The organism is Rhodococcus zopfii NBRC 100606 = JCM 9919 (assembly GCF_001895025.1).
GTDB classification, from domain to species: domain Bacteria; phylum Actinomycetota; class Actinomycetes; order Mycobacteriales; family Mycobacteriaceae; genus Rhodococcus; species Rhodococcus zopfii.
The window spans coordinates 1-56,481 of sequence record NZ_BCXI01000042.1 but is presented as its reverse complement, the minus strand read 5'-3'; the positions used below and the strand labels follow the sequence as shown (position 1 = coordinate 56,481).

Genomic DNA, 56,481 nt, shown 5'->3' with positions numbered 1-56,481 from the left:
CGAGCAGCGGCAGCCGCCATGCCGGATGCGGCATCTGTCGTCCCGCCCCAGCGCTTCCCCCCGGTCCGGCGGTTGGCATGGTCTCACCGGAACGGGCACTCCCCACAGAAGTCATGCCGCGAGTCTGCCGCACCCCTCTTTCGATCGCAGAACCCCTACCCGGAATCAGCCATGCCGGAATCTCACCGCCCCGGCGCCTCTGAACTTCCATCGGTCCCTGCCCGATCCGTCCCGCCGTCTACACCACGCGACGATAGGGGACGTGCTATTTCATCAGTTCACAGCCCATTTCATTCATCGGTTGGCCGCGCTGACGCCATCCATCTGCCAGAGCCGGAAGCAGAGCCCGGGCGAACCCGACCCTGTCCGCAGACCAGAGCAACCGATCGGACGTTATTTCGCGTTCATCCGCGGTCCCGCACGAGGATGCCGACGGTAGCCGGTTATGCGTCCGCAGGCACAAGCTCGGAAAGCTGAACAGACCACGGGTATTTTCCCGGGCTGTCGACCGCAGATTCGATGATTGCGCGGCCGTCTTCTTCGATGCTGACGATGGCGAAAACAGACGTTCCATGGGGATGGACTTTCACCAGATCGCCGGGCTTCACGGTAGTTCCTCTCAGTTCGACACGAGAAAGGGGACATGTCATTTTCGCAGTTCAACAGGCAATTTTACCGACCCTCTCACGAAGTTCTCCCGGGGGCCACGGGTCGCGGGTCAGCCGGCGCGCAGACGAGCGTGAAGCCGAACCGCGCAGCGCCCTTCGCACGCCTGCGCGCTGTTGGGTTGACCGTCCCGAGCGTGAACTCGACGCCGCGTCTCCTCGCAGGGGCGTGGGCACGGCCCTTTCCGATATCCGATTCCAGCATCACCGCGGGCCCGCGCCTCCCCCACAATCCCTGGAGCATTCCATCTCCGCCGCAGGCGGCATCCACCGACGACGCCCCTGTCGATCAGGCGGGGGGTCTGTCGACAGGGGCGGCTTATCGCGCGTAGCGCCGGGATGAGGGCTACATGCTCAGGACACCACGAACCACGAAATTCGACCAAACGGGTGGGTAGTGCTCAATTCGACGAGTTCGCGTAGACAACGAGCGCCAACCCGCCGATGATCACGAGCGCGACGAACCCGCCGACAGTCGTCGGAATCGAGGCCGCAGCGCGAGTGGTGCCGTCTCCGATGCCGTCTCCGATGATGACTCCGAGCGCGACGACACCGGAAACACCCGCTGGAATCGCCACCATCGGCACCTCAACGCTCGGGGAGTAGTACGAGTCGCGGTACACATCGACCAAGGCCGTGCGGGCGGCCCGGTGAGCGACCAGGGCAACAGCTCCGACAACGAGAACCGCCAGCGCAACAACCCACCTGAACTGCTCGATATGCCGCGCGACCTGCCACAAGGTGACCGCCTCGACAACCACGCGAGTACACCGGCCGCGACGCTCCACCCATAGACGCCGACACCCGCGGTGTACTTAGCGCTGGTCCACAGCGACACGGCAAATCCGGCCAGGAGCACCGCGATACCGAGCAGGGCGTACCCGAGAATCCAGTTGGCGGCCAACCAATTCGAGAAGTGGCTCACGGCCACGTCGGCAGAAGAACTAGGGAACATCTGTGCATTTCCTTCTGGGAGAGGGACAGTGACGCGCGCTGAAAGAACGCTATCGATCCGGTGCGACACAGCGTTCCGCTCCGATCACAGCGTCGCCTCCCACCGCTGGCGGGCCGATCACGGCGGATGAGGAGGACAAGCCGCGCGAGGGTGGGCGGTCGCGCTCAAGCTGTGGTGGGCCCAGATGTCCACGGCGGTCTGCTCGGCCCCGCAGTATTGGAACGGGTGCAGGTGTTCGGCGATCCCGTCGGCGGCCGGGACGATCTCAGCCACACCCCAGAGCGCGGCCAGTTTATCGACCGGGTCGCGCAGTTCGCATCGCCCCCACGAGGATTCGTGCCCGCACGGGTGGGCGAACTTCTGCGCGGCAGCTGTCGGCTGGGAGTCAGCCGGGACGTCGAAAGAAGGGGACGTGTCGTTTTTCCTGATAGATGCCCTCATTCTCGGTACTTCTGTGGGACGTCGGCGGCGAGCGCAAGCAGATCGTCGATTCGGGCGGTCTTGCGGCCTCGGTGGCGGGCGCGGGTGAGATGCAGGTAGATCCGGGCTCCGATACGGACCTCGGTGAGCATCTTGTGGATGCGCCATTCAGCGAGGTAGGTCGCGTCGAGCGCATCTTGTTTCGCGTTGGTGACCTGATGGTTGAGCAGGCCGATGATGCCGACCAGGTCGTCCTTGTCCCGGGTGAGCCAGTCCTCGCGGTCGATGTGGCCGTTCCACTGCTTGAACCGGGGCCGGTCGTCCCCGTTCGGCGGGAAGGCGCTCGTCGTCAGGTCGGGTGTGGGCATGGTGAGTCCTCTCGCAGGGTCGTTCTGGGATCCGTGGCGGCTGCTGGTCAGCGGTCGGCCGCTGCGGTGATGGTCAGGACCAGCTAATCGGTGTCGCCGGTACCGACTTCGGCGCAGAGAGTCACCGGGTTCTCGCCGTCGAGGGCGGGCGCCGGGGTGACGTTGAACGGCTGGAATCCTTCACGGCCGCGGCGATCGGCGCGCTCCAGCGCCTGCGCAGCGTGGGCGAGAACGGTCCACGTTCGGCCGGTCTCACAGCGAAGCGCGCTCTCGGAGTGCGGCCAGGCAACGGCCGCGGTCCAGGCGTGTTCGGCGATCGCGGTGGGCAGCAGGATGCCGACGCCGCGCGCATCGGTGGTGACGTTCGTGCAGCACGCTGGCGGCGATGGCCGCAGCGCGGCTGCAGGGGGCGCGGTCACGGGTTCGGAAGTGTTCGTCAGGAAGTCGGTCATAGGGCCTTCCAGCGGTGAGTGAGTGGATCAGTTCAGGCGTCGGGTTCCAGCGATCATGGCGAGGCGCTGCTGCTGTTCGCCGATGCCGCTGGCTCCGGCCAGCGGAGTGTGTGCGTGGGGCCAGACCTGCTGCGCGAGTTCGACGTATTCGCGGCCGCCGAAGAGGACAACGTTGGGGTGATCGAGCAGCGCCTGGTCCTCGGCCTGGGCGCGGAGCTGCGCGGCGGTGACCGATCCGGGCTGGCCGAGGCGCAGGTTGTAGGGGTCGACCAGCTGGTGCAGCGGCAGCAGCCCGTAGCGGGCGGACAGGATGCGGGTGGAGTTCGGGCCGGTCAGCGCGGCGGCCGCGCGGAGTCCGAGTCGGTGGTAGGTGCCGACGTAGAGCTGCCCGGCCGGTGACCGGGCGGAAGCCTTCTTGGCGCCGCACGGAACGATCACCAGCGGGTCTTCGTCGCTGGTGGTGCCGGCGTCGTGCGCGACGTGGTCGGCGACGGTCCACCGCAGCCAGTACCAGCCGGGCCGGGATGCGAGATCGAAGCATCCACGGGCGTGGCCCGCGACGATGAACGGGGCGGTCCACGGCGTGACGTCGGCGTTGGGAAGGGTCATCTCGATTCCGTTGTGAGGGCGACGAAAACGGGTGTGCAGCGGGCCGATCGAAATCGGAACGCCGATGTAACCGCCTCCGGTTGTCGGCCCGACTCCGGGGACGGATTCCACGAGGCCGATTTCTTCGATCAGGGCGCGGCCGGGGGTCGGCGCGGTCAGCGTGGGGTCGTCGTAGTGGTAGGTCGGGGTGTGAATCGGGGGCATTGCGTTGTGCGCTGCTTTCGTCGGTGGATGTTGGCGTGCGGGCGCCATCAACATCCACACCTTACAAAATTTCTTTGTAAGGTTGCAACCCGGAAGCGAGAAGTGCAGCTCAGGGCTGCAACGGGTTACAAGAGACAACTCACGTGCCTTACTCAGGTGAAATCGACTTAGTTCGATCCGGACAGACGCCCCGAGTCACAAACGCAACCAGCCAGAGGCCAGTCGGGCAGAACATCAGAGACCACATCCGAATTTGGTCGCGACTACCGTTCTGCCGCCTCCACATTCCGGGAAACGAACAACGAATCGACCCACAGCCACAGATCCAGCCCGCTGTAACCATTCGCCGAGCGCACCGGTACACAAATCTGCGCAAGCCAGCGTCCGTCGGCCGCGCGCAGCCAGGCATGCAGAGCAGCAGGCATGAGGGATTCGAGCCGGATTCCGCCGGCGCGCACCCGCAGCGGTAGGCCGTCGACGCGGGTGAATCCGGCAGCTCCCGGCAGGACACGTGAGATGTCGACGAGGACGGCGACAGGGGTCTGGAGTCGACGCAAGATCGGCACTTCGGGGAACGGTTCGACCCACGTATCGAGGCCAGATTCGCTCATAGGGCAGCCCTCAGCACCGATGGGTCCCCATGCATTGCATCCCAGGCGACTCCGCCGGACTGGCCGGTGACCGCCACGTCGGCCCGACGCGGCTGCTGGCCGCGCGCCCGGACCTCGACGGTCAGATCGATTCCGGTGATGCGTCCTCCGGCGGCGCCGAGGCCACGGTAGCCTGCCACGCGCGCATCGAGGTGAAGATCAACGGTCGGCCAGTGGCCGTCGGTGACTACGAGGACCGCGCCGGTGCGGCGGGCCCGGGCGGTGACTGCTCGAGCCCGGCTGGGCGGGACATCTGTGCCGGCGAGGGATAGGACGACGAGGTCGATGCCGTCGACGAGGACCGCGGCGACGGCGATGGGGTCCGGACCGGGATCAGGCACGACAGCGCACCGTTTGAGGTCTGCGCCCATTTCTGTAGCGGCGAGCAAGCCGAACCGGGGAACGCCGATCAGCGCGGCCCATCCCCCCGATCCGGTCACAGAGGCGACGAGTCCGGCACGAAGGGCGCTCGCGCCGGAGACCTGCACGATCGATCCGCGAACCAGGCCATGGTGTGGGATCAGCTGGGAGATCGGGGCGGGTGTGGGAAGGGTTCGCAGAGTCGAAGCGGCACTGTGCGATGGCCGGTCAGTGGCGGTCCGGTCAGGGGCGAGGACGGCCAACAGGCGGGGTGAGTTGTCGGACCGAGCTGGGATCTCGGCCATTCGGCGCCGCAGACGCACGATCGTGTCGGCTCTCGTTTCCCCTGGACCGGTCATCTTTCAACTCCTGACTACACCCCAGATTAGAACACACGTTCGAAGCGTGCGGATGGGGCCGGCTACGCAATCAGCGCAATTGCGTGAGCCCACGCGTGCCAGGTCGACAACACGAAAGTGGCCTTGCCCCCAGGGGGCAAGGCCACTCAATTCGCTGCTACCGGCCGGTCTGGATCATGAGGACCTGACCCTCGACGCCGAGATCGATGGTGGACTCCTGCCAGCCGTCGTCGTCGAAGTAGCTTGCTCCGGTGCTGGCCTGGGCCAGCCCGGCGCCGGTGATGCCGAGGGCACACGCTGCCGCCGTCGCGAACAAGGCCCGCGCGATGATCGAACGCTTCATATGTGTCTCCTTGCAATCAGTGAGGTGTGCACCTGGCCGAGATGTCGGCCGCGGTGGGCCCGGATGCCTTTCTCGATCGACACGCCGGTGTCGATACGTTGGATGCGGCGGCGACCGTAAAAAGTTCCCACCTGTGAGTTCACTCGCCCCCGCTCCCCTATGGGAACTAATGCCCCATAGATGCACCACACCCCTCCGCCTCCACCTCGGGACATGCCATCTCCGCAGCTCAGGAACCGTTTAAACAGACCTCGTCTAGGCGGATCGAGCCTCGCCCAGTGTTCGACTCTGCGGGCGCCGGGGCCCATGAACATCCGGTGGATAACCGTGTTCTCGCTGACGTGCGCGTACAGAATGGCCACCGTCATGCGGCCGGACTGTACGACCCAGCTGACATGCACAGTCCGAGACGGCATCGGATTTCCTCGGTGCACCCTCGTGGGATGTCCTGGCTGCGAATGTCGGTGTGAACGCCCGCCAGGCGGGCGAAGAAGACCAAGAGGGACGTGTCATTTCCCTAGTCCAAAAGGCATTTCATACCCGGCTATGCGGTACCGCCCAGCAGCTCGCGTCCTTCGTTGCGCAGGCACCACCATCGCCAGAGGCCGGCCGCGGCCGCGATCGGCAGCAGTGCAAAGGCGCAGGCCGCGATGACGTTCGCGAGGGCCTGAGCAGTCTTCTCGACCTCGTCGACGGTCGAATGGTCGACCACGGCACCCACTACCGATGCGACGGCGAATCCCCCTCCGAAGACGAGGACACCCCCGAGCATGAGGGTCCAACCGAAGATCGCCCAGGGCGACCAGAAGTACCGCGGCGCCAGCGCACCCTCATCGAGGCACTCACGCCGAAGGTCATGGAACTCGGCGCGCCGGGCCCGCACTCCCGCGGCAAGAAACCACAGGGTGACTGCGAGACCACCACACATCACGACGACGTGGGCGATATCTTGCAGCTTCGCGGACAAGTGCGCTGCCTCGATGATCGGCAAGGTCCCGAACCACACGGCAGCCGTCGACCATGCGCATGTGTAGGACGATGTGGCACGGCCACGCCGGTATTCCGTGCGCCGGGACCAGATGATCCAGAGGACACCGCCGATGATCATCACGCCGCCGATTGCCATGACTACGGGCTGCATGTTCTCCCCTTGAATGTGGCCGTTTCCTCGCTCAGGATCTGTCCCGCTCACCTCTTCGAGAAGGAAGGGGACATGTCACTTTCGCAGGTCACAGCCCATTTCACCTACGGGGTACCCTGGCTCAGCGCGGCGCTGCGGCTCCGGGGAGCTGGGCGGAGGCCGCCTCGATCTCGGTGGTGTACCGCCGCTCGAACCGCGGCGTGAGACCGGCCACGGGCCAGTAGTCCGGGCTGGTCTGAGCCGCCCCGACGAGCGCACCAGCGATGCAGGCGATCGAGTCCGAGTCGCCGTTGCTGGTGGCCGCCCAGCCGAGCGCCTGCGGGCCACCCCACGCGCCGGTCGGCGGCATGACCTTCTGGTCCTCCGGTGTGGTGGTCAGGTCGGCGGCGAGCAGTCCGAGAGCGATCGCACTGGCGGACTCCCACCCCTCGCCGATGCCGGCGCACGGATCGCCGTACTCGGCGGGGGCGATCTGCTTCAGCCGATCCAGGGCCTCCGCGGCCGCCACCAGAATGTCGACGACATCATCGTTCAGGCCATCTACCAGCACAGATGACACGTCTCCTCGATACGGGGCGAGGACCTCAGCGAGGTAGGGATCGGCCAGCCATTCGCTGACACCGTCGAAGATCCGCTCGGCCTCGGCCAGGGCATGCTCGAGGAACCGACCGTGCCGTTCGGGTGCGTGACGGATCGCATCGGCGAGCAGCAGCGCCGGCACGATCGCGCGCGGGTGCTTGTGGGTGATCACGGCCTGAAGGGCGGTCAGTCCCCGCCAGTAGGGTTCGGGTGCGAATGCAGCTGGTACCAGGCGCATCACGGCACCGCAGCCGGCGGATTCGTGGGCTCCGTCGGCGTCGTACCAGCGGGCGCCGGCGCGCAGGTTCGACAGAGATCCCATGCAGGCCCGTCCGGGTGCGCGGGTGTTGTCGGGGTCGAGCTGCCACAGAACGAAGTGCCGGACGATCGAGTCCGTGACCGCAGGGATGTCGTCGAAGTCGGTGACCTCGACGAGCGCGTCGTGCAGGGCGAGCGTCATCTGTGTGTCGTCGCTGACGATCCACTCGGCTGCGGGCGCCGGCACCGGGTAGGCCGGCATCGCGTCGTACTTGCGGAATTCGACCTGGTAACCCCAGGCGTCGCCGGCCGCGAGACCGGTCAGAGCGTTGCCATAGCGCGCGAGCTGGGCGGCGTGATCGTTGGTGGTCGGTGCGGTCATGGATTCTTCCCCTGCTGCTGATGCTGTTGCTCGAGCTCGTTGGCGGCGGTCCGGACTTGCTCGATCTCGATGAGGTCGAGGTCGGCGACGCGGCCGAGGTAGTTGGCGATGTCGTCAGGGCTCATGCCCTGCTCGAGGTATCCGCGGATGTCGTCGAGTTGTTCGTCGGTCAGTTTCGCGCTCATGGTGTTCTCTTTCGCTAAAGGGGGACGTGTCATTTTCCCATGTAGATAGGCATTTTGTTCTACGCGGCCGCCTTGAGTGGCGTGTGGGTGCCACCGTCGGCTTCTGCGACCAGGTCTTCGGCGACGAGCCACACCGTCGGCATCCCGTGGAGGCCGTGGTGGTCGACGCGAACGCACCGGAGATCGGTTCCAGTCGGAACGATGACCTCGTCTTCGCCGCTGTGCAGCGAGATCGACTTGACCGGCAGACCGGAGCGGGTGCGAATGACCATCATGTACGGCGGTTGGCCGGAGAATGCCTTCGCGGTGCTCTGCTTGGTCGTGGTGCTCGTGACCTTGCCGATCTGCATTTTCGAGCCGACCGTGAAGGTGGCGTCGATGTACTCGGCCGGCGTTCCCTTCCACCCGCTCGGGATCCGGGTCCCGCGCATGACGGTCATCGGCTCGCTGTTCGGGTTGTGCTCGTTGAACTTGTCGAACGCCGACTCGAGACCTGCGACGGTAGTCTTCGTCGACGCGGCCGGGTTCGGATCACGTCCTGTCACAGCAGCATTGATTGTTTGGTAGCTGCCGCCGGTGTAGGTCGTCAGCGCGTTGCGTTCGGACTTGTCGAGCACCTTGTTCACGAACGCGGAATTGTGCGCCGTCAGTTTGGACAGGTCTGCGGTGTGCACCTTCTCCCCGCTGACCGAGAATCCCCATGCCGTCAGATTGCCGGCCCGCTGGTGAATCACCGCGTAGTCGTCGGCAGTTTCCTTGCCGAAGGCACGGATCCCACTGCGGTACAAGCTCTTGTGCTTCTCGGCCCCCAGGCTTTCCGGTGGGATCTTGTGCTCGAAGTGCGGGATCACCCCGCCGCCGCGGGTCTCGGTGCCGAGCGCTCGGCGGTGGGCGCGGGTGTACGCCTCCTCGGCCTGCGCCGTGGTCTTGCCGGCGGCCAACGCCTCACTGCGCGCCTTCTCGCCCGCGGCGACTGCGGCCTGCTCCCGGAGGCGCTTGTTGTGCCGCTTGACGCCGTCGTAGATGTCCGCGCGGACCGGGCCGGCGCCGACCGAGTCGGTCAGCTTCTCGACGGCGCCGCTGTAGCCGTCGTTGATGATCTTCTGCTGGCTTTCGGCGGTGAGGGCCTTCCCCGCGGCCGACTGCCGTGCCACGTCGAGCAGCACGTCGCCCTGGATTGCGTGGACCTGGCGCTGCATGTCGGTTGCGCCCTCAGGCAGCGCGCCGGGGTCGACGAGGATCGGAATGCGGTTGGCCTTGGTCAGGGCGTCTTGCTTGCCGTTGGCGGTGGCCACCGGGTAGTACGCGTCGCCCTTGCGCTGGAGCACGACAAAGTCGCTGTATCCGCGGCGGACGATCGCTGTGCCGCCGTCGAGGTACCGGCCTTCGACCTGTTCGACACCGGATCCGGTTTCCATCGGGATCGTGCCCGACTTGTAGACGGTGGTGTCTCGCTCGACTCCGGCCGGCGCGAGGACGGGGCCCTCAGCGATCGCCGCGTTCGCCTCGGCGGCGTACTTGCGGTTGTAGGACCGGCCGATCGCCGCCACCTCGTCGCCTGTGAGGCTGGCGTAGTAGGCGTCGCGTTCTTCGTCGCTGGCCATGTCCTCGCGCAACCCGAACTGTGCTGCGGCAAGGTCATCGCGCGCCTCGCCCTGGCGGCGCTGCGCGTCGAGGTACGCGGCCTTGGCGTCGTCGAGCAGCTTCTGCTGTTCGACGACCGCCGCGGCAGATCCGGTCCCCTCCTCCAGTTCCTTGCTGGCCTTGCGAAGCCGAGACCGATACCGGTTGACGGCCTTTCGTGCCTCGTTGGCCTCGTCGTCAACTGCGGCGACGTTCGCCTCGGCGGCGGCGAGAGTGGCTTGTGCCGGGGTGATCTTCGGGGCGGCCAGCTTGTCCCGCTCGGCTTTCGCCTGCGCGATCAGCAGTTTCGCGCTGGGCGGGTTCGCGTGGGTGCTCGGCATTGGTGTCTTGCCGAGGATCTCGGGATCGATACCGAGACCTTCCATGAACTCCTTCAGGACGCTCGGCGGGGCCGCCTGGATGGCGGCCGCGGTCTCGACCAATCCCTGTTCCTTCAGGTGGTCGACGACCTTCTTCCGAGCCTCGCGGCCGAGCCGGCGGTTTCCGTTGGCCTTCGCGGCGGCCTTGTAACTCCCGCAGCCCGGGCAACGACGACCAGTTCCGTGAGCTTTCGAGCGGCACATACCCGCACTGTACTGCGGAGACGACACGTCCCCCCGACCGCCCCTAAGACACATCCGACTGCCGAGGGTGGACCGGGATCGAGCCCCGAAACGGGGGAATACACCGGCAGGGAGCACGTCGTTCATGCCGGCCACCTCCGTTTCCCCCGGCGGTGCGCCGGCCTGGTTCGTCGTTGCTCGCCGGCGAATCCGCCGGCCTATTCGTCAGGCCACAACTTTACAATGCTCTTTTGTTTTGTTTCAACTTGAATCCGTCCTCGATCTGCCCGTCTGTTCAGCGTGACCACTCCCCTGCCGCGACAGCCTGTACGGCTTGTGACCTCAGGAGTTCCCGGTCGATCTCCCCACTGCTCAGCGCTTCGGGACGGTGACCGACGTGGAACAGGCCCGGAGTGTGCGGGCACGGAAACACGGCCATCCCTTTCTCCCCACGGTGGCGTTTGCGGACCGTTTTGGCGTCACCACGGGCGTGATAGCCGCGGTGCCGACAGGTGGTGCACCAGGTCCAGCGAGCGGCGGGGTTGTGGGCACGGGGACTCATACGGCACGTCCGATCTGGAGGTTGAGCCAGTCCGAGAGCCACTGAATGGCGTTGCGGCCGGCGTTGTCGACGACGAGGGCGTTGTAGTTCGTGTGGGCACCGGAGGCGAAGAAGCTCGCGGCATTGAGCCCTTCGCCCACCAACGAGACAAGGTCCTCGGCACCCTGCGACTGGGACAGCGTGACCAGCGAGTTCGAGAGCTGCGGCAGGTCCAGGGTCTGCGCCTGGGCAGTGATGCTGGTGGAGACCGAGTTTGCCTGCTTACCCAGCAGTTCGGGCGAGGTCTTGGTGGCCTTGCCCGAGAGCATGTTCATCGCGACGGAGGCGAGGTCCAGGCCGACCGGGACGAGTCCGGTCATGGCCGCGCCCGCACCGAGCGGATCTGGAATCTGTCCGGGTGGGGGTAGCAGTTTCTCGACAGCCGACCAGGCAATCTCCTGGATCTGGCCGACGATGTTGGCCAGACGGATGACGTCGACGTTCGCCAGGATCGAGGCGACGAGCGCCGCGATCTGGGTCGCGCCGGAGGGATCGGGGATGATCGCCAGCACCTGCGAGACCCACCTCAGGTCGACAGCGGCAGCCATCTTCACCAGCGGGGAGAACTGGTTGTTCAACTCGCCCGCGATCTGATGCGCGCCTTGCGCGTCGAGCGCTGCGACCTTCTGCGGCAACAGGGTCAGATTGTTGAGGATGCCCGGCATATCCAGCGAGGTCACACCAGTGGCGACGTTGAGGACCTGGTTGACCACCACCGTCGGCTTGAGGACCGACAGCACGCTGGTGGCCGAGGTGAGCGCATCGATGGGGGACGAGGCCAGCGGCGCGATCTGGCCGCTGAGCGAGTTCGCAGTCGCCGCGAGGGTCTGCACCTCCGGTGCGGACCCCGGCAGAGTCAGCCGGTCACCGCCGGTCAGCTTGTTCGCAACGTCGACGAGGTCGGTGGCGGTGATGAGAGCGCCCTCGAGGTCGGATTGCCTTGCCCTGGTGAGGACGTCGGAGGCGTTGCGCTCGGCGGAGCCGACGGGTGCGGCCGCGAGCTGGCTGTTCGCGGCCGGGTTTGCAGCACCCGAATTGATCAGGTCCGCCAGCGGCGCAACGGTCTTCGCGATAGACGAGGCAGTCGAGGCGACCTGCTTGATGTCGACAGTCGGCTCGGCCAACTGTTGGCCGAGAGTCGCCATATTCGACCCGAGGGCTGGCAGATCCGCGCCGGAGAAGTCCGAGGTCAGCGCGGTGGCGAGCTGACTGTTACCGCCGGACGATGCTGTGGTGCCACCGGCGCCCGGGCTATTGCTCAGGATCGAACCGAGCGAACCGAGTAGCGGGCTCGACCCCTTCTCTATCGAGCAGTACAGGTCACCCGGGTCGCAGATCGACGCGACCCGGCCGGACAGTGCGCCCATCCCGTGCGGGCGCGGGTCCGCGATGCCCTGCCCCGACGTACGCGGGCCGACAGTCGCCGACCCCTTCGTTCCGGCACCGGGATCAGCGAGGAGCCCGACAGCGAGCACCCGGCCGGGGTCGACGGGGCCCTTGCCGTTACCGATGTCGGACGCCACGTCACCCGCAGCATCGGCGCCCTGCGAATAACCAATCATCGTGAACTTCGTGCTCGGACAGGAATTCGCGACCTTCGCCAGCACTTGCTTGGCTCTGGAGACGGCGTCGGCTTTGCTGTCGGCGTAGGTGTGTCCGTTGTCGAACGCGCGCGCCATGTAGGGCAGCGTGTACACCTCGACCTGGCTGCCGTGTTCACTCTTCAACGCCTCGGCAATGGGTTTGAGCATTCCCACCGGCTGGTTGGGGTCCACGTTCTCGTTCGTCTCCCACGTGCCCGGGATGAACAGATTGAACGTCGCTGCACAGCCGGCCGGGGCGGCGTTGGCGATCGCGGGAGCGGTGAGCGCGACGCCACTGCCGGCGACGGTCGCGGTGGCGATCAGGGCGACCGTGCGGCGGGATCTCGAACGTCTGGCGGGCATGAGCACCTCGATTACCGGAAGGAACACGTGGGCCTACGTTCACCTACTTCGACGTTTTCCCCCAAGGGGGGTCCCCCGTCCACAGGCCCTCTAATGAGCCTTGACCAGCACAATTACGCGCAATTTAGATTTTTCGTGAGATACGACGGGACCGCCGAGCCACATGGCTCGGCGGTCCCCGGTCGGTCGACTCAGTGCCAGGTGACGTCGAGCTTGTCGATGGCGTCGAAGTGGAATCCGAACTGGTCGCCGTAGATATCGAAGCCCTTGTTCTCCGGGTAGTCGAGGGTGGCATGGCGTTCGAGGATCGCCACCACCCGAGCCTGGTCGTCGTTGGCCAGGGCTGCTGCGATCTGCCGTGACTCCTCGGCGCTGAATGGGACGTCCGAGTTCCCGAAGTCCAGTGTGCGGGTGCGGTAGTCGTAGCCAGCCTCGTCGCCGTTGCGGACGTGGACACGGCCGGTGACCCGGATGGTGGCGACCTTCGGTGTCCCGTCCGGTCGGAGAACTCCTGCCTTGCGCATGGTGTCCGTCGCTTTGGCTTCTTTGAGTTTGGAGTTCGCATCGTTGCGCAACTCGTTGGTCTTGCCCGACATGTACTTACGCACCGACGACGAGCTGCGACCGATCCGCTGCGCCACGGCATCGACACCACCGAGACGTGAGATCGCGGCGCGGCGCTGCGCCAACTCGGCCGTCTCGGCGTGTGGGATGCGGTCCTGCTGCACCCAGCGGCGCAGCGTCCGGTCCGAGGGCGGGGTGCGGCCGGCATCGATCGCGGCCTGCCGCAGCCCGTCGTTGCCGATCTCCCGGCGCAACTGCCGGACCGAGACTCGCGCGGTCAGGCCCGCCAGACCCCGGCTGGTTTCCTGCGCCCTGGCGATACCCTCGGCCGCCGCAGCGGCAACCGTGACGTTCATGCCGTCGAGGCCTGTCGTCTTCTGCGGCACGGATTTCGATCGTGGCGTCGGTAGGTGCAGTGCCATCTACTCCCCCTCGTCGGTGTCGGTGCCGTAGGCCGCGGCGATCGCGAGCCGGATCTCGTGGGTGGTCTCGGCGGCCGCGAAGGACAGGAGCATCTCGTCGGTCAGCTCCACCTGCTTTTCCAGGGTCATCTTCCCGAGGGCGGCACTGTCGTCGGCGATGTTCTGGTCCTCCCCCAGTAGGTACACCCAGGAGTCGGTCATGGTGCGGATCGGCCAGCGGCCGGTCTCGCGGGCGATGCGCATCGCAACCCGGCGGCCGCGCCAGCGGCAGTGCGCCATGATCGCGGCCCGCCACAGCGGCTGGTGGTGGTGCTGCATCCGGGTGGCGGTCCACATGTCGGGGTTGACCATCCGGCCCACGTAGCCCTTGTAGCAGGCCCCGAGGAATCGCTTCATCGCCACGTCCCCGGTCTCGACCGCGACGGTCCGGGCCTCGCGCAGGATCTTCGCCCACTTGTCCAGGGCCCGGCCCTGTTCCTCGTAGACCCACGCCTCGGTGACATCGAGGTCGTCGATGTCCAGGCCCATCCCGCCGTCGGCGATCGGCGCGCACAGCCCCTCCAGGCTGATGGTGGTGATCCACGTCTGGACCGGCTGGTCGTCGAGCATCGCCGGGTGCGGCAGCGGCAGCTTGGCCGGCAGGGCGTACTGACCGGCCGCAGGCAACGTGACGCGCCAGATCCCGAAGGCCGGCTTGTCGGTTGCAGCTGCGTCGGCGGCGTCGGCGCCGACAAGGTTCCGCACCCGGCCGTATCCGAACGAGAGCATCCCGGCCGAGGCCAGGTAGGCGGCGCGTTGGTCGATGGTGACCAGCCGGGTGGCGTCGTCGACGTCGTCGCTGTCGGGGACCCGGGACCAGCCGGCGGCCGGTTCCAGGTCGCCGCGGGGGGCCCCGTCGATCGGTGGGACCGGACCGGCGGCGGTGACGACGATGCCCTTCCCGCGCTGGGTGCGTTCGCGGCGGATCTTGTCGAGGATCGCGGCGCCGGTGCGGGCCGGGGTGGGGCCGGGCAGGGTGCCGAGGTGCTGGGCGGACCAGGCGAGGCGGCGGCCGAGTTCGCGGGCTGCGGGTAGGTCGTCGTCGGGCAGGTAGGTGCCGGCGGTGGGGTTGCCGAGGATGCCCATGTCGCCGACGCGGTTGCCCCAGCCGAAGTCCTTGTTCCAGTACGTCCACACGTACGGTTCGAGGATCAGGTCGACCATCTGGGTGGCCTTGCCAATCTGCCGTTTGAGGTGCACGACGAAGCCGGGATCGCCGCGCAGCTCCCAGCCGGCGGCAGTGAGCGGCGGCAGGGTCGCGGCGATGGCCTGGGTCAGGTCCTGGGCCGCACGGCGGCGGAGCTGTTCGAGGTCGTCGACGTCGTCTTCGCTGCCGGGATCGATCGTCCAGCCGAGCTGGGCGCAGGAGTCGATGCCGACGAACCACACCTGGGCGGTGAGGCCGTGCGGGGTCAGGGCCGCCCAGTGGATCAGCTTGTCCAGCTTGTCGATGGTGTCGACCGGGCCGGTCAGTCGAGCACCGGACGGGCTGTAGGTGGCTTCGGCGGTGACGATGAGGGCGTGGCCGTCAGCGTCGTTGGTGACCGGCAGCGACTCCCACGGGCGCGGCTCCTGCGCCGTCTCCTCCCCCACTTCCTCGACGCCGGTGTCCTCGGCGACTTCCGGTTCGCTCGCTTCGGTTGCGGCGGGTGCGGCCTCCTCAGCAGGGAAGGTCACGGGCTCCGGCTGGGGTGCTGCTGCCGCTTCGAGATCGTGGTCTTCCTCGATGCCGAAGAGGGTGAACTGATCCGCGTCGCTGTCCTGTCCTGTCATCAGGAGGTCACCAGCTCTCGGTCCTCGTCGAAAACCTGCTGCCCGAGGTCGGGCAGCGGAGGCATCGTGAATCCCGCGGCGAAGGCTGCTTCCTCCGCTTTGTTGTAGCGGCGCATTGCGGTGCTGGCCGCCACCCCGCCGGTCAGCTCAGCGATGGCCGCAAACGTCATGTCCGGGTCGAGGATCTTCAGACGCGCGGTCGCCCGGACCTGCGTGGAGAGTCCGGGAGCCTGCTCGATGAATTCGAGGAGCGCTTCGGTGGTCTGCTCCGGTTCCTCCGGTGCGCTGTCTGCGTCCAGTGCGCTCGTTGCGTAGTCGGCCGCAACGGCCGCGGGCTGTGCAACGTCGTGCACGTCAGGTGCAACGCGCGCAACAGAGGGCGCAACAGGTGCAATTGCCGGTGCAACAGGCGCAACGTTATGGACTTGGAACAGCGTCACGGGCGTCTCGATGTACGCGCCGGCGGCACTCTCGGAAGGATCGTTCACCACATCCGGCTTCCGCACTGCACCCACCGCGGAGGAATCGAGGATCGGTTCGCCAACGGATGCAATCGGCTCGTCTTGCCACGCAACGGTCTCGGTTGTTGCGTCCGCGGATGCAACAACGGCGTTGACCAGCTCGTTGTACTCGGCGTAGGCGTTGCCGATCGCCTTGATGAGGATGCCGATGCCGTGGCTGAAAGCGAGGACCAGCAGCGGCGGGATGACGGCGATGGCCGCGGCCGCCGCCGGGGAGAGGGGCGTGAACCCGATGTCGATCCCTCGGGCGATCTTGCGGGCGGCTTCCTGGGCGGCCTGGTAGGCATGGAACGCGTTGCCGACCACACTGATGCACACCACCGCAACGAGCAGCCAGAGGAAGAACTTCTTGCCCTCGTCACTGCCGTTGATCTTGCTCAGGACGACCACGGCGATTGTTGCACCGAGGATCGCGCCGTCAACGATCGCGGGAAAGATCCAGGCCCATTGCGCCGGCATGAGGCCCTGCGTTGCGAGGTCACGCAACACGGAGAAGCTGAGCGTGAATGCGCCCGCCGTGAGGCCGATAGCGACGGCGATCGCGAACACCAGAGCCGCGATCAGCCCGTACAGCTGAATGCGTGCTGCGCGGAGATTAAGGTCAGTCATTGATCGGGGTTTCCTTCCACGGTGGTCCCGGTCGCAGAGGCCCTGCCGGGTGCCAGCCGGTGGGGTCTCGTTGCATCTTGGCTGTCTGAGGATTCGACGTTGCGCAATCGCGCAACAGTGCTGGTAGAGGCGTTGCAGACCGTCCTACTGCCCATATTCACACTCATATCCCCTATGACCCATATGGGTTATAGATTGACGCTCTCGACGGGCGGAGGGAACGCCTCGCCATTGTTGAACTCGCCTTCCAGGCGCTCGCACAGCAGGTCGATCGCGGTGCGAATGAACTGCTGCTGGCTGGTGATGCCCGTGCGCGGACGGGTGTGCTCAAGCGTCGCAACCATCCGCTTCTTCAGATCCTCCGAGAGTGACAACAGGATGTCCGTCGTTGCGGCTTTGCGCCTCTTCTGAGACGTTGCGTCCTGTTGCACAACAGGCTCCGTCGTTGCGGGACGCACTTGTGCAACAGGTGCAGACACCGCGGCGACACGCTGCGTTGCAGGCGTTGCGGACGTTGCATCGCCCGCCTTCATCGATTGCGCTGCTTGCTCGAACGTGTTGCGGGACCGGCGCGGAGCCGGACGTGTGGGTTCAGGAATGCCACTCATCAGTGAGCCACCTTCTCCAGGATCTCGGTGAATGTCGTGTGGAGGTTGCGGGCCCAGGCCGGCGACTTGGGGTGCTGGTCGAATCCCATTCCGACGGTCGTGAGCTTGGAAATGTCGGCGAGCTGAGGAATTGGGTCGCCGAGCAGGTCGATCCCGTCCTCGGCCGCGTACTGCTTGAGGTAGTCGAGAGTCTTGGCATGGTCGCCGCGGCGGCCGTCGACCCGGTTGACGACGACACCGGCGATGGGGAGCACCTTGTCCATGTACTTGGCTATGTCCTCGATGGCGTCGCGGATTGCGTCGAGTCCGTCGAGCGCGTCCTGCTCGGGCTGCACCACGATCAGGACGTTGTCCGCTGCGTACAGAGCGCTACGCGAAACGAGGTCGATGGCCGGGCGGCAGTCGATCAGGATGTGGTCGTAGTCGCCGGAGACCTGCTTGAGGGCCCGCGCGAACGCCATCTCTCCCCCGGCCTTGGTACCGAGTTGGTCGCTGACGGCCTGCAACTCACCGAAGCCGCTGGGCAGAACGTCGATCTCCTCGCGTCGCGCAGGGACGATCGCCTCGCGGGCAGGCAGGTCGATGCTGCGGTCGAGCACGTCGGCGAGCGAATGCGGCGCAGGCTCCGCCGCCGAGTATCCGGTCAGATGCTTCGTCGAGTTGCCCTGCATGTCGGCATCGACCAGCAGGCAGGACTTGCCGCTGGCGGCCGCAGCGTGTGCCAGACCGTTGGCGATGGTCGTCTTGCCGACGCCGCCTTTGAGGTTGGCAATCGCGGTGATCGTCATAGTCTCTCCTCTCCCATTCCCATATGGGCACTAATATTAGCTTATATTCTCTCTGATTACTTGATGTTAGGTGATTCTATCTACGGGTAGCTGATCTACGGGTAGCTGATCTACCGGTAGCTGATCTACAGGTAGCTGATCTACAGGTAGCTGATCTACCGGTAGCTACCAATAGCTCAGCTACCGGCTTGGCATATAGCGTCAGCCCCACTGATCAAAGCATGGGAAATATGCCCTTACCTGCTCTTTTGTTCGCTCCCCTTGGGCGGGGTATCCGAGTATCCGGACGGGTAGGCGCAGCAGCGATCGCGGCTTCTACGAGCGGGGGAGTGGAGACACGCCGAGTGCCCATAGTTCCCATATGGGCTCTATGGGCGCGGGTATCGGTGCCTATCCGTGCATCGCGGACGGGGCCACGTGCAGGTTCGATCGCGCCGGCCCGGTCACGCGGACCCCACGCACCACCGAGGCGTGCGCGTCCCCGGAGAGGTGCACCGAGGTGGAGTCGGCTGCGATGACCCACGCGCGATCGCTCGCGTACACACGGGCGCTGTCGTAGGCGGTGATCACCGTGTCGTCCACGGCTACCACTGCCGAGGAATCGCAGGCGCTGACGGCGGCGACGTTCCTGGCGTGAACGGTGCATTCGTCGAACGCGTGCACCGTGGCGTGGGTATAGGCGTGAACCGTCACGTGACCGGTAACTTCGACGAATGCGCGGTCCGTCGCCACGATCTGCGCTGTAGCCGGCAGGGGAGTGTTCAGGTGGATGCGAACCCTCGACATACCGACGATGCGCAGCGTCCATTGCTGTCCTGCTCCCGCCAGCTCCTTGTCGGAAAGCTCGATGATCTGATCACCGGTCGCGACGAGGACCAGTTGCGCCCCGGTCCTGAGTCGGTCCCTGATCGAGTCCGCGGTGCGTGAGACCCTTCTGGGCTCGTCGAGGGTTCGGCTGACGAGGACGCGGGGGTGTGAGCGGGTGGTCCTTCTGGCGCTCATGGCACTGCTCCGTCCTCTTGCTCGTTTTCGGGCTCAGCGGGTCTTGTTCCGCAGCCTATTCACTCTCTGATGGTGACTGTGGGACGTCACACCGTCCAACATCAGGCCCTTTGATCCTAAAAATGGCGTTTACCTGTACTGACGACACGTCCCCTTGGTCTCGGGAATCATGCAGTCTGAGCCGCGCCTGCTTTCCGAGCTGCCAACTCCGCCGCGAACTGTGCCCGCAGCGCCTTCCGATGCTCGACAGACGCCGGGGGAGCCTGGGTCGTTGCAGCTTCGTCCAGAGCGCTGCGGCGGGCCCGGACCAGCCGGTGCGCGGTGGCCGTAGGGGTCTCTCCGAGAAGCCCACGACCACGAATCTTGCGCTCGGTGGGGGAAGGATCGGACCACGCCAGCTGGGTCAGCCTGAAGGCCACCAGCCGCAACGGCGAGGTCATCGACTCCGCTGTCGGCCATGTCCAACCTCGGGTAGCACCATCGAGCGTCAGGGCCTGAGCAATGTCGATCCCCGTCCATCGATCGGTATCGATTCCGGCGTCGACCAGCAGATCGCAGACCGACCCGATATGCCCCCGCCGATGTCCGGTCAGATTGTCGACGCCGACGCTGCCACGCAGTGCGGGGATGCGTTCGACCAGCTCAGCGGCTGCTCGCTGAAGTGCGAGCGGCCGGACAGTCATGGAGATCGAGTTCTCTACGCCTGCGCGCTCGCGCGCTTGGTGATCTTTCCTAGCGGAAAGATCCAGGGGAAAAGAACCACTAGGGGATTGGGGTGCGGTGCCAGCTGACCTGCGCGTTGTCGACGACACTGGACGAGTTGCTGTTGCTGCGTAGTCGCGGGGCGCGCGGGCCCGTCGGCGGCGCGACCGACGCTGCGGCCGAGGCTTCTTCTCGGGCGCCGGCATGGCCTCGACGGCCCAACGAGGTGCGGACAACGACCACACGCTCGCCGCGCCGCGCTGGAGCCGCACAGGGGCATGGCCGTGGATCAGCCCGTAGAGGCGAGCGGCAGCCTCACGCTCGACGTTGTTGAGCTTCTTGCCCCGGGCCTGCTCGACACCGAGCTCGAGCAGCTTGAGCACTCGTCGGCACCGCTTGAGCTGATCGACCGAGAGGCCGGATCGGCTGACGAGGGTATCCAGGCATGCGGACACCCGTCGACCGGTTGCCGACTCGGCGACCTGGGCATGTGCGGCACAGCCCCGGACGAACGTCGCCGCGGCGATGCCGTGGCGCTGGAGGGCCGCGCGTCCGCGGTCGGTGTGGGTGACGATCCACTCGCACAGAGCCAGCCAATACCCCCGGCTGTGCCAGGTCGGGATCTGCGCGGACTCGCCAGGGGCGACGGGCAACATCAGAGCGCCGCGCGAGCCGGTGGGCTGGGCTTCCAGCAGCGCGGAGATCGCTGCTTCAGCGGTGTCGTCCCGTGCTTCAGCGGCTTCGATCTCGGCGACCGCAGCCACCGCGGCAGCGACGATTGCCTCCCACTCCCCGTCAGCGAAGGGCTGCGGGCGGGAGGTAGGGATCTCGCTGACCTCGGACGACACGCCGGAGGTCAGCGAACTCTGAACGGTTGAGTCGATTTCAGGGTGTGCGCTACCCTGAGACGTACCGGTCAAGGTAAGTCCCTTCGGGGAAGCAGTAACAGAGTCTCGGAAGCGCCAACTTCGGAAACTCACCCAGAGTGCGATCGTCCTGCCAAGACGATCTCCCTCAGCGGGGAAGGACTTCTCATCCTTCCGTGGATCTTCTGATGAAAACCCACCCCCACCTGGGGGGTTTTCTCTTTTTTTGGGCTATATCACTGCACTGTGTAGTTGATGGTTAGCTCGTCTCAGATCACTCGTGCATAGATGCACCTCCTGTGTGTTTGACCCACTTCAGCACCCCACATCACACCATGCGGAACCCCTTCGATTGCGGAGGCACGCATGCAAGAAATGCGAGGTGTGGAGTTGGTCATGCGCGCAGTCGACCTTGTGGCAGGACGATCGACTTAGCGAAGGCGGCGACCTGTTCGATCTGCTCGATCGAGGCCGTTTCCGGATCGGATGCGACGAGGCCGACGGTGTCGACGATCGTCGTGAACCCGCCATCGGCGGCGGGACGGATGGGCGACATGATCAGCGGGCCGTATGTGTCGACCAGCTCGACCAGATCCATGACGGCCGGCGTTGCGGTTCCACTGACGAGGCGGCCCTTCAGGGCGCTGTCGATAGCGAGAACTGCCCACTCTCTGCCCTCACGGTCCACTGCAATCGATCCAGGTGTCGAGTTCAGCGTCATGCGGCTGCCCCCTCGAAGAGTGCGAGCTGGCGTCCCACTGCGGGAACTGCCGGAGCCTGATCGGCGGTGCGCCGGGTCGGGCGAGTCCGCTTCTTCTTCGGCCGACCACGATGATCTGCGAACTCATCGACCTTCTGGGCCGTGACCTCGGCGCCTCTGACCGTGAACAGCCTGCCGGCGATGATCTGCTCGCTGATCTTCGCTCCAGCTGTGAGTCGGCTCTCCAGCTCTTTCTCACACTGCGTGAGCAGCGGGCAGATCGAGCACGCGGCCATAGCGCGCTTCCACGGTGCCGCCTCATGTCCGGTGACGTTCCATGCCGACCCCTTGCCCGCACACAGCCCCTGGCCAGCGCACGGCTGGGTCATAGGTGCTTTGGATCGGGATTCGAGTTCAGCGGCGATTCGGCGCGCGGTGGGGCAGAGACGCACTCGCCCGGAGTAGACGAACCCGCAGCGCCGGCACCGGCCCTGGCCGGAATGCTCGCGCGCCATTGCGCGGAGTCTGCTGGTCGAGTAGCCGCCGAGCGACGACTTCTGCTTCTGGGGCCGGGTATCGATCGCGGCCATCTCACGCAGCGCGTCGGCAACGTGAGGGCACAGGGGGGAGACCTCGGTATATGCGAATCCGCAGCCTGAGCAGGCGGTGCCGTCCTGATTCGGGCGGTGCCGGAGCAGGATCTCGCGATGAGGTCCGTCGGCAAGCCGAGTGTCGTCGATCTCCACCCGGACTGGGTTCGATCCGGCGGTCGCTAGGTGCAAGGGCCCAGCGCCAACTAACGTGTTCATTGCAGTCTCCATTTCTGCAATCGAGACCGCGGGCCGCTAACCCGCTGGTCTCTGGCTTGTTCGACTGCGGCTAACAGTCGACTTGCTGTCTCGACGGTCCCTCAGCTGCGGCTAACAGCTGGGGGACCGTTCAGTTTTCGACACTCATTCTCACCACCCATTACCCCTCATCTATACAACCTTATTTAATCGCACTTGTATGTGCGCATCGTATCGAGAGGACTGCACAGTGTCTAGCGATGACGACTTCACCAGGAGGACCCGGTCTGTGAGCCGACGAGTAATGCGTGGGTTTAGCGCCGAAGCGCTGCGTAAAGCCCGCCGCGATGCCGGCTTTTCCCAGACGGAAACCGCGCGTGTCGCACGCGTTGGTGCGGACACGATTCGTCGCTGGGAACAGGGTGAGTCCTCGCCGCAGGTCGATCTGCTCGCAAAGGTCGTCGAAGCGCTGGGCGTCGAGATCGCCGATGTTGTGCACGTCCCGGAGGGGGAGCGCTATCCGGGCGACTGGCGCGTGCTTCTGGGGCTTACGCAGCCTCAGCTCGGCGCGAAGGCGGGCGTCGCCACCCAGATCGTCAGCAGCGTCGAGCGCGGCGTGATCTCGCTGTCCGACAATGCCGCAGCAAAGCTGTCTGAGGCGCTTGAGATCCCTGAGAGCGAGCTGCGATCCAGCTACGAGCGGGCTCGTAACCGCCCGGCCGGCGAACCTGCGTAGTCCTCGTACCGGACGAGTCTGACCCCGGCTGCTTTGGGCGTTCGCGTCTCGCATGTCGTCCTCCGATTCCGGGTAGCTGGAAGCAGACCGCACGATTTTCGTGGGGCCTTCTGCTTCCAGCCGGGAATCACTCACCGACCGGCGCGCACGCGGAAGAGACATCTCCCCCGAATGAGTTGAAACATACTTCAGGCAAAACAGGTCATGCAACCTCATTCGTCCAGTGTTTCGCTCGGTGTGATGGGCGCCACCGTGTCGGGCTGGAGGGGGATCGCGCCCATTTCACCTGCATAAATGACACGTCCCAGGTCGATCGCACCTACTGTGCGCCCCGCAGCTCCACATAGGCCGCCCGAGCGGCGGGAAGGGCCGCGGCATACTCCGAAGCTGCGGTCTCGCTCTTCTTGTAGAAGTGCTCCGACTCGACGTACCCGCGCGAATCCGCTTGCTGCACTGCCAGGGCGTACGCCACCGGGTCGGCGGCGGCGACCGCGACCTTCGTGGCGTTGTCCATGAACGTCTCTGTCGCTGCCCTGACCGCATCCGTGGACTCGGCGCCGATGTTGTACGCGAAGCGCCAGCCGTAGATGTCCCGAATATCAGATGCCGGCGGGGCCATCGGCAGCCCCGACCGCCACCCGGTCTCGGCTTCCCCAGCAAGAAGAGCCGCGATTGCCTGATCCGGTGTTCCTCCGCGCTGCTCCACGGTCTCGATGATCGCCGCCGCGTTGTTCTGGTGGATCTCGAACAGCAGATCGGTGCTGTCGTCACCGAACGGCGAGACGGCCGCGGTGGTGGTTTGCGTGCTGGGCGGGGCAGCAGCGGGGGAGTCGTCGCTGCTGCACGCGGCCAGGCCGACAGCGAGAGCCGCGGTGATCAGGGCTGCAAGGCTCTTGCGGTTCAAAGGTCCTCCGGGATCAGTAGCGAATGTCGTCGATGAGCCACCGGTCGCCCTCGCGGACGATGGTGACCCACACCGTGGTGTCAGGCTTGACGGTATCGGTCGTGTTGCCGGCCACTGCGGTCTGCTTGATCGTCGCCACGCGGTGGACGACGGTGTCGGTGTCCTCGGGGCAGCCGGAGCATTCGATGCTGACATCGGCGATGACCTTCGCTCCCTGCTGTGCCCACTGGCCCCACTGCACGCCCGGGCCCCGCTCGGTGCTGGCATCGACGATCATGCGAGCGGCCAGAGTGGAGGTCAGCCAGGTGCGTGCCCGCCCGTACGCGTCGTTCTGAGTCGCGTCGGTCGCCGGGTACCAGGTGAAGGCCACCGTCAGGCCCTGTCGAGCTGCCTCCTCGGCGGCGCTGGAGACCGCCGACGGCTCGATGGTGACTACGTCGGTCGGCGCCACCGTGGTGGTGGGCACCGCGACAGTCGTAGAGGCAGCCGGGCTCGCCACGTCCTCGGTGTCGTCGGTTCGCGAGACACACGAGTAGGTCAGGAACCCCACAGCAGCGACGACCAGTCCCACGACGACGAGCTTTCGCGCCCTCACATTACTCTCCATCTTGCAAGCAGAAATAGGCTTCTAGCACGGTAAATGACACGTCCCCTCTCGGCCGAATGGGTACCTCGCCGATCGCCGCTGTTCCGACATCGCCTTCCTCCTGTCGTGGTGTTGTGCCGAGATCGGTCTCTGCGCCACGGCGCGCGGGAGTCAGCGGTGAGAGATCCCCCGATGCGACCCGCGCAACTGGCCTTTCAACTGGGACGATGACATGTCCCCTACATCACCCGGCGGGCCTTCATCCCGCTCTGAATCGGGGCTTCCTTGACGACGTCGCCCGTTGTCGGAGCGTGGACCATCTGGCCGTTTCCGGCGTAGATCCCGACATGGCCGGGCCCGTTCGGCCCCCAACTGCCGAAGACGAGATCGCCGGGCCGGGCCTGATCGATCGGGATCTCGACACCGACACCCCACTGCTGCTCCGATGTGCGGGGCAGCGAGACCTTGCCGGCGCTGGCCGCATGCACGGCGAACGAGGTCAGTCCGGAGCAGTCGAACCCGCCGCCGGAGGGGCCACTGGTGCCCCCGCCACCCCAGACATACGGAGTGCCGAGATATTCGCGTGCGGCCATGACGACTTGGCTGCTGTCACCCGATGCGTTCGGCACGAACCGGCCACGAGAATTGGGATTGATGAACGTCGCCCGCGCTGCGGTGATCTTCGCGACGTAGTTCTGCGTCTCCGCGTACGGCGGGACGCCGCGATGCAGCTGCACCGCGCCGGGACCGGCGTTGTATGCAGCCAAGGTCAGGGCGACCCGATCGCCGGGTATCCCCGAAACATCCTGGTAGAGCGCGCACATGAAATGTGCCTGCGACATCACCGCATCGCCGATCGAGTTCGGGTCGGCCTTCCCGTCGCCGTCGTAGTCCTTGCCCCAGGTGCCCCACGTGCCGGGCATGAACTGCGCCGGCCCCAGCGCACCGGACGGTGACACCGGAGCGTTCGGACCGTGCCGGAAGTTGTTCTCCTGCTGGAGCTGCGCGGCCAGCAGCGGGGAATCGATCTCCGGGCACACACCGCCTGCGCGGCGAAGCCACGGCTCGAACTCGGCCGGCACGATGCCGAACGCCAGCTCCCCACCACCGGCCATACCGAACCCCGAGCAGTCGGCCGTCGACCGAGACGCGGAGACCAGCTGCACACCGCTGCCCTGGTTCACGTCGATGAACACCGGTGTCCCCGCACTGCCCTGCTGCTCGATTTCGGGGAGCACGCTCACCGGGTCGATCGCGGTGCCGCCCTGCAACCTGCCGCCCTGCCAATACTCGAAGTGCAAGTGCGGACCGGTGCTGCTGCCGGCGTTCCCGATGTCGGCGATGTGATCGCCTGCTGCGACGCGTTGACCAGGCTTGACGTGGATACCGTCGGAGAACATGTGCCCGTAGACGGTGCTGACCGGTGTGCCGTCGACGTTCGAGTCGATGATCACCCAGTTCTCGAACCCGACCCCGGGCGGTTCACCCGAAGACCCTGCGGCGACGACGATTCCGTCGAGTGCGGCGAGGATCGGTATACCGACCGGACCGGCCAGATCGTCACCCTGATGCTGTGCACCCCACCGTTCGCCGAAGCCCGACGTGTAGGTCGTGGTGCCGGGGCGGACCGGCAGACGGATCGGGCCGGACACGGTCAGCCCCAGATCCCGCGGGATCGACGACGAGCCGGTGTCGGTCGGAATGTTGCGGCACGGGTCCCGGGGAATCACCGGTGCGCGCGTCGCGCAGGCGGCCGTGCCGAGGACGATCGCCGCGGCACCTGCGAGCAACAGCGCCTTCCGGGCGCCACCGATGCTCACCGTTGCCCCGGGATCGGGGTGTCGAGGTCCGGGATCGGAATCGGACCGGGAACGGGCGTCGGATCGTCACCGCCGCCGGACTCACTCGACGGCTCGTCAAGGTCATACGTCGGCTCAGGAGCAGCCGCCTGGGTCGAGGGCGACGACGGCCGCGGGGCGGCCGTCTCGGTCTCGGTGGTGGGCGACTCTGCCGACGGGCGGGGCGCGGACGTGGTCGTGCCCGGGGTGGCCGTCGGCGCGATCCTGCTCACCTCGGAGAGATCGAGGGTCGGCAGGGGAGTGTCAACTACCCACCGCTTCTTTCCGCCTGACAACTCCTCGACCACGACCGGAATATGCATGTTCCCGGCCTGTGTCGGCACCGTCACTCGTGCGTGCTGCGTCCCGCCGGCCCCATCGACGAGCGTGCTGATCGTCGGCCCGAGGATGATCACCGGAGTCCGCGGCCGCGCCGCCACGGTGATGTTCCCCGGCTTGGCCGTGGTGTAGCGGCCGATCGCACGGATCCACTTCGCATCCGGCAGCGTCGTGTCGACGAATGCGTGCGCGTAGGCCATCGCGGTGGCCGGCGCACTGGACGCAGCCCAGGTCGCCGTCTTGGCGACCACGAGGGACTCGCTCACTTCGTCGAGCTCGTAGCTGATCGTCTCGGCCGCGGCGGCCGGTTCGACCGAGGTACCGACCGCGTCGGCGCTGCCGGCCGCAGCCCGCGGCTGCGGGTCTTGGCCGACCACCGCACCGATCGCGAACAGCACCGCCGCGGCACCGACCACCGCGATCACCAGGTTGGTGCGGGAATAGAGCACCCACCGCCGAATCGGTGCGAGAACAGGGTTGGGTCCGGACTGAGACATCAGAGGTACCGGTCCCTGGCTGTCGGGCCGTCCGCGGCTGCGGCGGTCCAGACCGCGGCGCCGCGCATCGGCTTCACCGACGAGCGGTCGGACAGGGCCGTGGCACGGCCGGTCGGCTGCTGACCTCGCGAAGGTGTGTAGACCTTCATCGGCGCGATCGCCGAGCGGTCACCGCCGTCCCACCGCTGGGAGACGCTGGCGGTCAGCAGTTCCTTGCGGGCGCGGCGGTCCTGGACGATGCTCTCGGCCTCGTCCTTGTCGAGCCGCCTCCAGGCCGCGGCACCGGATTTCGCGGCGCGGTCGGCGTCCTTGTCGTCCACCGTGCCCTTGCCGCGGGCCAGATCCTGGCCGGCCACCGCGGCGATCCCCGCGATCCGTGCCTCCCGCTCGGCCGCGGCGTCGGGCCGGCCACCGAGATGGCCGTCGAGGCCCAGGCGTGCCTTGCGGGCCTCCACCCTCGACTTGGTGATTTCCTGCTGCCGACGGTTGCTGAGTGTGCGTCCCTCGGGCCTGGTGGTGAGCCGATCGCCGCCTCCGGATCGGTCTGCGTCGCCGTCGTCGCCCTTGGTGCGCCGTTCCCAGCGGTCCGCCGCCATTTCCGCGATCCGGTGGCCACCCGGTACACCGGCTGCCGCGCTTGCGGCGGCGAACGCCGTGCGCTTGATGGCCTGCTTCGCGCCGCGGGCCTTGCGGTTGACCATGCTCGCGCTGTTCTGCGAGAACGTTTGGGTGATCCGCTTGAACGGCCGCAGGATCGCCCAGCACGCGACGGTCAGCAGCACCATGAACCACAGCCGCCAGGTCCCGTCGACCTCGCCGTTGGAGTCGACGTACAGCTGGACCAGCACCATCAGGTAGAGGGCGACGATGACCGCTCCGATCACGCCCCACATGTAGGCGGTGCCGAGCATGCGCAGGATGCGGGCCAGCCATCCGGCGGCAGCGATGGCGATCGGAACCCAGAGCGGCGAGAAGAGGATCGCGACCCGGATGGCGAGCAGTGCCACCAGCTTCAGCAGGGATGCGCCGATCCACAGGGTCGAGGGCAGGGCCAGTTTGAGCATGCCCATGAAGCCGGTGGACGTGCGGCCGGAGTCTTTGCCCTGGAACTGGTAGTAGGAGAGCTGGTAGTCGTCTTCGAGGTCCGAGACGATCTCGCGGAACTTGTCGGCCTTCGCTTCGGCGAGCTGCTGCTGCGCCTTCGGGTCGTCCTTGACCTCGTGCTGCTCGGCGTAGGTGAAGGCCAGGGAATCGCGCAGTTTCGGTCCGAGCCCGGCTTGGTCAGTCGCGTCGTAGTTGGTGCCGAACCAGCCTTTACGCCAGTCCGGAAGGAAGATCTTGTCGATCAGCACGTTTCGGGGATCGGTGGGCCCGCCGCCCGCCAGGGAGCCCCCCTCTCCCGGTCCGTCTCCGAATCGTACGGAGAGGATCTGGTCCTGGGTTTCGGTGATCACCGAGCCGAACGTCTCGTCGGCGACCTGGACCGCCTTCTGCGGCGCACCGACCATCAACGCCCCGAGGGCGAGGCCGGCCGCGGCGACCGCCGAGGTTCTCGTGACCCCGGCGGTATCGGCCTTCATCGCCTTCCACAGAACGATCGCGGCCACGACGGTCAGGCTGATCCCCAGCCACTGCCAGTAGACCGCGCGCATGCCCTCGGTGATCGAGTAGACGATCCGGTCGAACTGTTCCAGTGCGGGCGTGACGCCCGCGTCCTGGGCTTGCTGCCCGGTTTTGGTCTGGTCGTCGAGCCAGAACGCCGCGGCCGCCATCGACTTCCCGATCGTGAGGAAGGCATTGCCCATCGTGGTGTCACCGACGGCGTCCGGCGCGCGGACCAGGTCGTCACCGCAGCCGAGGTCGTAGGTGTGCCACTTCAGGCCCGCCCAGCCGTAGGTCTCGTAGCCGGTACCGCCGCCGCCTTCGCGTGCGGGCCGGTCGGCGCTGGACGAGTCGAAGGTGGTCTCGAGGACCTCGTTCGGGAACTCCGGGGTCGGGACTTCCTTGCAGTCGAACCCGCCGGCCGCGGCGACACCGCCACCGAGAACGATCCACGAGACCGCGGTCAGCATCAGCACGGCCAGAACACGCCCCACACGGCCCGTACGCCACCCGAAACGGCGCGGGACGAGGGAACGGCACTCGCGCGCGGCCAGGGGCCGCTGCGGGCTCATGCGGCACCGTCCACTGCGGCGCGGGTCGCCCGCGAGTCCAGTGCCTCGAACACGTGCGCCAGGTGCACGAAGTGCGTCCAGTCCGAGCGGATCAGCTCGATGTCGTCGGCCATCTTCACGATGAACCGGCGGGCCTGGTCCAGGTGCTCGGTGTCGGTGTCCTCGTCGAGGGTGTCCTCGCCGCCGCCGCCGAGATCGGCCAGCAGCGATTCGTAGCCCTCGCCGGTCGGCAGGTTCAGCAACTTCAGGGCGCCTTCGATCGCGTGGGCGTTGCCGCCGAGGTCACCGATGATCACCTCGTAGGTCAGCGCCGACTTGTCGTCGGTGCCGTCGACGCCGAGGTAGTCGTCGGGCAGCTGCGAGCACACCAGCGCGCGCACCTTGTACTTGCGGCTGTCGCGGGCGATGCGCAGGTTCAGGGTGCGGCCGGCGCCGGTTTGCTCGAGGTACTTGTTCTCGTCGAGGAACAGCACCTTGCGCTCGTAGCGCGGCAGCTCGTAGACGAGACGGTTCGCCATCCACGCGGCCATGTGCATCAACGGGCCGGCCATCCGCTGCTGCGGGGTCCACTGCGACGGGTCGGTGCCCTCCGGGGGCAGTTGCAGACCGGGCATGGTCAGCACAGTCAGGCGCACCGTGCGGTCGATGTCCTCGGTCTCCGGGCCGGCACCCGACTCGGGGAACAGGACGCGGGCCTCGGCGAGGTTGGCCATCATCGCCAGGTCCTGGTGCACACTCTTGGCGCACGAGCGCAGATCCATGTTCGCGTCGGTATCGCCGATCGCGGCGATGGCGTCGAGGACTTCGCGTAGGTTGTGGTGCCGACCGCCGCCGACCATGTTCGCTGCGGTCTGAAGCACCGTTTCGGTCCACTCGTGGTCGAGTCGCGAGGGCGTGAGCATCATCTTCAGGACCGAGACCGCCACCGAGATCCGCTCGGCTTCGGCGGCGCGCACATCCGCCTCGTACTGTGCCTGCGCCGCAGTGACCGGATCGGCATCCTCGGCGTAGTCGATGTGGGTCGGGTCGTACTCCGGATCGTCGCGGCGCGGATCGACGATCACCCGGTACGGGTTGAGCGAACCGGGCCGCGAGGTGCGTCCGGTCAGTGCTTGCACTTCGGCGACGCCCCGGAACTCGGGGAGCTGGGCGAGCTTCTTGAGCGGTCCGGACGGGTCGAGCACCACGCCGTAGGCGCCGGCGCGGACGGCCTGGTAGACGAGCATGCCGGCCAGGAACGTCTTGCCCGATCCGGGCACCGCCACGATCGGGGTCAGACCGGACTTGTGCTTCTTCTCGTGCGCGGCGAACAGGTCCCACACTGCCGGGCGTGGTGCGATCGAGGCGGTCTGCCCGATCACGACGCCGGTGCGGTCGCCGATCCGGTCGCCGACCGCGGCCATGCCGGCGGAGAGGGCCTCGACGTTCATCCGGCGGCGGTGCGCGATGTTGGCGAGCGGCTCACCGGGGATGAATTCGCGTAGCAGCTGGTACTGGCCGTGCTCCTGTTCCAGGCGGATGCGCGGGGCGTACATCTCCTGGAGCATCGAGACCTTTTCCTTCGCCTCCTCGGGCGAGGAACCGACGACGACCACCCGGTACCAGCCTTCGGTGCGCACCGACAGGCCTGAGTGGTCTTCCTCGATGTCGGAGATCACGCGCTGGGCGAGCGCGTGCTGCTCGGCGAGTTCCTGCGGCGGGACCTGGTCGTGCTCGACGGTGTAGTGGTCGAACTGCGCCTCGATCTTCGAGGTCAACCGGCGCAGGCTGTAGACGGTCTGGCTCTTGGTCTTGAGCACGATGCGCTCGGACCATTCCAACGGCTCCCCGGACGGATCACCGATGACCTGCCACGGCAGCATCCGCTCCGGGATCGGCAGCGGCGCCATGCGCCCAACCGTGAGCACGATCGCGTAGCCGGTGTAGTCCCGGCCGCCGACCTGACCGCGCACCGTGGTGTAGCCGTCGCCGGGCGTCAGCTCCAAGTTGGCGAGGTCTTCGAGCGCCGCGACATCGGACTGCTCCCAATCGCCGCCGCCGGAGATCACGCCCTCGGCGTCGAGCGGCAGCCCCAGCGATGCCGACCGCAGCAACAGGTAGTCCATCTGCGCCGCGGTGGCGGGCCTGGCGCGCACGCCCTGACCGGACAGGTGCCGCTCGATCGTGGCCAGGTGATCGGCGATCGCCTTCTGCTCGTTCAAGAACGCCTCACGCGCCCACCGGCGCACCAGCCGGGCAACCGCACCGAGCCCGGGGGTCTGCACGACCGGAAGCAACCAGTCACCGACCGTATCGAGGCTGCGCGCAAGCGCCGAGCGCGGCGGCAGCTCGACGCCCCAGTAGCGGCCCTTCTGCGTGGGGTTGCCCCACAGCATCGCGTGCTGCTGACCGCGCAGATAGTCCGCCCACGACAACGCGCCCGGGACGTCGGGGATCGGCTCGGCCCACGCGTCGTGAGCTTGGGCCCACTGGCGCACCGGCCACGGGGTGCGCACCAGCCGGCGGTGCAGCCCGGTGACGCCGGATTCGGCGAGGTTCGCCACGACCAGGCCCTCGTTCTGGATGTAGCGGCGCTGCCTGCCGACCGGGCGCATGTTCCACGGCCCCGGCGGCTGAACGAACCACGCGGTGGACTGGGTGCGGGTGCGGGTGACATTGCCTTCGACCCCGACCAGCTTCAGGCGCACCGCCTTGCGCTCACGATCGACGCGCTGCTTCGCGGCCTTCTCCTGGCGGGTGAACTCCGTGTCGGCGTTGTCCTTCCCACGCTTCGTCCGGCCGCGCTTGTCCTTGCCTGCACGCTCCGGCTGCGCGATCGGGGCGGCCGCCGGCGGCGCGACCGGCACCGCTGCCATTGCGCTGTCCGGAACTCGCGACCACGCCAACTCTCGCGGCGGAGCGGTCGGCGGTGCCGTCGGCGCGGTGGTCGCTCGACTGGCCGCCATCGCGGCCGCCCACGACGGCGGAAGCGCGCCGGGGGGAACGACGGCGGGCTCGGGCTCGTCGAAGTTCGGATCGAACAGCGCAGCAATGTCGTTGTCGGGCTGCAAAGTCATCAGAAGGACTTCCCTTCGTTCGGCGATCCGCCCTGTGCGCTACGAGGGGCGCGCAGAGCGGCAGGAATGCGCACCGCGACGGTCTGACCGCGGCGGGGCGGGCGCGGAGCAGTGAGGTCGTTCCACGCGGCTTGGAAGACCGATCGAAGGGGGCGGTCGGCGTTGACGTACTTGGTGACCTTCGCGGTGATCACGTAGGTGATCGCGATCATGATGGCGAAGGACATGAAGCTCAGGGGCACGTGCACGATGGCGCGGCCGATGATGAACAAGGTCAGGAATAGTGCGAAACCCAAGCCGAGTGCGGCGTATCTGATTCGGACCGGAAAGGTGAGCCCGGTCGGTCCGAGATAGTGCCGGTCGACCCGGTACAGCAGATCGTCGTTGTCGATCACAGTTCGCTGCCTTTCGATCGTCGGTCGGTCCGCGGGACGGGTCAGACGTAGACGCCGAACAGGCTCAGAATCCAGTTGCCGATACCGGCTGCGGCGTTCTCGCTACTCGCGATGCCCAGGTACGCCATCCCGATGAGGGACAGACCGCCGACGGTGAACACCCGCGAGAGGTTTCCGCGGAAACCGCCCACCAGAACGACACACGCGATCCCGAGGAGGATCACGAGGATGACGTTGTCTTGAATCCACGCGCGCAGGCCGCCGGTGGAGACCTCCGTCGTCTGAGCGAGGACATCGACGTTCGAAGCCGCGGCGATTGCCAGGTCGGCGAGTGTGGGCGTAAGGGACATGAGCACTCCATCGCTGAGTTCGGTCGGTGCACCCGAAAGTGGATGCGCGTGACCGTAAGACGAATCCGCGTTTCGCCCCAACGGGGTCCCTGCACCCGAGAACAGCCATCGGTCGAGGTCGGCGGGGCATGCGGGTGCCGAGAGACTTTTTTCAGCGATGTCTGACCGTGGTGTGGTCTCCCGTGTGAAGAACCCGCTACGCGGTCCGGAAGGGATATGCGCGCGCACGTGATTCGCAACCGCAACCCGAGCAGCGACGAAGAACCTGTGAAAGGACCTGTGGGCAGTGTCGATCAGACCCTATGGGGCGTATCAGTTATGGGTGCTCATATGCCCCCTACATCCCATAGCGGCTATGTGCTCGCATAGAGACCGACGGAGGCGGGTGTCGAGCGGCCGATGCGCACGGTATCGGCGGCGGTACCGAAGAGGCTTCCGGTGGCGGAGCTGTGGCAGGCCCGCGGAGCGCGCGGTGAGTGTCGGCGAGATGGTGCGCGGGGAACACGCTCGAATGAGCGGTGAAACGAGCGCGGGAGTTGAGCGCTGAAACAGGCGCTGGATTTCGGCGGTGGATTCGAGCGCTCGAAAAAGCGCCTCACACGCCCACCCCTCCGGGGTCACTCCCCCCTCGTTCCTCGGGGGGAGTGTAATCCAGAATTCCGCAGGGCGCCAACGCTATTCGCAACCGCCCATGTCGGACGCTATCCGTAGCGCTCGGCCCACCGCTGACGCGAGCGCTCGCCGACCGATCATCCGATCGCGTCCTGGAGCGCTCCGACCACCGCTCGACAGAGCGGTCGCGCCGCCACGCCCATGCGCTCGACAGAGCGGTCGCGCCGCCACGTCCACGCGCTCGAAACAGCGAGTCGAATGAGCGCAGCACACCAGCTGACCGCACCGCCCGGAAGAGCGCTCGAAACAGCGAGTCGAAACGCGCGGTACAAGCGGTCGACGGAGCGGTGCAGCGAGCGCTGCAACGACCACGGAAAAACCGCAAGATCGACCGTCCGCGCGAGCCATGAAACCGACACTCGTGCGAGCGCTCACCGAACACGTTGATAGACACGCCAACCCGACACTGCCTATCGGTGGACAACCTCGCCCGATGACATGCCGATGGGTGCGCCGAGGAGGGGGGTACCCCGTTGGGGGAAAACGCCACTTTCTGCAACTGTGCTCGCAGACGCCTCCCGGACGGCGTTGTCAGGGACGTCGACACGAGCGAAAGGCACAGGCAGTGAGCGGAAGTCCAGACCCACTCAAGGACTGGTTGGTCGCTACGTGGCGCGACACGTTCGGCGATCAAGGCCCCACGCGTGGCACACAAGGAGCCGCGCGCGGCATGCAGGTCGGCGCAGACGGCCAGCCGACGCGCGTCACGCGTTTCTTCCCGTTCTCGCCGATCGTCTGCGGGGCTGCGGCCGTCGGCTTCTACGCCCCCCGAATCGCGTCGGCGGCTGCGGGCAACGAAACGGTCGTCGATGCGCTGACACAGCTGCACGACTACAGCTGGCCCCTGGCCGTCGCAGCGGTCCCGCTGGTCGCCGTCGATGTCTCTCGCCACCGCACCCGCAAGTGGTCGCGCATGCTCGAATCGATGGTCCGCCAATCCACCGGGCACCTGCCCACGAAAGTCACCGTCACGTTCCCCTCCGGGTGGCGCGCCATCCGCCGCGCAACCATCAAGCTGCCCCGCGGCACGGTCATCCGGCCCAAGCAGTTCGAGGAACTGTCCCGCGCGATCGAATCCGCTTTCGGCGGCAGTGCAGCGTCGGAGATCAAGGTTCGCCACGATGCGCGCCGCGACCGCATCGTCGTCACCCGCGAACCGATCGCCCCGGACACCCGCAGCGAGCGCCACAAGGTCCTCCAGGACGCGCTCGATGATGCCTCGATCTTCAAGAACCCGAACGTGAGTGTGGAGACCATCGACGAGGACGGCATCGAAACCGGCTACCGCGTCGGCTTCGACAAGTCGATGAACGCCGGATCGCCCGGCTTCCAGATGAAGGTCGACGAAGCTCTCGCCTCACTTGCCGGTCCGCACGAATCGGGCCGCAACTGGACCACCGACTGGTATCCGGACAAGGGCTACCTCGTGATGCGTCTGGTGACCGCGATGCCCGAGCGTGTCGATCATCCGCTCGCGCTGGTCGACGAGAACCTGCGTCACCTTCCCTATGCGACCGGTGCGGCCGACCGGATCATGTACTGGGATGTCTCGACCAGCTCCAACAAACCGCACTGCCTGATCGTCGGCCCCACCGGTGGCGGTAAGACCTCGGTGATCCGCACGCTGCTCACCGAAGCCGCGCGCCGCGGCATCCCGTTCGTCGGCGTCGATCCGAAGATGATCGAACTCGACGGACTCGAGGGCTACCCGGGGTGCGGGGCGATCATCTACGACGCACTGCGCGCAGCGATGTTCGTGCGCGCCCTGCACACCGAGATGATGGCCCGCAACGCCTACATCCATCAGATGAAGATCGAAGGCTCGCAGCTGCCGCTGATGATCGCGGTGCTCGACGAATTCTTCATCCTCTCCGGCAAGTGGCAGCGTCTGGCCAAGACCGGCGACGACGAGACCCGCGCGCTACTCAAGGAACTCGACCCGCTCGGCGCGTGGGCCGATCTCGCGGTGCTCGCCCGCTCGGCCGGGATCCGGTTGTTGCTCGGCGTGCAGCGCCCGGACGCGTCCCTGTTCGGTGGAGCCTCCGGCAACGCGCGCGACAACTTCGGCACCCGCATCAGCCTCGGCAACCTGTCCCAGGACGGCGCGCTGATGATGTGGGGCGACTCCACCGTCAGCCGTGAGGTCGACACCTCGGTCAAAGGCCGCGGTATCGCGCTCGGCGATGACGGAAACCCGGTCGATGCGCAGATGTGGTGGACCCCGAACGTCGACCGTCATCCGAACAAGTGGAACCAGCTTTCGGCCGGTGAGAAGTCGATCATCGACGGGCTCGTGCCGGCCGAGGCACCGCAGTTCGTCTGCTACTCGCCCGAGCTGGCCGAGTTCATCGAATCCGAACGCGCCCTGGCCAAGCGGGCCCGCCGCCACGGCAGCGCCCCCGAACCGATCGTCGTCGGCGCGACCCGCACCGACGAGGGCGCGGTGTCGATGACCAAGAGCGCCCCCGAACCCGACCCGGAACCTGCGGTCGACGACGACTTCGCCGACGTCGTCCCGGCATCGAGTGTGGTGGCCGGGCAGACCGTGCTGATCGACAACGAGGACGGCGAACTCGTGCCGGTCGCCGTCGACTCGGTCGACGTCCGGCGCGGCAAGAAGGGCGAGGTTATCGAGACCGTCCTGACAGTCGGCACCGGCCGCGTGAAAACCCGCATCACCTTCGACGCGACCGGCGTCGTCGTCCTGCCCGAACCCGACCTCGTAGGAGCGCCTGCATGACCACCTCGAACCACCGCGGCAGCGAGCCCGCTCCGGGAGCCACCGATCCGATGTTTCACCACCCCTGATCCACACAAGTAGTCACCACCGAAAGGAAAACCATGTCCCGTCGTATTTCCCAGTCGATCACCCCCACCGCCGAGGACGTCGTCGCGCTGCGCGGCCCGTTCGTCGCCAAGGGAGCCAACGATCCGGTGATCGCCGCGCTGCGCGAATACTTCAAGTCCTCGGTCCCGGCGTGGCTGCCGAAGCTCGACGAGAAGCAGGAACTGACCCGCGAACGGCTCGCCGAGATCCGCGATGCCTCGGCCAAGCGCCGCGCGGTCATCGAAGCGCTGCCCGAAGGCAAGGCCCGCGAGAAGGCACTGGCCGATCTGGAGCAGACCGAGGCCGTGGTCGAGGACATGGACACCGCACTGGCCGGCGCCGGTGCCTTCGGCGGGATCAACTAACGATGACGCCGACCGTCGAAATCGAGGCGACGTCCGCGACCACCGCGCGCGCGATGCTGCCCGGCGCCGATGTGCCGCCGATGGAGTTGGCAGCGACCGAGCACAAGGCTCTGGCCGCTGTCGTGCACGAGTTCGTGCGCACCATCGCGGTCGAGCAGCAGGCTGCCGTCGAGGTGATCTACCGGACGGGGAAAGACACTCGGTTCCTGACGGTCGGCCCCGATGGGAAGCTCACCGAGAGCGCTCCCAGCGTGCCCATCCCGGTCGTTGCCCCCGAGCCCGTATCGGTTGCCGCGGAGCCTGTCTCCCCGGCGCCGGTCGGGCCGGTGGTGGTCGCTGCGGAGCCGATCGCCTACGAGCAGCCCACGGCGCCCGTCCCGTCGTCTCCTGAGCCCATCCGAACGCCCGCACCCATCCCGATGGCCCGGCCGGTAGAGCCGGCCACCGGGCCGATCGCCGGATCGCTCCGGACGCCCGGTGAGCCCGTTCGGATGCCCGCACCCATCCCGATGCCCACCCGGCCGGTAGAGCCGATCACCGCCTCGCTCGGCGCGCCGCCGGCACTGTCCGCGCCGCGCGCGAACCCCGCCGCGAGCGAGCCCGCGCGCGGTGGGGTGCGGGGTCGGATCAACGCGATGCTCGGACTCAAGCTCGCACCGAAGACGGATTCGCGCGAGATGCGTCTGCGCGAGGCGCAGACGACGATCGCTCAACCGGTGCCCGAGGGCGCGGTTGTCGCCTTCGCCAACGTCAAGGGCGGGGTCGGGAAAACCCCGATGGCGATCAGCCTGGCCGAGACGCTGGGCGAGTACCGCGGACCGGCCACGGCCACGTGCATGGATCTCGGGGAGATCGGCGGTAGCTTCGCCGATCGCGTCGCGATCCCGCCGGCAGCCGGGCAGGACGTGGCGTCGCTGCTCGCCGATCTCGGCGCGTCCGCTCACCAGGTGCGGGCCTCGACTCTGGCCCGCTACCTGACCCGCCAGCCGTCCGGTTCGTACGTTGTTGCCGGAGCGTCCGGCGCGGCTGCGCCGTTGAGCTTCGAGGACGCCGCGGTGTTGGGCTCGATCCTCGAACGTCATTACGATCTGCTGCTCGCCGATACCGGCAACTCCAGCCACTGCGGGGGCTGGCGGTGGGCGATCACCGCCGCGCACGCGGTCGTCGTCCCGGTGCCGCTGCGCCGGGACGCCGCGGTGGCCGCGCAGCGCACTCTCGCCGCGATCTCGGCGGTCCGCCCCGATGTGCTGCCCCGGACGGTTGTGGTGATCACCGACGGTCCGGGGGATGCGCCGATGGTCGAGACCGAGGCGGTCGAGGCGTTCGCGGCGTTGGGGGTGCCGGTGTGCCGGATGCCGTTCGAGCCGCTGTTCGCCTCGGGGGAGCGGATCGTGCTGAGCCAGTTGCGCGGCGAGACCCGCGACGCGTTGACGATGCTGGCCGCGACCGTCGTCGCCCGGATCGGCAGTGGTGCTGCTGGCTGATCCGTTGCCCCACCAGCGCGGTGGGCCTGCCTTCCCCCTACGAACACCCCTTCTTCACGTTCCGACCTCGTGCAGGTCGAACCGCAGACACCGAGAGGCACACGATGAGCATCGACATCCACACCGGAAACCGTGCAGCCCGCCGCGCCGCGGGCCGGCACCGCCGCCGCAGCCCGAAGGCCACCGCGACCGCCCTGGCCGTGGCGACCGCAGCGTTCGGGGTCTCCACGATCGTGGCCGGTCCCGCGCTCGCCGATCCGATCCAGGGCGGCGTGACCGGCGGCACTACCCAGGAGGGTGTGACCAGCGAGGCGCAGACCGGCGGCACCACGGCCACGCAGACCCCGGCTCCCGAACCGGCTCCGTCGACGTCGGGCCCGAAGTCCGACGACAGTTTCTGGGTTGCGCCGCCGGTGGCGTACAACCAGGGAACCCGGGCCTACGACCCGAACACCGGCGGCGGTGTCACGACCGTCGACTACTCCACCGACTACTCCGGCGGCGGATACAGCGGATACAGCGGTGGCGGGTACAGCGGCTACGACAACTCGATCGACACCACCACGGTCGAGGTCATGCCGGTGGACTGGAGCCGGCTCCACGCCCCGACGCAGGTGCTCGACCCGACGCGGCCGATCGAGGCCCCGAAGGACAAGATGCGCATGGGCCGTGTGGTGTTCGATCAGCCGAACTGGGTCAGCGACCAGGACGCCGAGCGCACCAACAACAGCACCGCGGTGATCGAGGCGCAGGTCACCGACGCATGGCGGTCGGTGGGCCTGGAGACCACCGAGGCCGAACGCATCGCCTCGGCTCAGGTCGCCGGCACCGCGCTCGGTGCCGGTGCGGGAGCGGCCGCAGGCTGCGCCGCGCTCGCCGTCCCGACCAGCCTGGTCGTCGGCACGGTCACCGGTATCGGTGGCGCGCTGGCCGGAACGATGGTCCCGGTGCCGATTCCGGGTGTCGCCCCGGTCACCAGCGGTGTCGCGGCGACCGCGGCCGGTGCGGCCGGTGGTGCGGCGGCCGGCTGCGCGGTCGGTGGCGTTCTCGGTGCCGGTCTAGGTGGAGTCGCCGGTTTCGCGGTCGGCACCGCCTACGGCGCCGGTGAGGACGCCACGCCGATCGAAGCCGAGGTGCCCGACGTCGAGCACGATGCGGTCGGCGAGCAGGTCGAGACGACGTTCGAGCAGTGGTCGCAGGACCCGGTCGGGCAGGTCGTCGTCGACTCGGTCCAGGCGTTCGCCACCGAGACCGCCCCGGCGATCGACACCGGTGTCCGCGACTTCGTCGCGGCGCAGCCGGGAGGCGAGCAGATCGTCGAGCAGATCGACCAGGGGCTCGAGGCGTTCTTCACCACCGCCACCCCGGGCCTGTCGGGCAACCTCATCACCACCGCCGTCGGCGACGCAGTCGCCCAGTTCGGCGCCTGATTCGGAAAGTGGGCAGCGTCATGAGGAAGCCGAACATTCGGCGGGCCAGCACCCGCCACCCCGCGGTGATCGACCTTCTCGACAGCGCACCCACCACCGTCTCGTGGGGAGCCGGAATCCCGGTTCCCCGCGAGACGGCGTCCTCGGCGACGTCGTTGACCCTGACCGCCCCGGCGCCGGGGCCGGCGGCGTCGCCGCGCGGCGACGGTGGTGGCCGGTGGCGGCCTTCACGCACCACCGCCGTCGTGGCTGCGGCTGCGGCCGCCGTGCTGGTCGGGGTGCTCGCCGTCGCGCAGATCACCGGAGACGACACCGACCCCGCCCCGGCCTCACCGGCGGAAGCGGCCGACGTCGCGTTCGGGCCGACCGACGAGAACGGCCTGCCCACCCTGAACCTGCCGGAGCCGACCACCGCCGAGACCGAGGCCGCCGAACCGGAGGAATCGGTCGAGTGCCGCGCCGAGCGCGGTGATCAGCGCAGCGGCCCGGGTGTGATCGCGGCGTTCAACTACGCGTACTACAACCGACGTGATGCGGTGGCCGCGCGCGCCCTGGCCACCCCGACCTCGTCGGTCAAGGCGGCCCCGGAGTTGCAGACCTTCATCGACAAGCTCCCGCAGGGCACGAACTACTGCGTGCGCACCGTCGAGCTGTCCGACGGGGTGTTCCTCGTGGACCTGTCGGTGATGCGGCCAGGTGTCCCGGTCGAGCGCGGCACCCAGACCGTCACCACCGCGAAGATCGACGGCCGCTGGTACGTCGACGTATTCAAGTGACCGCCCGCGCCGCCGCGCCGCCCCACCAGCGAAAGGACCACCCGCACATGCCCTTCATCCACCTGCACCACCGCGCGGTGCTCGCCACCGTCGCGGCCGCATGCGGACTTGCCGTGACCGCGTGCGGCGGCGGGCCACGCGACGCGGCGGCCGTGTCCACCTCGTTCAGCGGCGCGATCGTCACTCCCGACAGCACCGACCTGGGCAGCATCGTCATCGGTTGGGGGCAGGGGCATTCGGCCACCGCGATCACCACCCCCAGGCCCGAGGACGTCGCCGCGCGCTGCACCGGCCGCGGCGAGGATCTGGCCGTCGACATCACGGCCCCGCACGGCTGGACGATCCGGGCCCGCCACGGTTCACCGATCGTGACCGTGGAGAACACCGAGCAGAACCTGGCCGGCGTCGAGATCGACACCACCGATCAGTTCGCCGACGTGGCGCGGCCCGTGGACTGGTCCGAGGCCGATCAGCTCGACATCGCGGCCGCGGCCGCTGCCCCGGCCGAATGGAACTCGGCCGACGACGAGGGCCGGGTGTATCTGTCGATCCATGTTGACTGCCGATGACCTGCATAAACGACATGTCCCGCTGTAGCGCTGGCATGGAAGTGCCCCCGCTCCGATCGATGGGGCGGGGGCACTGTGTTGTCCGGTGGAAAGGTGCTGTGATCTGGGACGATGACATGTCCCGGTGTCCGGTGGGAGCAGTTCCACGAACTGCAAGGAACGAGGTCACGAACTCGAAGAGGTCGTGACCTCGTTCGTTGATCGGTTCGGTCGAGCGAGCCTTTCCCATCCTGCACGGCGCTGGTTTGCGGACCGTCTCGAGATTCGGCCCGGAGCGCGAGGTAACTCAGCGCACGTCAGGCAGGATCATCCGATGTGAGCACATCGATCGTCATCCTCGACACGAACATCCTGGCGCACAGTCCGTTCCTGGATTCTGACGAATGGAATCAACTTCACGTCCACACCACCGACTGGGGGCTCCGCTTCATGGTGCCCGAAGTCGCGGTCATGGAAACGGTGAACGTTGTGCGACGAAACTGGAAGCCCGACATCACACGGCTGGAGCAGCACTCCCGGTGGATCAGCCGCCTCGGCAAGAGTGCGGAGTTTCAGGCAGTACTTGATGCAGCCGCCGAACGTTCTGACCGCTACGACAGTTCGCTCCGATGCAGGATGGAAGAGCTGGGGATCGAGATCGCTCCCCTGCCGGCGACCATCGACCACCTGGATATTGCACGTAGGGCATCCGAACGACGGGCACCGTATGGCACTGCCGGCAACGGCAAAGAGGAACACCTGAAAGATGGGTATCGCGACACCCTGATCTGGCTTACCGTGCTGGCAGTTGCCGAAAACCACCCTGCTTGTGACGTGTGGTTCGTCAGCGACAATTACTCCGATTTCGGCGGTAAAAGCGAGAATAGGGATTCCCGGGACGTATCGGATTATCCGCTTGCCTGGCACTCGCAGTTGACCCCGGATCTGGCTAGTAAGGGCCTGACGGATCGAGTGTTCTACGCGCGTGGGCTGCGCCGGCTTGAGGAGCATCTGCTTGCGAAGTACGCGCCGCTCCCCGATGCAGAGCGTGATGAGTTGTGGGCGGCTGTTGAGCGGAGCGAACTGGACCGACAACTGATGCTGGCGCTGTTCGGCGCTCCGGTCGATCCGCGCGCGGGCGCCCTTCCATTGGACACGTTGTCTGCGTGGATCACTTCCTGCGTTCGGGCGGCTGACTCAGTTCGATTCACGGAGGCCGCGCGGCGAGCTGCCAACGCCTGGACCGCACGATTCGACTGCGTCGTCGAGGCCACCATCGAGGTCACGAGCACGTCAGGGGATGTAGCTGAGGAATCGAAGCCGCTTGTCATTGTCGGCCGCATCGATGTCAACGGTCAGAACGAAGTGACGGCGTTGGCAATCGATGCAATCGACGCCGCTGCTGACGATCCACAGCGCCGCGCGTGGGAGCGAGCTGATAGCGCCATGACCCGATACGAGAAGGTGATGGGGGGCGTCGACGTGCCGCCCGGTTATCTCCAGAAGGTGATGGGGGGCGTCGACGTGCCGCCCGGTTATCTCCAGAAGGTGATGGGGGGCGTCGACGTGCCGCCCGGTTACCTCCAGAAGGTGATGGGGGGCGTCGACGTGCCGCCCGGTTACCTCCAGAAGCTGATGGGCGACATCGACTCGCCTCCCGTCGACCATGCCACCTCCGGAAGCACATCTGACGAGCCGGAGGAGCCGGACGATTCACCCGACGCGGAACCCGAAAACTAGGCGGAGTTCTGTGTCACCTCACTCCGGATCACCCTCCACCTCGCGCTTGTCGCGAGTGGGCACTCGTCTTGTGTGAGCGTTTGGCACCCCGGGTGTCGGGACTCGTCCGCCGACACGGCAACCTCGGTCGCTGCCCGCCGCGGAATTGCCGCATCATCGGTAGGTGACTTCCCGGGGCACTGTCCGATTCTGGAGATGTGAAGATGGCTGGGGCGTCATCGATTGCGCGCAGACCCCGGGTGGCTGTTGGGTGCATTTCAGTGAAGTCGGCATCGAAGGATTCCGAAAGCTCATCCCTGGCCAAGAGGTCACTTTCGAATGGTGGAGTTCGAGCTGTCCGGTGGAGGGCTTCGCATTCGTGGCTACTCAGGTGCAACCAGTCGAGAATTGCCGCTGAACAGCTACCGCAACGGGGAAGTGCCCCCGCTCTGATCGATGGAGCGGGGGCACTGTGTTGTCCGGCGTAAAGGTGTTGTGAGCTGGGGCTATGACACGTCCCGGCGTGGGGTGTGGTGCTCAGTCGGTGTCGGCGGGTGTGGTGCGCCGGCGCGTCGGGCGTAGGTCGGTGCGTGCGCCGCGGCCGGGGCGGTTCTCGGCCCATTCGACGATTTCGCTGCGCTTCCACAGGGGGGTGTTGCCGATCTTCTCGACGGCCTTCGGGGCCTGGCCGCGGTGTGCGTAGGAGTGGAACGTCACCGGTTTGATCTCCCGGCCGGTCAGCTCTTTGACCAGGTCGACGACCTGTTGGGCGGTGAGTCGGTTCGGGTTGGCCATGCGGGTGTCGGTCCTTCTCGGTCGGGGCGCCGGCACTGTGGTGAACCCGGCGCGCGATACCGGAGACATTACATAGATTGATTGTTTGGTGACAGCGGCGGTCACGGCGTCCTCCCCGGTCCCCGGGTTGCAACATTACAAAACATCATTGTATAGTTCGTTCCGAAAGGTACACCAGGAAAAGGGGAACCGGATGTCGCTGATCATCACCGCCGCACTCGTCGCTCTGGCCGCCTTGGTCATCTGGACCGTCGGCCCCGTCGTCGGTCGCCTCGGCGGCGCACTGCTGGTCGTGACCGCTCTGGTCTCCACTGTTCACAGCGGCCCGAGCCTGGGCGCCGCCCGGTTGCTCGCCATCGGGGCCATCGTCTGGATGGCCGGGCACCTGCTCACCGCCTACAAGACCCGGACCTGGCGCTCGCGCCTGGCCGAGGCGATCGCCGCGCGCACGCCGCTGCGGTACATCGACCCGGTGCACGGCCGCAGCCCCCGCGGCGCGCGCCGCACGTCCCGCCCGGGCCGCGCGCAGGCCCCGACCTGGCCCGCGGCCCCGGTCGACGACTTCGCCGCGTGGGAACGCGAACTGACCGGCGACGCGCGCCCGGCCGCGCCGGTGGCTCCGATGCGTCCCTCCGCGGGCTCGGTCTACGGCAAACGCGCCGCCAAGGTCGCCACCACTCTCGCCGTCCGCAAGGTCCCAGGGGCCCGCGCCGCGCGTTCGGCATGGCGGCTGCTGCGCTGACCGGCCGCGCTCGGCCCCGATCCGCACATCCGATCAGAAAGGACGGACCGCCCATGTCCGCACTGACCATCACCCACACCCACGCCGAGGGAACCCTCATCGACGGCACCGCGCGCGGCGACGGCTCCGCCGAGATCCTCAAGGCCCAGCGTTGGCGCTGGTCTCGGGGCCTGGTATATCCCGCAGTCCCGGGACCGGCGCGCCAAGCATCCGCAGATCACCGCCACCGCCGCCGCGCTGCGGGCCGCCGGGTTCACCGTCGGCCTCGACATCGACGACGACTACCGGCCCACCGCCCGCGTCGAGGCGGACAAGATTGCCCGCCAGGCCGAGCGCGTCGATGCTCTGGGTGCCAAGGCGGACCGCAAGGCCGGGACGGCGGAGGCCGCGTGGGCTGCGGACGCCGCCGCACATGCGGCGCTGCCCGAGGGTGGGGAACCGATCAAGGTCGGCCACCACAGCGAAAAGCGGCACCGCCGCGCGGTCGAGAAGTCCTGGAACGCACTTGGCAAGGCCGTGGGAGCCGAGCGGGAGGCCGCGGCCGCGCGTGGCCGCGCTGACGCTGCCGCCGAGACCACCGATCGCCGCTATGCGCCGGTGACCGTGGCGCGCCGGATCGAGAAGCTGACCGCCGAGCTGCGCCGCTTCGAACGTGACCGTGACGGCCACACCCGCACCCTGTACACGAACACCCAGACCGGGCAGAAGTACGTCGAGACGCACGAGGCCGCGACCGGCGACTACCGCGAGCGGGTACTCGCCGAGATCGAGCACACCGCCGACGAGATCGCCTACTGGCAGGGCGTGCGCGCCGCGCAGATCGCCGCGGGCACCGCCACCGCCTACAGCCGCGAGGTGATCACCAAGGGCGATCTGGTCCGCTACGTCGGGCACTTCCACCAGGTGCTGAAGGTCAATGCGAAGTCGGTGACTATCGGCTCGATCGTCGGCGGCTCGTGGACCGATCGCGTCCCCTACAGCGAGATCCGCGGACTGCGCGACGCCGACGGGAAGGTGGTGCGCATCGTCGACGGCGCGCGGGTGATCGAGCCCGAGACCAGCACCGAGACCGACGCGGCCTGACCGCCGCACCTCCCGGGCGCCCACCGAGGGCGCCCGGGAGGTGCCCCACCGCGAGACCGACACCCCCGAGAGGACCGACACACCATGACCTCCACCGCGATCGACCCGGCCACCGCGATCGACCCGAAGGCCCTCGACCGGGCGCTCGCCGACCTGCACGCGCGTCGCTGGGAGATCGTCGACCGGCTCGACGCCACCTACCGCTCGATCCACAACGCGGTCGACGACCGCCAGGTCGGCCGCACCAGGTGGGCGATGACCGATCAGGCCGCCTACGACCGCCTGGTCGAGCTGCTCGACGCCCCGAATCCGGCTCCGCGCCTGCGGGACTACGCGTACCTGATCGACCGCGTCGCCCGGTACCGCGCCGAGCGGGCCGCGGTCACCGCCGAGATCGACACCGCCGAGGCTCCCTACCGGGCGAAGCCGTGGCCGAGGTTCTACGTCGTCGACCGTGGCCACATCCACGCCAACCCCCACTGCCACACCCTGCGGCCCTCGACGCGGCTCGGCTGGCTGCCGGAGCTGTCCGGCGACACCGAAGCCGACGCCGTCACCGCACACGGCCCGCTGCTGTGCACGCACTGCTTCCCCAGCGCGCCGGTCGAGTGGACTGTCGGGCAGGTCAAGGTCGAGGACCCGAGCATGTGCAGCCACAAGCGCATGCGGGAGTGGAAGGTGCGCGGCCGCTCCGCCTGGTGCAAGGAATGCGGCGGTCTCGCGGCCGTGACGTCGATCGGCAACCTCCGCAAGCACAAGAGGCCCACCCCGGCCTGACCTGCATGTCTGTCTACCGGGGAGGTTCACTTTCGCGCTCGGTGACTGTAATAGACCCGCCGCCAGCTACCGGCGGCATGTCGTTCGGGTTTTGTCCGGCAGCAGCATCCCGTGCAAACTCCTCGTACGTTTCGGGTTCGCCGTCTTCGATGAACGGATCCTCAGCTGACGGATCGTAGTCATCCTCGGTCAACGCCTCCTCGCTCGGATCCGGTCCTTCCGAACTGGTCATGATCGTCCCTTCGTGACTGGTCGAGTCGTTGGTTCCGGTGGCGCCGCGATTCATCACGCCCGCACCCCCTGCAATCGCCGCGACGACGAGTGCAGCGCCTACCAGATATGCGGCTCTCAGCTTCACATTCCCTCCCGACACTGATCAGCTCGGCGAGGCCGGGCGTAGCCCGTTCTCAGCAATCGGTCAGATGTCCGATTCTTTGTTTCAAGATCTCAAGATGCCCGGATTTGCTCAAGATCCAGTGGCCGCGGCAGGGAGCCGGCCGCGGGCACACGGTGCCTGGAGAAGCCGGTGCGTACGGTCTGCCCGCACCAGGACCCCGAGGTACCGGCAGCGGCGGATTCGAGATTGTCGCGCCGGAACACCGGGCCCTGTACGACGCTCCTACCTGCGAAGAGAGGTTTTCATGACCGAGACCATCACCAACCGCCACGGCGACGAGATCCGCATCGGACAGCTGTGGACCGACGATCCCCGCCGGACCTCGCGCCGCACGCTGCGCGTCGACGGATTCGACGACGCCGGCCAGCTCGGTGCGCGCGTGGTGTGCACCGTCATCCGGTCCCACGACACCGACACCGGGCAGGTCACCGAACCTGGCCGCGTCGTGAGCATCAAGGCCGACAGTCTGCACACCACCGCCGCCGGTCGGGGCTACCGCCTCGCTGCCGTGGACGATCCGCGTCCCTCGCGGTGATGTCGGGGTTCTCGACCACCATGACCGCAGCGAAGGAGAAACCCGTGCCCCAGAAGATCCAGTCCCCGCGCGCGTGGGCGGAGGCCGTGCTCGCCGACGGTGTGGCCTGCATCGTCGATGTGGAGACCACCGGATTCGACGGCTCGATCGTCGAGATCGCGGCCATCGATGCCGCGACCGGTGCGGTCCTGCTCGACACCCTCGTCGACTGCGGCCCGGTGGAGATCGAACCCGGCGCGCACGCGGTGCACGGGATCACCGCCGCCGATCTGGCCGGTGCGCCGCGCTGGCCGGAGGCGTTCGCGCAGCTGACCGCTGTCACGGCCGGACGGCTGGTCCTGGCCTACAACGCGCCGTTCGACCGGGGCCGGGTCCTGCACGACTGCCACCGTGCGGGCCTCGATCCCGGCCATCTCGCCGAGGCTGTCCGCTGGCAGTGCGTGATGGTCCGGCGCTGCACCGCGCTCGGCCTCGGCATCGGTGGCCGGCTCCGGCTCGGCGGTGGCCACCGCGCCCTCGCCGATGTCCAGGCGACCCGCGCGCTGGTGATGCTGCTGGCCGAGGGACGTCCCGATGTCGCCGGGCTGGCCGCACTGGCGGCTCGCGCTGTCGATGAGGACCGCCGCGGCGAAGTGCAGGGAACCGCTGTACGTGCAGACGAGGGGGCCGTGCAATGACCACGAGGGGGAACATGACGGCTTCCGGCTCTGCGCGATCGGCTGCGGCGCAGCGCAGGTCACGCCGCAAGAGCGTCGACGAACGTGTACTCGAGTTCCAGGACGTGGTGGCGCTCGCTCCGGCCGCGCGCCGTAAGTCCCTGGCCGCCGCGCGCACGGCCGGGGCCGTGGTGGCCGCGTCCGGGGCAGTAGCGAGTGCGCTCGGTCTGGTGGCCACCGTCGCGTGCGTTGTCTCCGCACCGGAGCGGCCGCTTGCGGCGATCGACGGCAGCGTCGAGGCCGGTCAGGGCATCGATCTCACGCAGATCGTCGCGCTGTCGGCCTTCGGCGGGGGCATGGCGGCCTTCCTGCTCGGCTGCGGGGCCATCGGCCTCGCCCGACTGAGGGCGGAGAAGTACGGGGCTCTGACCACCGTGGATCTTGCCGCTGCGCCGAAGAATCTTGCCGACCCGTTCCGCCGCGCCCTGACCGCTGTCGACACGATCCGCGCGTCGGTCGCCTACCGCGAACACTGGCTGCCCGAGATCGACCTCGACGCCGCGCTGTGGGAGCTGGCCCAGCATCTTCTGGCCGGTATCCGGCTCCGCGACGAGCTGAAGACCGCTTCGGCCGGGCCCGAATACCGCGAGCAGGTCGAGCAGGCCCGCACGGCGCTCGGTGCGTGTCTGATGAATGTGCGGAAGGGAGCGAACACCCTCGCGGCGCTGGCGCATCGGGTCGAGGTGTTCGACCGGATGCTGAGTGAACCCGCGCGCCGGGCCGAGTTCGAGGAGGCGCGTGAGCTGCGGGCGCGCAGTGACGCCGAGCAGATGGGGCGGCTGGCTGCTGCCGTCGCCGACGCCCTGGCCATCGCCCCGGCACTCGGTGAGGTCGCCGACCGGGCTGCCGGTGCGCTCGATGCGTACGACGAGTTGCCGAAAATGTGCCCTGAACTGCATGGATGACATGTCCCGGCGGGTGGCCGGCCTCTGATCGACCCCGTGCCGGGTATCGAGTTACGTACTCGGTACCCGGCATTTTTTTGTCGATCACAGGGGCTCGAAAAGTCGCTGTGACCTGCGTCGATGACACGTCCCGGACAGGGGCGGCAGGCAGCGTTCGTGTTTCCGGGGTTGCAACAATACAAAAGATATTTGTATAGTTATGCCTGTCGGAAACGCCGAACGAAGGAGAACGAAAATGTCGAAAACCACTGTCGCCGAACTCGTTACCGTCACCATCGCCGGAGACCCGGTGCGCGCCGAGATCGCCGAAATCGGCAAGTACCACACCGACGAAAGCGGCCGGTACGCCGACGTCCGCCTGGCCGACGGCACGCTCGTGCCGCGCGCGAACGCCCTCGACATCGAGCTGACCGCCGCCGCGCGCGGTGCGCTCGCCGCGGCCTGACGCGCGGACCGAACCCTGAAATCCACACCCCCACACAGGAGGTCACCCATGACTGCACCCGCCACCGCACTGCCCACCGGTTTCGCCACCGAGATCGACGGGGTCGCCGCGCTCGTCGTCGGATTCGTCCACGGTTTCCCGCGTCACCCGCAGCGGGGCGCGCTGGTGCAGCCGTTCGGCGGCGCGCAGACCTCGGTTACGGCCATCGGAGTGCTCGGCGCGGCGCTGTACGCGCTGGTCTCGGTCGAGTGGGCCACCGAGGTGACCACCGTCGAGCGCGGCGGCCGCGCGCGGACGGTGTTCGCCAAGGGCTGGCTGGGCACCCCGCAGGGCACTACCTGGTACCTGCACCCGGTCGCCCATCACGCGGACCTGGGCGTCTACGCGCTCGATACCGATGCGCGGTACGCCACGAGCGGCCGCGACGCGCAGGTGCCCGCCCGCGTCCGCGAAACGGTCCGGTCCTGGGGATTCGGGGGAGCCGGCGGTGTACCGGCTCGCGCGGCGGTGCACAACTTCGCGCTGTAGCGCGAGGCGAACGTGCTGGTCACCGCCTCCGGCACATATCAGGTTGTCAAACGACAACTTGATATGTATATTCAAGTTGTCAAACAACAACGGAGGTGGAAGTATTGGACAAGTTCAAGGGGATCGACAAGGACACCCGAGTCGTTCTCAAGGCCCTGAAGGAGGCGGGATTCGTGATTCGACGCGCGAAGAACGGTCACCCGATGGTCTATCTGGACGGCGCGCTGGTGACGATCTTCGCGGGCACCGCGAGTGACCGTCACTCGTTCCGCAACTCGCTCGCGCCGCTGAGGCGGCTCGGATTCGAGTGGCCACCGCGCCGCTGAACAGGGAAGGGCCGGGGGTGTGGGAACCACCCCCGGCCCGGCCTCATTGTCCACCACCACACCCGACCACACGAAAGGACCCGTCGTGACCACCCAGCCCCAGCAGTTCAACGTCGTTGCCGAACTCGACGCGAGTTTCGACGAGGACACCGCCGAGGCGCTGCTCGACCCCATCGCCGACTACAGCGGTGCCGCCTCCCGCTCCGAACTCGGCCACGCCGAGGTGGTGTTCACCATCCCCGCCGACACCGTCCGCCAGGCCACCAGCACCGCCCTGGCCATCCTTGAGACCTACCCGTGGCCGCTGCGCTCGCTGCGCGTGCTGCCCACCGACGATTTCGACCGCCTCATCGACGCAATCGAGGTCCCGCCGCTGGTGTCGGTCCAGGAGGCCGCCGACGCACTCGGCATCAGCCGCCAGGCCGTCCTCAAGGCGATCACCACCGGCACGCTTCCGGCGATCCGCGTCGGCAGTACCTGGATCGTGCGGGAATCCGCTGTGCGCGCCCGCAAGCAGCGCAGCGCCTGACCGGTACCCGGTTGGTGAATCACTTCACCTCGAGGACAATTCGCGTCCCCGGGCCCTGCTGTCGTGCCCGGCCCGCCGCTAGTCCACTACCGAGAAGGGGAACCACATGCGAACGGAGAGAGCCGTGGAGAACGCTCAGTGCATGACGATCGCCGAGCCCGCGATCGCCGAGCCCGTGATTGCCGAGTCCGTGATTGCCGAGTCCGTGGCTGCGCGTTACCGCAGACTCGGAGCCGGGTTGCGCCGGGTAGTTCTTCTCGCGTGGCCCATCGCGCTGGTGACGGCTCTGGCGGTCGGCCATTTCGAGGCCGTAGCTGCGGTGTGGTCGCAGATCCGCGGCTACTACTACCTGGCTGAACTCGCTTTCGGCTGCGTGACCCTGGTCGGGGTATCGATCGCGTGGCGGAGGCCGAGCGGGCGCGCCGCGCTGCGGGGTATCGCTGCCGGTGCGGTCCGAAATCGCGCAGCCGGTGACCGGGCCGGCGCCGACGACTAGGAGTCACCACCGGTTCGCTTTCGGCGATTCGATCGGCAGTACCTGGATCGTGCGGGAACCCGTCTGCGCGCGTCCGCACACAGCGCCGCGCCTCACCGGTACCCGGTTGGTGAATCGCTTCACCTCGAGGACAATTCGCGTCCCCGGGCCCTGCTGTTGCGCCCGGTCCGCTGAGAGTCCACCACCGAGAAGGGGGAGAAGTGCCCAGTTCTGCGCTCGTCACACCGGGAGACGATCGGTCTCCGGTGCTCATCCACGTCCCGCACGCTTCACGCGTCATCCCACCCGAACTGCGCGCGGAACTGCTCGTCACCGATGTCGAGCTGGCCGCCGAACTCGACGAAGCGACCGACACTGCCACCGACGAGATCGCAGCGGCAGCGGTGCGCCGCACCCGGCAGCGGCCAACCACTGTGGTCAACACGGCATCGCGCCTGGTGATCGACCCCGAACGCTTCCCTGACGCCGGAGAGCCGGCCACCGCGTTCGGCCGGGGTGCGGTCTACACCCGCACCTGCACCGGCACGCCGCTGCGCCCCGAGCCCTACCCGCGCGCCGAGCAGCTGCTCGACGCTCATTTCCGTCCCTACGCCGACGCAGTCACCGCAGCGGTCGCCGAGCGCCTGCGCGTGTGCGGGCGCGCGGTGATCATCGACCTGCACTCGTACCCCGCCACCCCGTCCGGGTTCGAGGACCCCACCGCCGCACGCCCCGCGCTGTGCATCGGCACCGACCCGGTCCACACCCCGGCCTGGTTGATCGAGGCCACCCGTGGCGCATTCGCGTCCCTGCCCGAGATCACCGAGATCGCCGAGAACACCCCCTACGCGGGCACCTATGTGCCGCTGCGCCACTACGGCCACGACGAGCGCGTCACCTCGGTGATGATCGAGCTGCGCCGCGATGTCTACCTCACCGACCCGCGCACCCCCGACCCCGCGCGCGTCGACCGGCTCGGCCGGGCGCTGGCCGCCCTGATCGACACGGTCACCGCCCAGGCGGCCGCCGATGTGTAAGCCCAAGCCTGGACCGCGCTGCACCCCGCACATGCGCCAGCGCCTCGACCAGGTCGCCGCGCGCGTCGCCACCGCCCGCGCGCGGCTGGCCGAGTACCCGGCTCACGCGCGGCTGCAACGTCGCCTCGCCGCCGCCGAGGCCGACTTCGCCGAGACCCTGGCGTTGTTCGACTCCACTCCCGGCGGCCAGGACGAACTCCGCGAGGCGATCACGGTCGCGACCGACCCGACCGACCGGGACGCGTTGACCGCGCGTCTGCGAGACGCTGAGAGGCTACGAGCCGAGCAAACCGACGCGCTGCGCCGCGCCCGCGCAGGACAGACCGACGAGGAAGGAACCGACGATGCACAACGAGGAACCGATGACGCAGGAGCGCCGCGAGAAGTTCTGGAGGCAGTACGGGTGGAGCCCGGAACTGCCGGAGGACCAGCGCAAGAAGATCGAGGACTACTGGAGCGATCCGGAGATCGAGGAGGCCGAAGCGCTCGGCTTCTGATTGACGGCCAGCAGATCACCCCGGTCGCCGAGCACACCCTGTCCGACGCCGAGCGCGAGCGTTTCACCTCGGCCGGGATGTCGGCACCGACGCTCTACGAACTGGCCGCGGCGGACTCCGGTGTCTATCGCGCCCGGATGCTCGAGCTGACCGAGAAGAACCCCTATGCGGCGTCGGTGTACGTCTACGACGAGGACGAATACCGGAAAATGCGGCTGCTGGTCACCGACGACGGAAAGGCCGGAGTCGCCCTCAAAGACGACGAGATCGTCTCCGCATTCGCGCACAAGGACTGTGCGCACCCGAAGGCCGTGCAATCGATGCTCTCGCAGGCCACCGCGCTCGGCGGCCGCCGCCTGGACTGCTTCGACACCGTCCTGCCGAAGCTCTACGCCCAAGCCGGGTTCGTGCCGGTCGCGCGGCTGAAGTGGAACGACGACTACGCCCCCGATGGCTGGGACTACGACACCTTCCGGACCTTCAACGACGGCCGCCCCGATGTGGTGTTCATGGCCTACGACCCCGATCGCGTCGGTGGCATGTACACGCGCGGGGGCGGGGAGTACGTCGACGACTACGACGACGGCATTGCCCGCACCCAGCAGTACCGGCCGCAGTGACGAGGTAGCCGTGCGCTGTGGCTCGAATCCGTCCCCGCACCTGTTCGGGTGCGGGGACGGAGGTCTTTCGGCGCTGTGACCTGCGGTGATGGCACGTCCCGGTGCCCGGTGGTCACGAACATGGCGGATGCTGTGCCGACGGTTGCGGCAGATCGGTGTCGGCGAGCCGGGTCGCGGCATCGCAGCCTGCGGGGTGTTCGGTGTCGGCGGACCTTGTCGGACTGGCGTCGCTGAATCAACGAACTCGGGTTGACCTGCGGTGATGGCACGTCCCGAGTGGGGTGTGGTTCGGATGCGTCCCCTCGCGCAGCCCCGGTTTCGGGTTCAGCTGCCCAGGGGTTGACACATTACAAAATACTTTTGTATAGTTGGGGCACGCCAACGAAAGGGGAAAGACATGGCAGGCAAGAGCATCGAGGTTCTGCGCGCGGACTACGCCGCCGCCGTCGCCAACGGCTCCGACGAGGAGTTCGCGACCGCCAAGACGGCGCTGGTCGAGGCCACGACCGGCCGCACTCTCACCGCCGACGAGATCGCCTACTTCTAGACCGGCCGCGAAGGGCGCCACCGGAAACCCGTTGGGGCCCTTCGTGTTCCTGCGCACGGCCCGCAAACTCACCGGAGGAACTGGCGCGGCGGCTCGGCTTCTCGGAGCGGACCGGCCGCCGCCTGGTCTCCGAGCCCGGCGCGGACTTCCTGGAGGGGGTGCAGGCAAGGCCCTTTCGCGCGCAGGTGGCCCTGCTTCTGTCGGCGCAAAGCTGGTCATCGGGATGTCCACGCAACTGGGGTCAACCTCAGTTCGCGGCAGTGTCTCAGAGTGATACACCGCGGTAGTTCCGATCGTTTGTAATTTGGGTCACATCGGGCGCCGGGGTGGCGTCAGGGACTGGCAAGAGGAGCGATCAGCAGATGGCAGAGATGAGCATCACCCGCGTTGTCACCGGAGTGAACAACGAAGGCAAAGCGGTCTTCACCTCGGTGGGAACGCCGCGTTTCGCCGCGGCGGGCGGCATGGACATCGGCAACGTCTGGGGAACCCCTGACGACGGTTCGGTGACCGTTGGTAAGGGCGGCAGCGACGAGCCGGTGTTCGCTCCCTTCTTCCCCGAGGGCACCGGCACCCGGCTGTGCGTCGTGCACTGGCCGCCGGCCGGCGCCGCTGACGATGCGGACAGCGACGGAGACGCGCCTGATCCGGAGGCGGCGCAGCCGGGTCTCATCGGGGCGTTCGAGGAGGCCAATCCCGGAATGCACACGACCGAGACCATCGATTACGGCATCTGCCTGTCCGGCGAGATCTACCTCGAACTCGATGACGGCCAGGAGCAGCTGATCACCCCGGGAACGATTGTCGTGCAGCGCGGCACCCGGCATGCGTGGCGCAACCGCAGCAACGAGGTCTGCACCATGGTCTACGCGCTCTGTGGTGCGAAGTGGGCCGATTCCTGAGCCCGGAAGTGCCCAGGGGGGGTTGCCGAGTAGTGGCTGTTTGACGACGAGCTGGCGCCCGGGTCACCGACCTGGACAATTGATGAGCTAGAGATGCATGCCGCAGGCTGGAGAGGGTGTGGTGTCGATGAGTACGTTGGTCGCCGAGGATCCGGAAACCGGGATGGACCCGGTCATCGAAAGGTCCTGGCAACGCTCCTCTGCCTGCGGTGTGGCGCGGGAGGCTGAGCTCAGCCTCCCTTATGACGACCACATCGACGACGACAGCAGGCTCCTCCGGGCGGCCGAGCCAGTGCTCGATCGACTGGTCGGCACGATGTCCAACATGCGCCACGCACTGGTGCTCGCCGACCCCGACGCCCGGATCATCCACCGCTGGGTCGGGGCGAAGTCCCTGTACGGCCCGCTCGATGACGCGCGCATCGCGCTGGGCTTCGGTTTCACCGAGGAGTTCGCGGGCACGAACGGCGTCGGAACTGCCCTGGAGGAAGCGCGCGTGGTGACAATCAGCGGGGAGCAGCACTTCGCGGAGCGGCTGTTCCCGTTCGCGTGCGTTGGGGTGCCGATTCGCAATCCGGTCCGGGGCACGATCGAGGGAGTCCTCGACTTCAGCTGCCTGGCCACGGACTTCAATCCGCTCATGACCTCCCTGCTCGTCGAGGTCGCTGAGCACATCGAGACCCGCTTCGCGCAGCAGGCGTCCGCGTCGGAATCGGCGCTGCTGGAGTGCTTCGTCAAGACATCCCGGGTGCACCGCGGCCCCGTGGTGGGGATGCGACCCAACATGTTCCTGACCAACACTTCGGCGGCGGAGCACGTCAACGCGTCCGATCAGGCGATGCTGTGGGAATTGGCGGGTATCGCGGCACGGCATCGCCGCGACACGGGGGTAGCCGAACTCTCGGCTGGCCGCTACTCGTTTCGGATGACGCTCATCGCGGAGCACTCCGGCATCGATGCCGGAGTGGTCCTGCGCCTGAATCCCGAGTTCACCCAGAGGGCGGTACGAGACCTGACGCCGCGGTCGAGGCCATCGCCGCTCACCACCCCCCGGACCCGGAGCTCCGAGCCCGCGAAGGCGGGACGCAGCGTTCAGTGGAACAAACTGATCGAGCGGATGACCAAGCTGGCGGACAACGACGAACCCGTCGCGTTCACCGGCGAGGACGGCACCGGAAAACTATGGGCCGCGAAGCGGCTGGCGTCCATGCGCGGCGGCGGGCTGCGGATCTTCGATGCGGAACAGGAGCGTGGTACCTCGCACAGCTCGCTGCCGGATCGCTGCCGCAGTGCGCTCGCCGCGGGTGAATCCGTGATCGTCCGGCGGATAGACAAGCTGACCGTCCCGGTACGTGCCGAACTCGGGGAGCTGGTGCGGAACGCAGAGGGCCCGATGCGGCTGATCGTGACGTGCACCGATGATCCGCGCGACACCGTGGTGCGTACGATCGCCGGCTTCGCCCATCAACTGTGGCTGCCACCGCTGGCCCAGCGGCCGGACGACATCGTCGATATCGTGCCGGAGCTGCTCGCCGAGATCGCGCCTGATCGGGTGGTCACCTGCGCGATGCCGGCACGGCAGGTGCTGATGCGCTATTCCTGGCCGGGCAACGTCGCCGAGCTACGTGACGTGCTCGCCGTGTCGCTGGCGGAGGCGAAGGGCAGCCAGCTCCAGGTCTCGGATCTCCCGGGGTGGCTGATGAAGAGGGCTCACCGGCGCAAGCTGACGCCGATGGAGCAGTCCGAACGTGACCTGATCATTGACGCCCTGCTCAGTGTCGACAACAACCGGGCGGAGGCCGCACGGGTGCTCGGTATCGGCCGTGCCACGCTCTATCGCAAGCTGCGTTCACTCGGCATTTCCAACGGCACCGACCTAACGGT

Annotated in this window: 59 protein-coding genes (1 of these 59 only partly in view); 25 read left to right on the top strand and 34 right to left on the bottom strand. The window is 67.4% G+C overall.

The window, feature by feature from the left end:
• The 23 genes from RZ1_RS23695 to RZ1_RS30880 form a co-directional block, all read right to left on the bottom strand.
• Window positions 1–34, bottom strand: the beginning of a protein-coding gene (locus RZ1_RS23695; RefSeq protein ID WP_072814963.1) for a cytochrome P450. Its footprint begins 1,328 nt before the window's first position; only the first 34 of its 1,362 coding nucleotides appear in the window; the start codon lies at window positions 32–34; its stop codon lies beyond the left edge, outside the window.
• A 409-nt stretch (window positions 35–443) separates the two neighbouring features.
• Entirely contained in the window at window positions 444–608 is a 165-nt protein-coding gene (locus tag RZ1_RS30675; protein WP_169918084.1) for a hypothetical protein, read from the bottom strand.
• A gap of 458 nt (window positions 609–1,066) precedes the next feature.
• Window positions 1,067–1,426, bottom strand: coding sequence for a hypothetical protein (locus RZ1_RS23685; protein ID WP_072814961.1), 360 nt, complete (start codon window positions 1,424–1,426; stop codon window positions 1,067–1,069).
• A gap of 631 nt (window positions 1,427–2,057) precedes the next feature.
• A complete protein-coding gene (locus RZ1_RS23675) occupies window positions 2,058–2,408 on the bottom strand; it encodes a hypothetical protein (protein ID WP_072814959.1) in 351 nt (116 codons plus the stop codon).
• Between the two features lie 83 nt (window positions 2,409–2,491).
• The gene (locus RZ1_RS23670; protein WP_072814958.1) at window positions 2,492–2,860 is read right to left on the bottom strand and encodes a hypothetical protein; all 369 of its coding nucleotides are present in this window, start codon (window positions 2,858–2,860) and stop codon (window positions 2,492–2,494) included.
• A 27-nt stretch (window positions 2,861–2,887) separates the two neighbouring features.
• A complete protein-coding gene (locus RZ1_RS23665) occupies window positions 2,888–3,673 on the bottom strand; it encodes a DUF6884 domain-containing protein (protein ID WP_072814957.1) in 786 nt (261 codons plus the stop codon).
• A 263-nt stretch (window positions 3,674–3,936) separates the two neighbouring features.
• On the bottom strand, window positions 3,937–4,284 hold the full coding sequence (locus RZ1_RS23660; protein WP_072814956.1) for a hypothetical protein: 348 nt from the start codon (window positions 4,282–4,284) through the stop codon (window positions 3,937–3,939).
• Window positions 4,281–4,988, bottom strand: a complete 708-nt coding sequence (imuA', locus tag RZ1_RS31970; protein ID WP_507763206.1) for a DnaE2-dependent mutagenesis accessory factor ImuA' — start codon at window positions 4,986–4,988, stop codon at window positions 4,281–4,283. Before imuA' ends, RZ1_RS23660 begins: the two co-directional genes overlap by 4 nt.
• A gap of 211 nt (window positions 4,989–5,199) precedes the next feature.
• The gene (locus RZ1_RS23650; protein ID WP_072814954.1) at window positions 5,200–5,385 is read right to left on the bottom strand and encodes a hypothetical protein; all 186 of its coding nucleotides are present in this window, start codon (window positions 5,383–5,385) and stop codon (window positions 5,200–5,202) included.
• Between the two features lie 544 nt (window positions 5,386–5,929).
• Window positions 5,930–6,526 (bottom strand): hypothetical protein, encoded by a 597-nt coding sequence (locus RZ1_RS23645; protein WP_139281949.1) that lies wholly within the window; start codon window positions 6,524–6,526, stop codon window positions 5,930–5,932.
• A gap of 121 nt (window positions 6,527–6,647) precedes the next feature.
• Window positions 6,648–7,745, bottom strand: a complete 1,098-nt coding sequence (locus RZ1_RS23640; protein WP_072814952.1) for an ADP-ribosylglycohydrolase family protein — start codon at window positions 7,743–7,745, stop codon at window positions 6,648–6,650.
• A complete protein-coding gene (locus RZ1_RS23635) occupies window positions 7,742–7,930 on the bottom strand; it encodes a hypothetical protein (RefSeq protein WP_072814951.1) in 189 nt (62 codons plus the stop codon). The genes RZ1_RS23640 and RZ1_RS23635 overlap by 4 nt, the downstream gene beginning before the upstream one ends.
• 59 nt (window positions 7,931–7,989) lie before the next feature.
• Window positions 7,990–10,137 carry an ADP-ribosyltransferase gene (locus RZ1_RS23630; RefSeq protein WP_083583873.1) on the bottom strand — a complete coding sequence of 716 codons (2,148 nt, stop codon included), beginning with the start codon at window positions 10,135–10,137 and terminating at the stop codon, window positions 7,990–7,992.
• 537 nt (window positions 10,138–10,674) lie between these two features.
• A complete protein-coding gene (locus RZ1_RS23620) occupies window positions 10,675–12,663 on the bottom strand; it encodes a cutinase family protein (RefSeq protein ID WP_072814987.1) in 1,989 nt (662 codons plus the stop codon).
• A 191-nt stretch (window positions 12,664–12,854) separates the two neighbouring features.
• Window positions 12,855–13,649 carry a hypothetical protein gene (locus RZ1_RS23615; protein WP_072814948.1) on the bottom strand — a complete coding sequence of 265 codons (795 nt, stop codon included), beginning with the start codon at window positions 13,647–13,649 and terminating at the stop codon, window positions 12,855–12,857.
• Entirely contained in the window at window positions 13,650–15,461 is a 1,812-nt protein-coding gene (locus RZ1_RS23610; protein ID WP_072814947.1) for a hypothetical protein, read from the bottom strand.
• Complete coding sequence (locus RZ1_RS23605; RefSeq protein ID WP_072814946.1) at window positions 15,461–16,591, bottom strand: DUF2637 domain-containing protein; 1,131 nt, start codon at window positions 16,589–16,591, stop codon at window positions 15,461–15,463. The genes RZ1_RS23610 and RZ1_RS23605 overlap by 1 nt, the downstream gene beginning before the upstream one ends.
• Window positions 16,592–16,779: 188 nt before the next feature.
• The gene (locus RZ1_RS23600; protein ID WP_238071636.1) at window positions 16,780–17,199 is read right to left on the bottom strand and encodes a ParB family protein; all 420 of its coding nucleotides are present in this window, start codon (window positions 17,197–17,199) and stop codon (window positions 16,780–16,782) included.
• Window positions 17,199–17,987, bottom strand: coding sequence for a ParA family protein (locus RZ1_RS23595; RefSeq protein ID WP_072814945.1), 789 nt, complete (start codon window positions 17,985–17,987; stop codon window positions 17,199–17,201). Before RZ1_RS23595 ends, RZ1_RS23600 begins: the two co-directional genes overlap by 1 nt.
• Before the next feature lie 390 nt (window positions 17,988–18,377).
• A complete protein-coding gene (locus RZ1_RS23590; protein ID WP_072814944.1) occupies window positions 18,378–18,989 on the bottom strand; it encodes a hypothetical protein in 612 nt (203 codons plus the stop codon).
• Between the two features lie 167 nt (window positions 18,990–19,156).
• Complete coding sequence (locus RZ1_RS23585) at window positions 19,157–20,611, bottom strand: hypothetical protein (RefSeq protein WP_139281948.1); 1,455 nt, start codon at window positions 20,609–20,611, stop codon at window positions 19,157–19,159.
• A 340-nt stretch (window positions 20,612–20,951) separates the two neighbouring features.
• A complete protein-coding gene (locus RZ1_RS23580) occupies window positions 20,952–21,278 on the bottom strand; it encodes a hypothetical protein (protein ID WP_072814942.1) in 327 nt (108 codons plus the stop codon).
• Window positions 21,275–22,066: a hypothetical protein gene (locus tag RZ1_RS30880; protein WP_174565234.1), complete on the bottom strand. Its 792-nt coding sequence runs from the start codon at window positions 22,064–22,066 to the stop codon at window positions 21,275–21,277. Before RZ1_RS30880 ends, RZ1_RS23580 begins: the two co-directional genes overlap by 4 nt.
• A 283-nt stretch (window positions 22,067–22,349) precedes the next feature.
• Between RZ1_RS30880 and RZ1_RS23570 the strand changes: the two genes are divergently transcribed.
• A complete protein-coding gene (locus RZ1_RS23570) occupies window positions 22,350–22,781 on the top strand; it encodes a helix-turn-helix domain-containing protein (protein ID WP_072814941.1) in 432 nt (143 codons plus the stop codon).
• Between the two features lie 319 nt (window positions 22,782–23,100).
• Here the strand turns inward: RZ1_RS23570 and RZ1_RS23565 are convergent, their stop codons facing one another.
• The 8 genes from RZ1_RS23565 to RZ1_RS23530 form a co-directional block, all read right to left on the bottom strand.
• The gene (locus RZ1_RS23565) at window positions 23,101–23,685 is read right to left on the bottom strand and encodes a hypothetical protein (protein ID WP_072814940.1); all 585 of its coding nucleotides are present in this window, start codon (window positions 23,683–23,685) and stop codon (window positions 23,101–23,103) included.
• A 13-nt stretch (window positions 23,686–23,698) separates the two neighbouring features.
• Window positions 23,699–24,280 carry a hypothetical protein gene (locus tag RZ1_RS23560; RefSeq protein ID WP_238071637.1) on the bottom strand — a complete coding sequence of 194 codons (582 nt, stop codon included), beginning with the start codon at window positions 24,278–24,280 and terminating at the stop codon, window positions 23,699–23,701.
• Window positions 24,281–24,510: 230 nt separating this feature from the next.
• Complete coding sequence (locus RZ1_RS23555) at window positions 24,511–26,091, bottom strand: peptidoglycan DD-metalloendopeptidase family protein (protein ID WP_072814938.1); 1,581 nt, start codon at window positions 26,089–26,091, stop codon at window positions 24,511–24,513.
• Entirely contained in the window at window positions 26,088–26,945 is an 858-nt protein-coding gene (locus RZ1_RS23550; protein ID WP_072814937.1) for a superantigen-like protein SSL4, read from the bottom strand. Before RZ1_RS23550 ends, RZ1_RS23555 begins: the two co-directional genes overlap by 4 nt.
• Window positions 26,945–29,119, bottom strand: coding sequence for a hypothetical protein (locus RZ1_RS23545; RefSeq protein ID WP_072814936.1), 2,175 nt, complete (start codon window positions 29,117–29,119; stop codon window positions 26,945–26,947). Before RZ1_RS23545 ends, RZ1_RS23550 begins: the two co-directional genes overlap by 1 nt.
• Window positions 29,116–32,175 (bottom strand): ATP-binding protein, encoded by a 3,060-nt coding sequence (locus RZ1_RS23540; protein WP_072814935.1) that lies wholly within the window; start codon window positions 32,173–32,175, stop codon window positions 29,116–29,118. Before RZ1_RS23540 ends, RZ1_RS23545 begins: the two co-directional genes overlap by 4 nt.
• Window positions 32,175–32,570: a hypothetical protein gene (locus RZ1_RS23535; protein WP_072814934.1), complete on the bottom strand. Its 396-nt coding sequence runs from the start codon at window positions 32,568–32,570 to the stop codon at window positions 32,175–32,177. The genes RZ1_RS23540 and RZ1_RS23535 overlap by 1 nt, the downstream gene beginning before the upstream one ends.
• Before the next feature lie 41 nt (window positions 32,571–32,611).
• On the bottom strand, window positions 32,612–32,920 hold the full coding sequence (locus RZ1_RS23530; protein ID WP_072814985.1) for a hypothetical protein: 309 nt from the start codon (window positions 32,918–32,920) through the stop codon (window positions 32,612–32,614).
• A gap of 1,237 nt (window positions 32,921–34,157) precedes the next feature.
• Between RZ1_RS23530 and RZ1_RS23525 the strand changes: the two genes are divergently transcribed.
• From RZ1_RS23525 to RZ1_RS23490, 8 genes are all read left to right on the top strand, one after another.
• Window positions 34,158–36,332: a type IV secretory system conjugative DNA transfer family protein gene (locus RZ1_RS23525; protein WP_072814933.1), complete on the top strand. Its 2,175-nt coding sequence runs from the start codon at window positions 34,158–34,160 to the stop codon at window positions 36,330–36,332.
• A 101-nt stretch (window positions 36,333–36,433) separates the two neighbouring features.
• Window positions 36,434–36,784, top strand: coding sequence for a hypothetical protein (locus RZ1_RS23520; protein WP_072814932.1), 351 nt, complete (start codon window positions 36,434–36,436; stop codon window positions 36,782–36,784).
• 2 nt (window positions 36,785–36,786) lie between these two features.
• Window positions 36,787–38,268, top strand: a complete 1,482-nt coding sequence (locus tag RZ1_RS23515) for a CpaE/TadZ family protein (RefSeq protein ID WP_072814931.1) — start codon at window positions 36,787–36,789, stop codon at window positions 38,266–38,268.
• A gap of 104 nt (window positions 38,269–38,372) precedes the next feature.
• Entirely contained in the window at window positions 38,373–39,698 is a 1,326-nt protein-coding gene (locus RZ1_RS23510) for a hypothetical protein (RefSeq protein ID WP_072814930.1), read from the top strand.
• Between the two features lie 20 nt (window positions 39,699–39,718).
• Window positions 39,719–40,474: a DUF8176 domain-containing protein gene (locus tag RZ1_RS23505; RefSeq protein WP_174565233.1), complete on the top strand. Its 756-nt coding sequence runs from the start codon at window positions 39,719–39,721 to the stop codon at window positions 40,472–40,474.
• A 47-nt stretch (window positions 40,475–40,521) separates the two neighbouring features.
• The gene (locus RZ1_RS23500; protein ID WP_238072388.1) at window positions 40,522–41,043 is read left to right on the top strand and encodes a hypothetical protein; all 522 of its coding nucleotides are present in this window, start codon (window positions 40,522–40,524) and stop codon (window positions 41,041–41,043) included.
• Between the two features lie 315 nt (window positions 41,044–41,358).
• Window positions 41,359–42,762: a PIN domain-containing protein gene (locus RZ1_RS23495; protein WP_072814929.1), complete on the top strand. Its 1,404-nt coding sequence runs from the start codon at window positions 41,359–41,361 to the stop codon at window positions 42,760–42,762.
• Between the two features lie 163 nt (window positions 42,763–42,925).
• On the top strand, window positions 42,926–43,159 hold the full coding sequence (locus tag RZ1_RS23490) for a cold-shock protein (RefSeq protein ID WP_072814928.1): 234 nt from the start codon (window positions 42,926–42,928) through the stop codon (window positions 43,157–43,159).
• A 119-nt stretch (window positions 43,160–43,278) separates the two neighbouring features.
• On the opposite strand, the gene RZ1_RS23485 is transcribed toward RZ1_RS23490, so the two are convergent.
• Window positions 43,279–43,536, bottom strand: coding sequence for a helix-turn-helix transcriptional regulator (locus RZ1_RS23485; RefSeq protein WP_072814927.1), 258 nt, complete (start codon window positions 43,534–43,536; stop codon window positions 43,279–43,281).
• A gap of 193 nt (window positions 43,537–43,729) precedes the next feature.
• Between RZ1_RS23485 and RZ1_RS23480 the strand changes: the two genes are divergently transcribed.
• The gene (locus RZ1_RS23480) at window positions 43,730–44,278 is read left to right on the top strand and encodes a hypothetical protein (protein ID WP_072814926.1); all 549 of its coding nucleotides are present in this window, start codon (window positions 43,730–43,732) and stop codon (window positions 44,276–44,278) included.
• 138 nt (window positions 44,279–44,416) lie between these two features.
• On the opposite strand, the gene RZ1_RS31475 is transcribed toward RZ1_RS23480, so the two are convergent.
• Window positions 44,417–44,734, bottom strand: coding sequence for a hypothetical protein (locus RZ1_RS31475; RefSeq protein WP_244899380.1), 318 nt, complete (start codon window positions 44,732–44,734; stop codon window positions 44,417–44,419).
• Between RZ1_RS31475 and RZ1_RS23475 the strand changes: the two genes are divergently transcribed.
• Window positions 44,624–45,361 carry a DUF3560 domain-containing protein gene (locus RZ1_RS23475; protein WP_238072404.1) on the top strand — a complete coding sequence of 246 codons (738 nt, stop codon included), beginning with the start codon at window positions 44,624–44,626 and terminating at the stop codon, window positions 45,359–45,361. The genes RZ1_RS31475 and RZ1_RS23475 overlap by 111 nt on opposite strands.
• Window positions 45,362–45,445: 84 nt before the next feature.
• Window positions 45,446–46,138: a hypothetical protein gene (locus RZ1_RS23470; RefSeq protein ID WP_072814925.1), complete on the top strand. Its 693-nt coding sequence runs from the start codon at window positions 45,446–45,448 to the stop codon at window positions 46,136–46,138.
• A 13-nt stretch (window positions 46,139–46,151) separates the two neighbouring features.
• Here the strand turns inward: RZ1_RS23470 and RZ1_RS30160 are convergent, their stop codons facing one another.
• Window positions 46,152–46,496: a hypothetical protein gene (locus RZ1_RS30160; RefSeq protein ID WP_139281947.1), complete on the bottom strand. Its 345-nt coding sequence runs from the start codon at window positions 46,494–46,496 to the stop codon at window positions 46,152–46,154.
• A 283-nt stretch (window positions 46,497–46,779) separates the two neighbouring features.
• Here RZ1_RS30160 and RZ1_RS23465 point away from each other — a divergent pair, with 283 nt between their 5' ends.
• From RZ1_RS23465 to RZ1_RS23410, 13 genes are all read left to right on the top strand, one after another.
• Window positions 46,780–47,070 carry a hypothetical protein gene (locus RZ1_RS23465; protein WP_072814924.1) on the top strand — a complete coding sequence of 97 codons (291 nt, stop codon included), beginning with the start codon at window positions 46,780–46,782 and terminating at the stop codon, window positions 47,068–47,070.
• 44 nt (window positions 47,071–47,114) lie between these two features.
• On the top strand, window positions 47,115–47,747 hold the full coding sequence (locus tag RZ1_RS23460) for a 3'-5' exonuclease (protein ID WP_244899378.1): 633 nt from the start codon (window positions 47,115–47,117) through the stop codon (window positions 47,745–47,747).
• Complete coding sequence (locus RZ1_RS23455) at window positions 47,744–48,691, top strand: hypothetical protein (protein WP_139281946.1); 948 nt, start codon at window positions 47,744–47,746, stop codon at window positions 48,689–48,691. The genes RZ1_RS23460 and RZ1_RS23455 overlap by 4 nt, the downstream gene beginning before the upstream one ends.
• Before the next feature lie 235 nt (window positions 48,692–48,926).
• A complete protein-coding gene (locus RZ1_RS23450) occupies window positions 48,927–49,136 on the top strand; it encodes a hypothetical protein (RefSeq protein WP_072814921.1) in 210 nt (69 codons plus the stop codon).
• A 48-nt stretch (window positions 49,137–49,184) separates the two neighbouring features.
• On the top strand, window positions 49,185–49,664 hold the full coding sequence (locus tag RZ1_RS23445) for a hypothetical protein (RefSeq protein WP_072814920.1): 480 nt from the start codon (window positions 49,185–49,187) through the stop codon (window positions 49,662–49,664).
• A gap of 104 nt (window positions 49,665–49,768) precedes the next feature.
• Window positions 49,769–49,990 carry a hypothetical protein gene (locus RZ1_RS23440; protein ID WP_072814919.1) on the top strand — a complete coding sequence of 74 codons (222 nt, stop codon included), beginning with the start codon at window positions 49,769–49,771 and terminating at the stop codon, window positions 49,988–49,990.
• Window positions 49,991–50,075: 85 nt separating this feature from the next.
• Window positions 50,076–50,519, top strand: coding sequence for a helix-turn-helix domain-containing protein (locus RZ1_RS23435; protein WP_072814918.1), 444 nt, complete (start codon window positions 50,076–50,078; stop codon window positions 50,517–50,519).
• 142 nt (window positions 50,520–50,661) lie between these two features.
• Entirely contained in the window at window positions 50,662–51,015 is a 354-nt protein-coding gene (locus RZ1_RS23430) for a hypothetical protein (protein ID WP_139281945.1), read from the top strand.
• A gap of 200 nt (window positions 51,016–51,215) precedes the next feature.
• A complete protein-coding gene (locus RZ1_RS23425) occupies window positions 51,216–52,031 on the top strand; it encodes an N-formylglutamate amidohydrolase (RefSeq protein WP_072814916.1) in 816 nt (271 codons plus the stop codon).
• Window positions 52,024–53,148 carry a hypothetical protein gene (locus tag RZ1_RS31470; protein WP_238072345.1) on the top strand — a complete coding sequence of 375 codons (1,125 nt, stop codon included), beginning with the start codon at window positions 52,024–52,026 and terminating at the stop codon, window positions 53,146–53,148. The genes RZ1_RS23425 and RZ1_RS31470 overlap by 8 nt, the downstream gene beginning before the upstream one ends.
• A 397-nt stretch (window positions 53,149–53,545) precedes the next feature.
• Window positions 53,546–53,695, top strand: coding sequence for a hypothetical protein (locus RZ1_RS30670; RefSeq protein ID WP_169918082.1), 150 nt, complete (start codon window positions 53,546–53,548; stop codon window positions 53,693–53,695).
• Between the two features lie 362 nt (window positions 53,696–54,057).
• A complete protein-coding gene (locus RZ1_RS23415) occupies window positions 54,058–54,597 on the top strand; it encodes a cupin domain-containing protein (RefSeq protein WP_083583872.1) in 540 nt (179 codons plus the stop codon).
• 127 nt (window positions 54,598–54,724) lie between these two features.
• The coding region (locus tag RZ1_RS23410) for a sigma-54-dependent Fis family transcriptional regulator (RefSeq protein ID WP_169918080.1) at window positions 54,725–56,481 on the top strand (1,757 nt) is incomplete at its 3' end.

Bases quoted from the DNA above. Each gene is read 5' to 3' on its own strand.
- RZ1_RS23645 (WP_139281949.1), bottom strand. From the start codon at position 6,526: ATGCAGCCCGTAGTCATGGCAATCGGCGGCGTGATGATCATCGGCGGT.
- RZ1_RS23665 (WP_072814957.1), bottom strand. From the start codon at position 3,673: ATGCCCCCGATTCACACCCCGACCTACCACTACGACGACCCCACGCTG.
- RZ1_RS23530 (WP_072814985.1), bottom strand. From the start codon at position 32,920: ATGTCCCTTACGCCCACACTCGCCGACCTGGCAATCGCCGCGGCTTCG.
- RZ1_RS23650 (WP_072814954.1), bottom strand. From the start codon at position 5,385: ATGAAGCGTTCGATCATCGCGCGGGCCTTGTTCGCGACGGCGGCAGCG.
- RZ1_RS23590 (WP_072814944.1), bottom strand. From the start codon at position 18,989: ATGAGCGCCAGAAGGACCACCCGCTCACACCCCCGCGTCCTCGTCAGC.
- RZ1_RS23505 (WP_174565233.1), top strand. From the start codon at position 39,719: ATGAGGAAGCCGAACATTCGGCGGGCCAGCACCCGCCACCCCGCGGTG.
- RZ1_RS23580 (WP_072814942.1), bottom strand. From the start codon at position 21,278: ATGACGCTGAACTCGACACCTGGATCGATTGCAGTGGACCGTGAGGGC.
- RZ1_RS23455 (WP_139281946.1), top strand. From the start codon at position 47,744: ATGACCACGAGGGGGAACATGACGGCTTCCGGCTCTGCGCGATCGGCT.
- RZ1_RS23465 (WP_072814924.1), top strand. From the start codon at position 46,780: ATGACCGAGACCATCACCAACCGCCACGGCGACGAGATCCGCATCGGA.
- RZ1_RS23510 (WP_072814930.1), top strand. From the start codon at position 38,373: ATGAGCATCGACATCCACACCGGAAACCGTGCAGCCCGCCGCGCCGCG.
- RZ1_RS23430 (WP_139281945.1), top strand. From the start codon at position 50,662: ATGACGATCGCCGAGCCCGCGATCGCCGAGCCCGTGATTGCCGAGTCC.
- RZ1_RS23630 (WP_083583873.1), bottom strand. From the start codon at position 10,137: ATGTGCCGCTCGAAAGCTCACGGAACTGGTCGTCGTTGCCCGGGCTGC.
- RZ1_RS23550 (WP_072814937.1), bottom strand. From the start codon at position 26,945: ATGTCTCAGTCCGGACCCAACCCTGTTCTCGCACCGATTCGGCGGTGG.
- RZ1_RS23640 (WP_072814952.1), bottom strand. From the start codon at position 7,745: ATGACCGCACCGACCACCAACGATCACGCCGCCCAGCTCGCGCGCTAT.
- RZ1_RS23445 (WP_072814920.1), top strand. From the start codon at position 49,185: ATGACTGCACCCGCCACCGCACTGCCCACCGGTTTCGCCACCGAGATC.
- RZ1_RS23485 (WP_072814927.1), bottom strand. From the start codon at position 43,536: ATGGCCAACCCGAACCGACTCACCGCCCAACAGGTCGTCGACCTGGTC.
- RZ1_RS23545 (WP_072814936.1), bottom strand. From the start codon at position 29,119: ATGAGCCCGCAGCGGCCCCTGGCCGCGCGCGAGTGCCGTTCCCTCGTC.
- RZ1_RS23450 (WP_072814921.1), top strand. From the start codon at position 48,927: ATGTCGAAAACCACTGTCGCCGAACTCGTTACCGTCACCATCGCCGGA.
- RZ1_RS31470 (WP_238072345.1), top strand. From the start codon at position 52,024: ATGTGTAAGCCCAAGCCTGGACCGCGCTGCACCCCGCACATGCGCCAG.
- RZ1_RS23675 (WP_072814959.1), bottom strand. From the start codon at position 2,408: ATGCCCACACCCGACCTGACGACGAGCGCCTTCCCGCCGAACGGGGAC.
- RZ1_RS23615 (WP_072814948.1), bottom strand. From the start codon at position 13,649: ATGGCACTGCACCTACCGACGCCACGATCGAAATCCGTGCCGCAGAAG.
- RZ1_RS23415 (WP_083583872.1), top strand. From the start codon at position 54,058: ATGGCAGAGATGAGCATCACCCGCGTTGTCACCGGAGTGAACAACGAA.
- RZ1_RS23470 (WP_072814925.1), top strand. From the start codon at position 45,446: ATGACCTCCACCGCGATCGACCCGGCCACCGCGATCGACCCGAAGGCC.
- RZ1_RS23605 (WP_072814946.1), bottom strand. From the start codon at position 16,591: ATGACTGACCTTAATCTCCGCGCAGCACGCATTCAGCTGTACGGGCTG.
- RZ1_RS30880 (WP_174565234.1), bottom strand. From the start codon at position 22,066: ATGAACACGTTAGTTGGCGCTGGGCCCTTGCACCTAGCGACCGCCGGA.
- RZ1_RS23540 (WP_072814935.1), bottom strand. From the start codon at position 32,175: ATGACTTTGCAGCCCGACAACGACATTGCTGCGCTGTTCGATCCGAAC.
- imuA' (WP_507763206.1), bottom strand. From the start codon at position 4,988: ATGGCCGAGATCCCAGCTCGGTCCGACAACTCACCCCGCCTGTTGGCC.
- RZ1_RS23515 (WP_072814931.1), top strand. From the start codon at position 36,787: ATGACGCCGACCGTCGAAATCGAGGCGACGTCCGCGACCACCGCGCGC.
- RZ1_RS23620 (WP_072814987.1), bottom strand. From the start codon at position 12,663: ATGCCCGCCAGACGTTCGAGATCCCGCCGCACGGTCGCCCTGATCGCC.
- RZ1_RS23595 (WP_072814945.1), bottom strand. From the start codon at position 17,987: ATGACGATCACCGCGATTGCCAACCTCAAAGGCGGCGTCGGCAAGACG.
- RZ1_RS23570 (WP_072814941.1), top strand. From the start codon at position 22,350: ATGCGTGGGTTTAGCGCCGAAGCGCTGCGTAAAGCCCGCCGCGATGCC.
- RZ1_RS23610 (WP_072814947.1), bottom strand. From the start codon at position 15,461: ATGACAGGACAGGACAGCGACGCGGATCAGTTCACCCTCTTCGGCATC.
- RZ1_RS23480 (WP_072814926.1), top strand. From the start codon at position 43,730: ATGTCGCTGATCATCACCGCCGCACTCGTCGCTCTGGCCGCCTTGGTC.
- RZ1_RS23660 (WP_072814956.1), bottom strand. From the start codon at position 4,284: ATGAGCGAATCTGGCCTCGATACGTGGGTCGAACCGTTCCCCGAAGTG.
- RZ1_RS23600 (WP_238071636.1), bottom strand. From the start codon at position 17,199: ATGAGTGGCATTCCTGAACCCACACGTCCGGCTCCGCGCCGGTCCCGC.
- RZ1_RS23635 (WP_072814951.1), bottom strand. From the start codon at position 7,930: ATGAGCGCGAAACTGACCGACGAACAACTCGACGACATCCGCGGATAC.
- RZ1_RS23500 (WP_238072388.1), top strand. From the start codon at position 40,522: ATGCCCTTCATCCACCTGCACCACCGCGCGGTGCTCGCCACCGTCGCG.
- RZ1_RS23670 (WP_072814958.1), bottom strand. From the start codon at position 2,860: ATGACCGACTTCCTGACGAACACTTCCGAACCCGTGACCGCGCCCCCT.
- RZ1_RS30670 (WP_169918082.1), top strand. From the start codon at position 53,546: ATGGCAGGCAAGAGCATCGAGGTTCTGCGCGCGGACTACGCCGCCGCC.
- RZ1_RS23520 (WP_072814932.1), top strand. From the start codon at position 36,434: ATGTCCCGTCGTATTTCCCAGTCGATCACCCCCACCGCCGAGGACGTC.